At 59.3% G+C, this 56679-nt stretch carries 51 protein-coding genes and 1 riboswitch (2 of these 52 only partly in view); of the genes, 20 read left to right on the forward strand and 31 right to left on the reverse strand.

Features of this window, described 5'->3' with window-relative positions:
* The 8 genes from D3Y59_RS15235 to mazG form a co-directional block, all read right to left on the reverse strand.
* Window positions 1-548, reverse strand: partial view of a PstS family phosphate ABC transporter substrate-binding protein gene (locus D3Y59_RS15235; protein ID WP_119445826.1) — the 5' portion only. 430 nt of this gene lie to the left of the window's left edge; 548 of the gene's 978 nt are visible here — the first part of the coding sequence; the start codon lies at window positions 546-548; its stop codon lies off the left edge, out of view.
* Window positions 529-786 carry a hypothetical protein gene (locus D3Y59_RS15240; protein WP_119445827.1) on the reverse strand — a complete coding sequence of 86 codons (258 nt, stop codon included), beginning with the start codon at window positions 784-786 and terminating at the stop codon, window positions 529-531. Before D3Y59_RS15240 ends, D3Y59_RS15235 begins: the two co-directional genes overlap by 20 nt.
* A 189-nt stretch (window positions 787-975) precedes the next feature.
* Window positions 976-1806: an energy transducer TonB gene (locus tag D3Y59_RS15245; RefSeq protein WP_119445828.1), complete on the reverse strand. Its 831-nt coding sequence runs from the start codon at window positions 1804-1806 to the stop codon at window positions 976-978.
* 227 nt (window positions 1807-2033) lie between these two features.
* Window positions 2034-2861 (reverse strand): energy transducer TonB, encoded by an 828-nt coding sequence (locus tag D3Y59_RS15250; RefSeq protein WP_240410392.1) that lies wholly within the window; start codon window positions 2859-2861, stop codon window positions 2034-2036.
* Window positions 2858-3385 (reverse strand): ExbD/TolR family protein, encoded by a 528-nt coding sequence (locus D3Y59_RS15255; RefSeq protein ID WP_119445830.1) that lies wholly within the window; start codon window positions 3383-3385, stop codon window positions 2858-2860. Before D3Y59_RS15255 ends, D3Y59_RS15250 begins: the two co-directional genes overlap by 4 nt.
* A 5-nt stretch (window positions 3386-3390) precedes the next feature.
* Window positions 3391-4014 (reverse strand): ExbD/TolR family protein, encoded by a 624-nt coding sequence (locus D3Y59_RS15260; protein ID WP_059071976.1) that lies wholly within the window; start codon window positions 4012-4014, stop codon window positions 3391-3393.
* Between the two features lie 56 nt (window positions 4015-4070).
* Window positions 4071-4958: a MotA/TolQ/ExbB proton channel family protein gene (locus D3Y59_RS15265; protein WP_240410394.1), complete on the reverse strand. Its 888-nt coding sequence runs from the start codon at window positions 4956-4958 to the stop codon at window positions 4071-4073.
* A gap of 268 nt (window positions 4959-5226) precedes the next feature.
* Window positions 5227-6060 carry a nucleoside triphosphate pyrophosphohydrolase gene (mazG, locus tag D3Y59_RS15270; protein ID WP_119445831.1) on the reverse strand — a complete coding sequence of 278 codons (834 nt, stop codon included), beginning with the start codon at window positions 6058-6060 and terminating at the stop codon, window positions 5227-5229.
* A gap of 108 nt (window positions 6061-6168) precedes the next feature.
* Between mazG and glmM the strand changes: the two genes are divergently transcribed.
* Both glmM and D3Y59_RS15280 read left to right on the forward strand, forming a co-directional pair.
* On the forward strand, window positions 6169-7563 hold the full coding sequence (glmM, locus tag D3Y59_RS15275; protein WP_119446506.1) for a phosphoglucosamine mutase: 1395 nt from the start codon (window positions 6169-6171) through the stop codon (window positions 7561-7563).
* A gap of 144 nt (window positions 7564-7707) precedes the next feature.
* Entirely contained in the window at window positions 7708-8871 is a 1164-nt protein-coding gene (locus D3Y59_RS15280) for a cysteine desulfurase family protein (RefSeq protein ID WP_119445832.1), read from the forward strand.
* 159 nt (window positions 8872-9030) lie between these two features.
* Here the strand turns inward: D3Y59_RS15280 and D3Y59_RS15285 are convergent, their stop codons facing one another.
* Entirely contained in the window at window positions 9031-9255 is a 225-nt protein-coding gene (locus D3Y59_RS15285; RefSeq protein ID WP_162910825.1) for a hypothetical protein, read from the reverse strand.
* A 149-nt stretch (window positions 9256-9404) separates the two neighbouring features.
* Here D3Y59_RS15285 and D3Y59_RS15290 point away from each other — a divergent pair, with 149 nt between their 5' ends.
* Both D3Y59_RS15290 and D3Y59_RS15295 read left to right on the forward strand, forming a co-directional pair.
* Window positions 9405-10100: a hypothetical protein gene (locus tag D3Y59_RS15290; RefSeq protein WP_119445834.1), complete on the forward strand. Its 696-nt coding sequence runs from the start codon at window positions 9405-9407 to the stop codon at window positions 10098-10100.
* Between the two features lie 34 nt (window positions 10101-10134).
* A complete protein-coding gene (locus D3Y59_RS15295; RefSeq protein ID WP_162910826.1) occupies window positions 10135-10674 on the forward strand; it encodes a PRC-barrel domain-containing protein in 540 nt (179 codons plus the stop codon).
* Window positions 10675-10744: 70 nt separating this feature from the next.
* Here the strand turns inward: D3Y59_RS15295 and D3Y59_RS18830 are convergent, their stop codons facing one another.
* The 9 genes from D3Y59_RS18830 to D3Y59_RS15340 all read right to left on the reverse strand — a co-directional run bounded on the left by D3Y59_RS18830 (window position 10745) and on the right by D3Y59_RS15340 (window position 23954).
* Window positions 10745-12307: a TSUP family transporter gene (locus tag D3Y59_RS18830; RefSeq protein WP_119445836.1), complete on the reverse strand. Its 1563-nt coding sequence runs from the start codon at window positions 12305-12307 to the stop codon at window positions 10745-10747.
* A gap of 6 nt (window positions 12308-12313) precedes the next feature.
* A complete protein-coding gene (locus D3Y59_RS15305) occupies window positions 12314-14017 on the reverse strand; it encodes an NADPH-dependent assimilatory sulfite reductase hemoprotein subunit (protein ID WP_119445837.1) in 1704 nt (567 codons plus the stop codon).
* Window positions 14018-14021: 4 nt separating this feature from the next.
* Complete coding sequence (locus tag D3Y59_RS15310) at window positions 14022-14828, reverse strand: DUF2490 domain-containing protein (protein WP_119445838.1); 807 nt, start codon at window positions 14826-14828, stop codon at window positions 14022-14024.
* A 188-nt stretch (window positions 14829-15016) separates the two neighbouring features.
* Window positions 15017-17884, reverse strand: coding sequence for a TonB-dependent receptor (locus D3Y59_RS15315; protein ID WP_119445839.1), 2868 nt, complete (start codon window positions 17882-17884; stop codon window positions 15017-15019).
* 91 nt (window positions 17885-17975) lie between these two features.
* Window positions 17976-19784 carry an assimilatory sulfite reductase (NADPH) flavoprotein subunit gene (locus D3Y59_RS15320; RefSeq protein WP_119445840.1) on the reverse strand — a complete coding sequence of 603 codons (1809 nt, stop codon included), beginning with the start codon at window positions 19782-19784 and terminating at the stop codon, window positions 17976-17978.
* Window positions 19785-19820: 36 nt separating this feature from the next.
* A complete protein-coding gene (cobA, locus tag D3Y59_RS15325) occupies window positions 19821-20609 on the reverse strand; it encodes a uroporphyrinogen-III C-methyltransferase (protein ID WP_119445841.1) in 789 nt (262 codons plus the stop codon).
* 132 nt (window positions 20610-20741) lie between these two features.
* A complete protein-coding gene (locus D3Y59_RS15330; RefSeq protein ID WP_119445842.1) occupies window positions 20742-22001 on the reverse strand; it encodes a sulfate adenylyltransferase subunit 1 in 1260 nt (419 codons plus the stop codon).
* 109 nt (window positions 22002-22110) lie between these two features.
* Window positions 22111-23025, reverse strand: coding sequence for a sulfate adenylyltransferase subunit CysD (cysD, locus tag D3Y59_RS15335; protein ID WP_119445843.1), 915 nt, complete (start codon window positions 23023-23025; stop codon window positions 22111-22113).
* 131 nt (window positions 23026-23156) lie between these two features.
* A complete protein-coding gene (locus tag D3Y59_RS15340; protein ID WP_240410395.1) occupies window positions 23157-23954 on the reverse strand; it encodes a phosphoadenylyl-sulfate reductase in 798 nt (265 codons plus the stop codon).
* A gap of 256 nt (window positions 23955-24210) precedes the next feature.
* A riboswitch (SAM riboswitch) is annotated at window positions 24211-24323 on the reverse strand.
* 326 nt (window positions 24324-24649) lie between these two features.
* On the opposite strand from D3Y59_RS15340, the gene D3Y59_RS15345 reads away from it, so the two are divergent.
* Window positions 24650-25300, forward strand: coding sequence for a TonB-dependent receptor (locus D3Y59_RS15345; RefSeq protein ID WP_162910827.1), 651 nt, complete (start codon window positions 24650-24652; stop codon window positions 25298-25300).
* A gap of 83 nt (window positions 25301-25383) precedes the next feature.
* Here the strand turns inward: D3Y59_RS15345 and hemH are convergent, their stop codons facing one another.
* Window positions 25384-26463 carry a ferrochelatase gene (hemH, locus tag D3Y59_RS15350; RefSeq protein ID WP_119446508.1) on the reverse strand — a complete coding sequence of 360 codons (1080 nt, stop codon included), beginning with the start codon at window positions 26461-26463 and terminating at the stop codon, window positions 25384-25386.
* A gap of 255 nt (window positions 26464-26718) precedes the next feature.
* On the opposite strand from hemH, the gene era reads away from it, so the two are divergent.
* The 3 genes from era to D3Y59_RS15365 all read left to right on the forward strand — a co-directional run bounded on the left by era (window position 26719) and on the right by D3Y59_RS15365 (window position 29576).
* Entirely contained in the window at window positions 26719-27618 is a 900-nt protein-coding gene (gene era / locus D3Y59_RS15355) for a GTPase Era (RefSeq protein WP_119445845.1), read from the forward strand.
* Window positions 27619-27827: 209 nt separating this feature from the next.
* A complete protein-coding gene (der, locus tag D3Y59_RS15360; protein ID WP_119445846.1) occupies window positions 27828-29150 on the forward strand; it encodes a ribosome biogenesis GTPase Der in 1323 nt (440 codons plus the stop codon).
* 171 nt (window positions 29151-29321) lie between these two features.
* A complete protein-coding gene (locus D3Y59_RS15365) occupies window positions 29322-29576 on the forward strand; it encodes a hypothetical protein (protein ID WP_119445847.1) in 255 nt (84 codons plus the stop codon).
* 90 nt (window positions 29577-29666) lie between these two features.
* Here D3Y59_RS15365 and D3Y59_RS15370 read toward each other — a convergent pair whose 3' ends face one another.
* The 4 genes from D3Y59_RS15370 to D3Y59_RS15385 form a co-directional block, all read right to left on the reverse strand.
* A complete protein-coding gene (locus D3Y59_RS15370) occupies window positions 29667-30236 on the reverse strand; it encodes a hypothetical protein (protein WP_119445848.1) in 570 nt (189 codons plus the stop codon).
* A gap of 155 nt (window positions 30237-30391) precedes the next feature.
* Window positions 30392-31246 carry an N-acetylmuramic acid 6-phosphate etherase gene (murQ, locus tag D3Y59_RS15375; protein ID WP_119445849.1) on the reverse strand — a complete coding sequence of 285 codons (855 nt, stop codon included), beginning with the start codon at window positions 31244-31246 and terminating at the stop codon, window positions 30392-30394.
* A gap of 41 nt (window positions 31247-31287) precedes the next feature.
* Complete coding sequence (locus D3Y59_RS15380; protein ID WP_240410396.1) at window positions 31288-31584, reverse strand: cytochrome b5 domain-containing protein; 297 nt, start codon at window positions 31582-31584, stop codon at window positions 31288-31290.
* Between the two features lie 21 nt (window positions 31585-31605).
* Window positions 31606-32748 (reverse strand): formimidoylglutamase, encoded by a 1143-nt coding sequence (locus D3Y59_RS15385; protein WP_119445850.1) that lies wholly within the window; start codon window positions 32746-32748, stop codon window positions 31606-31608.
* Window positions 32749-32903: 155 nt separating this feature from the next.
* Here D3Y59_RS15385 and D3Y59_RS15390 point away from each other — a divergent pair, with 155 nt between their 5' ends.
* The 6 genes from D3Y59_RS15390 (at window position 32904) to D3Y59_RS15415 (ending at window position 42254) form a co-directional block, all read left to right on the forward strand.
* Window positions 32904-34685, forward strand: coding sequence for an AMP-dependent synthetase/ligase (locus D3Y59_RS15390; protein WP_119445851.1), 1782 nt, complete (start codon window positions 32904-32906; stop codon window positions 34683-34685).
* Between the two features lie 128 nt (window positions 34686-34813).
* The gene (locus tag D3Y59_RS15395) at window positions 34814-35653 is read left to right on the forward strand and encodes a carboxypeptidase-like regulatory domain-containing protein (RefSeq protein ID WP_119445852.1); all 840 of its coding nucleotides are present in this window, start codon (window positions 34814-34816) and stop codon (window positions 35651-35653) included.
* A gap of 146 nt (window positions 35654-35799) precedes the next feature.
* The gene (locus tag D3Y59_RS15400) at window positions 35800-36276 is read left to right on the forward strand and encodes a MarR family winged helix-turn-helix transcriptional regulator (RefSeq protein ID WP_119446510.1); all 477 of its coding nucleotides are present in this window, start codon (window positions 35800-35802) and stop codon (window positions 36274-36276) included.
* Between the two features lie 65 nt (window positions 36277-36341).
* Entirely contained in the window at window positions 36342-38750 is a 2409-nt protein-coding gene (locus D3Y59_RS15405; RefSeq protein WP_119445853.1) for a 3-hydroxyacyl-CoA dehydrogenase/enoyl-CoA hydratase family protein, read from the forward strand.
* A gap of 200 nt (window positions 38751-38950) precedes the next feature.
* Complete coding sequence (locus D3Y59_RS15410; RefSeq protein ID WP_119445854.1) at window positions 38951-40129, forward strand: thiolase family protein; 1179 nt, start codon at window positions 38951-38953, stop codon at window positions 40127-40129.
* 337 nt (window positions 40130-40466) lie between these two features.
* Entirely contained in the window at window positions 40467-42254 is a 1788-nt protein-coding gene (locus D3Y59_RS15415) for an acyl-CoA dehydrogenase family protein (RefSeq protein ID WP_119445855.1), read from the forward strand.
* Window positions 42255-42374: 120 nt separating this feature from the next.
* On the opposite strand, the gene D3Y59_RS15420 is transcribed toward D3Y59_RS15415, so the two are convergent.
* On the reverse strand, window positions 42375-42710 hold the full coding sequence (locus D3Y59_RS15420; protein WP_119445856.1) for a hypothetical protein: 336 nt from the start codon (window positions 42708-42710) through the stop codon (window positions 42375-42377).
* Window positions 42711-44162, reverse strand: a complete 1452-nt coding sequence (locus D3Y59_RS15425) for a hypothetical protein (protein WP_162910828.1) — start codon at window positions 44160-44162, stop codon at window positions 42711-42713. It lies immediately after the preceding gene.
* A 356-nt stretch (window positions 44163-44518) separates the two neighbouring features.
* Between D3Y59_RS15425 and D3Y59_RS15430 the strand changes: the two genes are divergently transcribed.
* Window positions 44519-44731, forward strand: coding sequence for a hypothetical protein (locus D3Y59_RS15430; protein WP_119445858.1), 213 nt, complete (start codon window positions 44519-44521; stop codon window positions 44729-44731).
* Window positions 44732-44787: 56 nt separating this feature from the next.
* Here D3Y59_RS15430 and recG read toward each other — a convergent pair whose 3' ends face one another.
* The 4 genes from recG to mutY all read right to left on the reverse strand — a co-directional run bounded on the left by recG (window position 44788) and on the right by mutY (window position 49389).
* Complete coding sequence (gene recG, locus D3Y59_RS15435) at window positions 44788-46884, reverse strand: ATP-dependent DNA helicase RecG (RefSeq protein WP_119445859.1); 2097 nt, start codon at window positions 46882-46884, stop codon at window positions 44788-44790.
* An 84-nt stretch (window positions 46885-46968) separates the two neighbouring features.
* The gene (gene gldD, locus D3Y59_RS15440; RefSeq protein WP_456237365.1) at window positions 46969-47556 is read right to left on the reverse strand and encodes a gliding motility lipoprotein GldD; all 588 of its coding nucleotides are present in this window, start codon (window positions 47554-47556) and stop codon (window positions 46969-46971) included.
* 202 nt (window positions 47557-47758) lie between these two features.
* The gene (locus D3Y59_RS15445; RefSeq protein ID WP_119445861.1) at window positions 47759-48199 is read right to left on the reverse strand and encodes a single-stranded DNA-binding protein; all 441 of its coding nucleotides are present in this window, start codon (window positions 48197-48199) and stop codon (window positions 47759-47761) included.
* 89 nt (window positions 48200-48288) lie between these two features.
* Window positions 48289-49389, reverse strand: a complete 1101-nt coding sequence (gene mutY / locus D3Y59_RS15450; RefSeq protein WP_119445862.1) for an A/G-specific adenine glycosylase — start codon at window positions 49387-49389, stop codon at window positions 48289-48291.
* 146 nt (window positions 49390-49535) lie between these two features.
* Here mutY and D3Y59_RS15455 point away from each other — a divergent pair, with 146 nt between their 5' ends.
* The 3 genes from D3Y59_RS15455 (at window position 49536) to D3Y59_RS15465 (ending at window position 52849) form a co-directional block, all read left to right on the forward strand.
* Window positions 49536-49877 carry an HU family DNA-binding protein gene (locus D3Y59_RS15455; protein ID WP_262696974.1) on the forward strand — a complete coding sequence of 114 codons (342 nt, stop codon included), beginning with the start codon at window positions 49536-49538 and terminating at the stop codon, window positions 49875-49877.
* 96 nt (window positions 49878-49973) lie between these two features.
* Complete coding sequence (locus tag D3Y59_RS15460) at window positions 49974-50885, forward strand: tetratricopeptide repeat protein (RefSeq protein WP_240410397.1); 912 nt, start codon at window positions 49974-49976, stop codon at window positions 50883-50885.
* A gap of 356 nt (window positions 50886-51241) precedes the next feature.
* The gene (locus D3Y59_RS15465) at window positions 51242-52849 is read left to right on the forward strand and encodes an Rne/Rng family ribonuclease (RefSeq protein WP_119445863.1); all 1608 of its coding nucleotides are present in this window, start codon (window positions 51242-51244) and stop codon (window positions 52847-52849) included.
* Window positions 52850-53015: 166 nt separating this feature from the next.
* Here the strand turns inward: D3Y59_RS15465 and D3Y59_RS15470 are convergent, their stop codons facing one another.
* Entirely contained in the window at window positions 53016-53705 is a 690-nt protein-coding gene (locus D3Y59_RS15470; protein ID WP_119445864.1) for a porin family protein, read from the reverse strand.
* Window positions 53706-53812: 107 nt separating this feature from the next.
* Between D3Y59_RS15470 and gldB the strand changes: the two genes are divergently transcribed.
* Both gldB and D3Y59_RS15480 read left to right on the forward strand, forming a co-directional pair.
* On the forward strand, window positions 53813-54838 hold the full coding sequence (gene gldB, locus D3Y59_RS15475; RefSeq protein ID WP_456237366.1) for a gliding motility lipoprotein GldB: 1026 nt from the start codon (window positions 53813-53815) through the stop codon (window positions 54836-54838).
* 145 nt (window positions 54839-54983) lie between these two features.
* Window positions 54984-56183, forward strand: a complete 1200-nt coding sequence (locus tag D3Y59_RS15480; protein WP_119445866.1) for a glycosyltransferase family 4 protein — start codon at window positions 54984-54986, stop codon at window positions 56181-56183.
* Here D3Y59_RS15480 and nth read toward each other — a convergent pair.
* On the reverse strand, window positions 56180-56679 hold the 3' portion of the coding sequence (gene nth, locus D3Y59_RS15485; protein ID WP_119445867.1) for an endonuclease III. 175 nt of this gene lie beyond the right edge of the window; only the last 500 of its 675 coding nucleotides appear in the window; its start codon lies beyond the right edge, outside the window; its stop codon occupies window positions 56180-56182. The genes D3Y59_RS15480 and nth overlap by 4 nt on opposite strands.

Raw genomic sequence — 56679 nt, forward strand, 5'->3', positions numbered from 1 at the left:
TAGCGGGCCGTACTGGAGCGGTTCTGGTCGAATACCACGTTAATGACGCCGAGTTTGCTAGCCTTACTGCCTACCTGGCTCCACTTAGTGGCCGTACCCATGAAAATATCGCGCAGCTGCACCAGGGTCAGCAACGAGTCGGGGTTGGAAGGATGCACGATAATGGCCACGCCGTCGGTAGCAATAGGCGTCGTGCGCGGCACAATCTTCAACCTGTCGAACACGGCTTGCTCGTCGGTGTTCAGGGGGCGTGCCACCACCACCGCGCGTACTTTGTCGTCGAGCAAATCGCGCATGGCTTCTTGCTCGGGCTTGTAGCTCGCGTCGATGCGCGCGTACTGATAAAGCTTCTGGAAAGTATCGACGTGCGACTTCAGGATGGGCTCGAAGGTGTTGTCGATGCTAACGCGAACGTTGCCCGTGGTGGGCGTATCTTCGACGGCCACCGAGCCATCGGGGTTGGTGCGGTTGCAGCTGCTGAGCAGGGTGGCACCTAGGGCCAGTGCAGCCCAAGCCACCGTGCGGCCTTTAGCGCTGAAAAGAGTCATGGCGGTTGCGGAAGTGCTGACGAAAAGTGCGGAAGAAGCGAATCAGGCCGTAAAGAACAAACAAGCCGCCCACAACGCGGCGGGCAGTAGGGGCCAAGGCGAACATATGCGCCGGCGCCGCCAGCAAGAAAGCGCCCAAGCCTACGTAAACAGCGGCCATTAGAAGCACGAAGTAGCGCATGGCCACGCGTTGGCTTCGGCCACGATTTATGCGCTCGTCCGCATCGGTATTTAGCATATGCTGAATGGTGTTGGGAGAAGGATTTGCCTATCCTAACGCGTAAAAGTAGAACGTTTGTTCTCGCAAAGAAGATATAGCATTTCGAATGTTGCCAACTTAAAGCCAAAAGCCTGCCCGAAAATATTGCTCGGGCAGGCTTTTGCGACCTAAAAATACAACCTCAGGCGCAGGCAGAGTTGCGCCCGCTTATTGCGCTATTTTGAAGGTGATAGGGAGCGTGTAGCGTACCGAAACCGAGCGGCCGTTTTGCTTACCGGCTTGCCAGCGCGGCATAGCCCTGATTACGCGGGCGGCCTCCTCGTCGGTGCCGTGGCCCAAGCCTTTGATAACCTCCACGTCCGTGATTTCGCCGAGCGTATTTACCGTGAAAGCCACGAACACCTTACCTTCCTTTTTCGAACCTAGGGCTTGCGCCGGATAACGCAGGTTGCGCTGCAAGTATTTGACCAACGCCGCTTGTCCGCCTTCAAACTCGGGCATTACTTCGGCATGGATAAACACCTCTTCCTTGGGTGCCGCAGCTGTGCCTGTGGCCGGTGCGCTGATCCCTTCAGCGGCTCCGTCAGGCGATACGCTTGCCGCAGCGCCGGTGTCGGCTTTAGGAGCAGCAACCGTTGTCAACAAAGCATCCTCCGAAACATTGGTTTGTTCGGGGCGCGGAGGCACTACTGCATCCGGCACCACGCGGGTAGCTAATTCCTTGTATTGAGGAGCTTTGGCTGCGGCAGGCGGTGGCGTAACTACTGGCTCCACCGCTTTGGGTGGCAAAACCACATCTGTAAGCGTCACGGTGGGTTCGTCGTTGAGCACAGGCGCTGGCAAAGCGGCGTTGTTCCGCAGGCGGCTTGCCACCAGCGGAACCACAACCAGCAACGCAAACAAAGCTATGGCAATGGCCAAAGCGCGGCGCAAGTGTTGTGGGTAGGACTGGCGCAGTTCGAAGGCTCCATAAGCCTTGTTGCGGCCTTCGAACACAATTTCGTCGAGGGTTGGCGGGCGTAGCTGAAGCGGAGTCATAACAGGTTATTGGGTTAGGTGAACGGTGGTACAGCTTTGCTTCTGGCCTGCCTAACTCTTACCCTGCCGCACAATCCCTAGGTAGCGCCTTCATTACCCAAAACGCACGGCAGTTCCGCTGCAGTATGCAACTGGCCTCAAAAAATACAGTTACCCCCAAAGCAAAAGCCCGGCACAAGCAAGTGCTTGTACCGGGCCATATTTGCTACCCCTAGGGGCCAGCGAAATTACTTGATGGTGAAGGTAACCGGAACGGTGTACGACACGCTAACGGCGCGGCCGTTCTGTTTACCAGGCGTCCAAGAAGGCATGCCTTTGATAACTCGTACTGCTTCTTCGTCGCAGCCAGCGCCGATGCCTTTCGTCACCGTTACGTTGGAAATGTCGCCGTTGGGGCCTACTACGAAGTTCACGAATACTTTACCTTCAACCTGGTTGCGAAGTGCCAGCGGCGGGTACTTGATGTTTTTACCGAGGTATTGCATCAGGCCTTCCATACCACCAGGAGGGGTGGGCATCTGTTCTACGTAGGTATAGACCTTCTGCTCCACTACATCTTCCACAACCTTGTTGCCTTCGTCGCCGAGGCCGCTTAGGTCGAGGGGGTTGTCGGTGTTACCTTTTACGGTTGCCGTAGCCACCACTTTGTCTTCCAGTTCCTCCTGATCCGGAATCTCTTCTACTTTTTTCACCTCTTCGTCGCGCTTAACAACGGGCGGGGTGAATTTGATAGTCGAGAGCTTGGGCGGAGGGGGCGGCGGCGCCGTGGGGGGCGGGGGCGGAGGGGGCGGCGGCTGGTTCTCCAAGGGCGGAGCTTCCAGCACAATTTCCGTTTCCTTTTTGGCCTTCTCAACCACTTCTTCTTTCGGCGTGAGCAAGCGCGCAATCAGCGGTGCACACACAAATAAGGCGAAGAGGATGGTGGCCACCAGGAAAGCCCGCGTTACGTGCTTGTTGTACAGCTTGCGCAGTACGTACGCTCCGTAGGCTTTATTACGGCCTTCGAAAACAATGTCTTCGAAGGAAGCCCGGGCAATTTGGGCGTTATCCATCATAGGCCAGAAGATTGAATCAGGTCTGAGTCGTCTTTCGAAATGTCAACCAGCGCGTACTTCTTTTGCTGCGTGATGTTCATTTCGTCGAGGATGTCGACCATGTTTTTGTAGTTCGAGTTGTCGGCCGGCTTGATGAGCACCGTAGTGTTCGGTACGCGGCTCCGACGCTCTAGCAAGGTTTTGCGAATGCCGTTGCTCGAGAAATCGGTAACCTTCAGCTCGGGCTTGCTGGTTGCATCAACAAGGCCTTCGTAGTAGTAAACCTTGTTTTTCTCGCCCAACAGTACCGTAAAGGCCTCCGACGCTTTCAGAGCCAGCGGCTCGGGGTCATTTGGCTCCGGCGGTACCGGCATTGTAATCTGCATCACGTTTGGTTTTGCAAACGTGGTGGTCAGCATGAAGAAGGTCAGCAGCAGGAAGGCCAAGTCCACCATCGGGGTCATGTCGATTTTGGTCGACATTTTCTTGGCCCGCTTCTTCCCGCCTTTTCCGCCGGAGTCGGCTTGTTGTTGTATTTCTGCCATTGAGCTTATTTGCTAGCCACCGGCTGCATTTCCAGGTCGGTGATGAGGTAGAAACGGTTCAACTTCTTTTCCTGCAGCGATTCGATAACATCCTTCACCGTCGGCACATCCGCCTGTCCGTCGCCTTTAATAGCGATGTAAGGCGCTTGCTGGAACTGGCCCACGCTTACCGAGCGAGCTGCCATCACCCATTCAATCATCTGATTGTTGAGCGAGTCGTACGGGATGCCGGGCTGCTTGTAGGCTTTGCGGTCTTCCGTGCTCAGGCTGAGGTAGGCGGGAAGTTGTTGTACAGGTACCCCAAAATCGGGCAAAGCGGCAAAGCGCTGCTTTTGTGCCGGCGTGAAGGTAAGGTTGTACTTACCAGCAATCTGATCCAGCGTTTTGATTTTGATGGGCTGACCCGACATGGAAAAGAACACGCGCTTATCCTTGTCGATGGTAAGCTGGACAACGTTCTTCTCGGGCAACTGTTTTTCCGATGTGGACGAAGGGGTGTCTACCACCACAGCTACGTCTTCCGACGGCGTAGCGGTAAGCATGAAGAAGGTTACCAGCAAGAAGGCCAAGTCCACCATCGGGGTCATGTCCAGCGACGGCGACGTTCTGTGTGGTTTTACTTTAGGCATTTCTAGCTAGTTAAGAGGGTTTCAGAAACCGTAACGTACAAGGTTGTGCGTTTAGTTTACGCAGCGCCGTGTACGCGCTCCTCACCGTGCTGCGAAGCGAAGGTTTGGATGATGCTGAAACCAGCTTCGTCGATGCTATAGGTCAGTTCGTCAATCTTGCTCGTGAAGAAGTTGTACATCACGATAGCAATGGCCGACGTCAAGATACCCAGAGCGGTGTTGATAAGAGCTTCCGAAATACCGTTAGCCAGACCTACTGCATCCGGAGCACCGGCGTTAGCCAGAGCGGCGAATGCGTTGATCATGCCGAATACGGTACCTAGCAGACCAACCAGCGTGGCAACCGAAGCAAGCGTCGAAATGATAACCAGGTTTTTCTCGAGCATGGGCAGCTCCAGAGCAGTGGTTTCTTCGATTTCTTTCTGGATAGCCAAGATCTTCTGGTCTTTGTCCATGCCACGCTCGCGCGACATCTCCTGGTACTTCAGCAGGCCAGCCTTAACCACGTTGGCTACCGAGCCTTTCTGCTGGTCGCAAACGGCGATAGCGCCGGTGATGTCGTTCACGTTCAGCTTCTGACGTACCGTGCGTACGAAGCCTTCAACACCTTTCGTGCCTTTTGCTTTGCTGATGGTGAGGAAACGCTCGATCGAGAAGGTAACCACAATGATCAACATCGACATCAGTACCGGTACGACGAAGCCGCCTTTGTACACGATGCCCAGGTAGTTGCCGGGTAGGGGGTGGTTGGCCGGGTTGCCGCCCTGGAAGTTGGCAGGGTTACCCAGAACGAACTTATAAATTGCAATTGCCACTGCCAGTGCCAGCGGAATTACGATGGCAGCGAATACAGAGCCGCCTTTCGCTTCGCCGCCTGTCTTCGGCGCAGGTGCAGCAGGACGAGCCGGAGCCGCAGGCTTGTTCATGGCATTCTTTTGTTCCATTGTTCCGGAGAATTAGGGAAAGTTGGTTGGTGAAAAAGGTTGAACTGTGCTTGGAAAGTAGAAAACTACTGAATGACCTAAGACAGCGGAGCCCCGCTCACCCGCACGATTTGCTTCTGGGAAAAGAAGTCAAAAACGTGGGTCTGCTCGTGCGCGGGGCCTTCGTCCGTACTAGGTCTATCCTTGGCAAACCTAAACAAAAGGCTTTGCGTCGCCAAATTAAAAATGGGTCTAACGCGTTTAAACCGGTGTTTAACTCAAAAAAAGGCTATTTCTCGGATGTTGACGAGGCGCCATCCGATGGCAACTGCTTGGCTTCCTCCCAGTAACGATCCATCTCGGCCAGCGTCAGCTCCGAGAGCGGGCGGCCGGTGCGGGCTACTGCGGTTTCAAGGTACTGGAAGCGGCGGATAAACTTGCGGTTTGTTTGCTCCAGGGCCTCTTCGGGGTTGATACCAGCGAACCGAGCGAAGTTTACGAGAGAAAATAATAAATCGCCGAACTCTGCGGTGGCCCGGGCCCGATCTTCTATCTCGCCATCGCGAAACTCAGCACCAAATTCAGCCAGCTCCTCCTGCACTTTGGCCCAAACTTGCTCTTTGTGCTCCCAATCAAAGCCGGCGCCGCGGGCTTTCTCCTGAATGCGCATGGCTTTAACCAGCGCCGGTAGTGATACAGGTACGCCGCCAAGTACAGAATTGTTTCCTTTCTCCTTGAGTTTCAGCTGTTCCCAGTTTCGCTTGACTTCTTCTTCGGTGTCGGCCTGCACTTCGCCGTAGATGTGCGGGTGGCGGTGAATAAGCTTTTCGCACTGGGCGTTAAGCACATCGGCAACATCGAAGCGGCCTTGTTCGCTGGCGATTTTGGCGTAGAAAACGAGGTGCAGCATTACGTCGCCGAGCTCTTTTTGCACATCGGGCAAATCGTCGCGCAAAATGGCATCGGCCAGCTCGTACGTCTCCTCGATGGTCAGGTGGCGGAGCGTTTGCATGGTTTGCTTCCGGTCCCAGGGGCACTCGGCGCGCAAGCGGTCCAGCACATCCAGCAAACGTCCAAATGCGGCCAGTTGCTCGGGCCGGCGGGCAGCAGTGTTGTACTCCATGATTGTCAAATATACTGTACCCCTGCCGAACGCGCCACCGCCACGGGCGGTTGTAGGCGAGCCGGGCAGGATTCGTTACTTTTGCCCGCTGAAAAAATTACATTGCTTGTGGCACTAATCAAATCCATTTCGGGCATTCGGGGCACCATTGGCGGCGCGGCGGGAGAGGCTCTCACCCCCATCGACGTGGTAAAATTCACGGCCGCTTTCGGCACGTGGGTGCTCAACCAAACCCAGAACCGCACCATCGTGGTGGGGCGCGACGCGCGCATCTCCGGCGACATGGTCAATAAATTGGTCATCGGAACCCTTCAAGGGCTTGGCATCAACGTCATCGACCTAGGGCTTTCGACCACCCCTACCGTTGAAATGGCCGTGCCCGCACGCCAAGCCGGCGGTGGTATTATCCTGACGGCCTCGCACAACCCCAAGCAGTGGAACGCGCTTAAGCTACTGAACAACAAAGGGGAGTTTATCTCGGACGCCGATGGTAAGCTGGTGTTGGAACTGGCTGAGCAAGAGGCTTTCGATTTTGCGCAGGTAAACAACCTAGGGCAGGTAACCACCGATGAGGAGGCATTGCAGAAGCACATCGAAGCCATTTTGGCGCTGCCGTTGGTGGATGTAGATGCCATCCGGGCTAAAAACTTTCGAGTAGCGGTTGATGCCGTAAACTCGTCGGGCGGGTTTGCCGTGCCGATGCTGCTCGAGGCCCTAGGTGTCCAAAAGATTGAAAAGCTGTTTTGCGAGCCAACCGGCGACTTTGCCCACAACCCCGAGCCGCTGCCCGAGAACCTGCGCGACATTTCGCGGGTGATGGAGAAAGGCCACTTCGACCTCGGCATTGTGGTTGACCCCGACGTTGACCGCCTCGCGCTGGTAAGCGAAAACGGCTCGATGTTCGGCGAAGAGTACACACTGGTAGCTGTGGCCGACTATGTGCTTCAGCAGCAAGGCGGCGGCAACACCGTGAGCAACCTGAGCAGCACCCGCGCCCTGCGCGACGTAACCGAGAAGCACGGCGGTTCCTACGCCGCCGCCGCGGTAGGCGAGGTGAACGTGGTAACCATGATGAAGCAGACCAACGCCGTAATTGGCGGCGAAGGCAACGGCGGCATCATTTACCCCGAGCTGCACTACGGCCGCGACGCGTTGGTAGGCATTGCGTTGTTCCTGACGCACTTGGCCAAAACGGGCAAAACCATGACGGCCCTGCGCGCTTCGTACCCGAACTACTTCATCTCGAAAAACAAGATTGAGCTAACGCCCGAAATCAACACCGACCAAGTGCTGGTGCAGATGCAGGAGCGGTACGCCAAGCAGCCCATCAACACCATCGATGGCGTGAAGATCGAGTTCGACAAAGAGTGGGTGCACCTGCGCAAATCGAACACCGAACCGATTATCCGCATTTACGCCGAGTCGGAATCGAACGCTACGGCCGACCACCTCGCCAACAAGATCATCGGCGACATCAAGGAGATTATCTCGGCGAAAGGCTAACGGCCCGCCCGGCCACATGCGGCTCCCGTTTTGCGTATTCGGACCTTGGCTGACCTAGGGACGAACGGCGCGAAACGGGAGCCGCTGCGTTCGGCCATTCGCAAACCGTTATTTTTGCAGTCCACCCCTCCAACGCGCTAGCGCATGACGCCGATCCACACCCAGCCTTCGGTTTATTTCGACAACGCCGCTACCACCCCGCTCGATCCAGAGGTGCTCGATGCCATGCTGCCCTTTATGCGCGAGCATTTCGGCAACCCGAGCTCCATTCATGGGCACGGCCGCAAGGTGCGCGCCGCCTTGGAGAATGCCCGCAAAACCATTGCGCACCTGATCAACGCGGCGCCGGCCGAAATCAGCTTTACCTCGGGCGGTACCGAAGCCGATAACTGCGCGGCATTCGGCTCTATTCGTACGTTTGGGCTGAAGCACGCCATTACCTCCAAACTGGAGCACCACGCCGTGCTGCACACGCTGCAAGCGCTGGAGAAATCGGGCGAAATTGAGCTGAGTTACGTGCGCTTCGATGACCGCGGCCGCCTCGACCTAGGGCACCTCGAGGAGCTGCTTGGTACGCATACCCGCTCGTTTGTGAGCCTGATGCACGGCAACAACGAAATCGGCAACCTCAACGACATTCAGGCCATTGGCGAACTGTGCAAGCAGCACGGCGCCATCTTCCATACCGATACGGTGCAGACGATGGGCCACTACCGCCACGACGTGCGCCAGTTGGGGGTGCACTTTTTGGTGGGCTCGGCGCACAAGTTTCATGGCCCGAAGGGTGCGGGTTTTCTGTACACCAACTCCGAGGTGCAGGTGCAGCCGCTCATTCATGGCGGCTCGCAGGAGCGCAACCAGCGCGCCGGCACCGAAAACGTGTACGGCGTAGTTGGCTTGGCCAAGGCGCTGGAAATTGCCTACCGCGACATGGAAGCGCACCACCGCCACGTACAGGGGCTGAAGGACCGCTTCATTGCCAAGCTGCGCGCCGAAATTGAGGACGTGCAGTTCAACGGCATGTCGGCTGAGGCTGACCAAAGCCTGTACACGGTGCTGAGCGTGAGCCTGCCGCCTTCCGACCTGAACGAAATGCTGCTCTTCAACCTCGATATCAACCACGTATCGGCGTCGGGCGGCTCGGCTTGTACCAGCGGCTCCAACATCGGTTCGCACGTGCTCACGGCCCTGGGCTGCGACCCGGCCCGCGGCGCCGTGCGCTTCTCGATGAGCAAGTACAACACCGCCGACGAGGTAGATTACGCCGTGGAGCAGTTGGCCAAAATGTACCGCCGCGTGCCGGCTTAGTGCCCTAAGCACATCTGCAAACAAGAGCGGCGCCCTAGGTCCGGACAGTGCAATGAACTGCCAAGACCTAGGGCGCCGCTCTTGTTGGCGGCCAGCAAAGCCGCCTGCTTAATCGCGCGTGCGGCTAACGTAGCTGCGCGCGGCGCGGTAAATTTTCGGTTAAGAGTGCTGAAGGAAGTAGAGCGTTTCGCCGACTGCCGCTCCGAAACGGTAGATGAAATAACCGGCCAGCACCGCCCACAAAAGCCGGTATCGTTTGTGGCGCAGAGCAGTGGCGGCAAGCGTGCGAAGAATTTCGGTGCGCATCGTGGTAATGCGATTTAGGTTCAGGTGGTTGGCGCTGGGCAAAATAGCAAACGCGCATGTTGTTTGGTGCAGCGGCAAGGCTACCGGCCACCACTGCTGCGGCTTGCGGGCTCGTAGAGCAGCTTAGGCTGGCAGCCCGGCAGTACTGCACAACCATAGCGCAGTACCTATTTTCGGGTGCCGAACGTATGGCTAGCCCAGAGACACCTTTTACTTCGACAGCAGCTATGGCTGAAATCAATATCCAACGCAAAAAGAAGGCGGCCAGCCCGTGGCTGTTAATCCTGCTGGCCCTGTTGCTGGTGGGCCTAGGTATCTGGTACCTCGTGAGCCGCGACCCCGGCCCCGAGCAAAGCCCGCCGCCCACCGCCCCGGCACCCGAAAGCACCGTAACGCCCGGCGCGCCCACCCACGACTCAGCCGCAGCAAGTGCCGCAGTGCCCACCGGCGACCCTTCGGTGGGCGCCTTGGCTAGCGAAACCGAAACCGAGGTAGCGGAAGACGATGCCGAAGCCGCCGCGGAACCAGCCGACTTCTATGCCTTAGTGGCCGACGACCCTGCCTCGGGCAACTACGCCCGGCGGGGCCTCACGCTGCTTAGCGGTGTGCTGGTGGGCATGGCCGACCGCCCCGACCTGCGCGACCAAGCCATTGCCGAAAAGCGCAACGACCTGACCAGCGCCACCAGCCGCCTGAGCAGCGGCGGCTCGTTGCGGCCGGGCTTGGTGGCCGCCGCCGAGCTGATGCAGGAAATGCAGCGCCGCGGCTACAGCAGCGTGGAGCGCGAGACCAACGCCTTGGTAGAGCGCGCCAACCAACTAAGCGGGCGCACCGCCACGCCGGCCGAGCAGCGCGCCACGCAGGAGTTTTTTCAGCAAGCAGCCAATGTGCTGCGGGTGCTCGAGAAACCTGCGCAAACCTAGGGCCACCACCTACACTTCCTTTCCGACACCTACTATGGAAACCTCGCCCATACCCAGCGCCGACGGCATGCACCTGGTGCGCTTGCGCGACCTGCGCGATTTTGAAGTGGCCGACGGCAGCCCCGATGTACGGGGCTGGTCGGTGCGCGGCGCCGATGGCAAAAAGTTCGGCGACGTGTACGAGCTGATTGTAGAGCCCGAAGCCATGAAAGTGCGCTACCTCGACATCGAACTGGATGCCTCACTCAAAATCAACGTGCACGAGCGCCACATACTGTTGCCCATTGGCGCCGCCGCTCTCGACGACGACGGCGACAACGTGTTTGTGCCGGCCCTCACGAGCGAATCGGTGCTGAACTACCCGCCTTACCAGGAAATCAGCATCAGCCGCGACTACGAAGAGGCCATGCTGCGGGCCTTGCAGCTGCCCGTGCCCACCCGCGATAAAGCCTCGCCGTTTTATGATCAGCCCAGCTACAGCGAAGATTATTTCTACCGGCAGCGGCGGCCCGCGGAGCTGTCAAGCTCGTTTCGGCGCCGCGAGGCCGACCCCGGCCCCGGGCCCATTGCCTAGGCCCTAGGTCAGAAACAAAACCCGTAGCCCCGGCACCCGCAGCACTAACGCGGGTGCCGGGGCTACGGGCTTATAATGCCGCCAGGGCAAAGCCAAGCAGCTCGGGCAGCACTTTGCGCAGCGCCCACAAGCTCCAGACGATAACCATCAGCCCGACACCTAGGAACATAAAGCGGACGGATATGCGGCCGGCCAAGCGCGCGGCAAACGGCGAGGCCGCCACGCCGCCCACTATCAGGCCCAGCACCACTTGCCAGTGCGATACCCCAATGGTGGCAAAAAAAGTAAGCGCGCTGGCGAACGTAACGAAGAACTCGGTGATGCTAACCGAGCCGATAACGTACTGCGGCGTGCGGCCCTGCGCAATGAGGGTGCTCGTAACTAATGGGCCCCAACCGCCGCCGCCAAACGAATCGAGAAAGCCGCCGGCGCCGGCCAGCCAGCCCACGTGCCGCACGCGCTTCTTTTTGCCATCGGGCTTGCGAAAGGCCCGGCTGATAATGCGAATGCCCAGCAGCAGCAGGTAGCACGCCAGCACAGGCTTCACGTAACGGCCGTACTCCTCGCCGAACTTAGACAGCAAAAAGGCGCCGCTTACCGCGCCGATAACCCCAGGGATGAGCAGGGCCTTAAACAGCCGCCGGTTGACGTTGCCAAACCGATAATGGTGGTAGCCCGAGGCCCCGCTGGCGAACATTTCGGCGGTGTGAATGCTGGCGCTAACCGCCGCCGGGTTCATGCCAATCGACATCAGGCTAATGGCGGTAACCACCCCGTAGCCCATGCCCAGTAGGCCATCCACGAGCTGCGCGGCAAAGCCAATGGCCACGAAGGTGTAAAACGTTTCGGCGTTGCTGACCACCTGCCACACCTGGGGCCAGGTGTAATACATCGATAAAATGTTGGCGGCCAGCAGCAAACCAAACGCTACCAACGATGCTGTGGCAATGTGCCGCCAGCGCCGGGCAGCGGGCGTTTCGTAGGCTGGGTCGCCTGTAAGCTCGGCCGTAACGGCATTCAGCGACTTCACCTTTTCGGCAAAATCGCCCTGCAAGCGGCTGCGGATGATGCCCATGCGCTGCAGCACGTCGTGCAGCTCGTCGGGAAGTACCTCCGAGAGTACCTCGCGCAGGCGCTTGGCTACCGTGGGCGACTTGCCGTTGGTGCTAATGGCAATTTTCAGGTCGCCTTTCTGCACGATAGAGCCTAGGTAGAAGTCGCACTCGTCGGGCGTGTCGGCTACGTTGGCGAGCAGGCCGTGGCCGGTAGCTTCCTGTTTGATCTGGCTGTTGAGGGCGCGGTCGTTGGTGGCGATGAGCACTAAGTCGTGGCCGATGAGGTCGGTGAGCTGGTAGGCGCGCTCGTGCACCTGCACTTTGGGGTGTTGGGCCGCCAGGGTGCGGATTTCGGGCAGAATGGTTTCGCCGACCACCGTAACGGCCGTGGCTGGGCTGTTGCGCAGCACGGCCATTAGTTTCTCAAGCCCCACGGCGCCACCGCCCACCAGCAGCACACGCAACTGCTCGAGCTTCAGGAATACCGGAAACAGGTTGTTGGTTTTCGGAGCCGGCGCCTCGGGTGGCGGACCGGAGTCGGCCAGGTGCAGGGCGGCAGAAAGTGCGGATGAGTTCATACGAGCTCAGGCGTGGAAGTTTTGGCCGTGGGTAGTGGCGGCTACGTAGCCCTGACGGATTACGAAATCGCCGAAGCGTTCGGAGGGTTGACGGTGTTGGGCGTAGGCCTCGAGCAAGGGCCTGAGCTCCTGCACGATGCCGTCTTCATCCAACATCTCGCGGTAGAGCTTGTTCAGGCGCTGGCCGCCGTGGTCGGCGCCAAGGTACAGGTTGTAGCGCCCCACGGCCCGGCCTACCAAGCCAATCTCGCCTAGGTAGGGGCGGGCGCAGCCGTTGGGGCAGCCCGTCATGCGGATTAGGATACCTTCGTTGGCCAGGCCATTGGCCCGGATAACAGCATCCAAGCGGTCAAGGAGTTGCGGAAGATAGCGTTCAGCTTCGGCAAATGCCAGCGAGCAGGTGTTCAGGGCTACGCAAGCCAGGCTACCTAGGCGCAGGGCGGTGCGTTGCTGCGCAGGGCCGAGCGCGCCGTACTGCACCAGCACGGCCTCAATGCGGGCGCGATGCTCGGGTGCAATGTTGGCAATAACCACGTTCTGGTTGCCCGTCAGCCGAAACTCGCCGGTGTGGAAAGCGGCTACTTCGCGCATGGCTGTTTTCAGCTGCACTTGCTCGGTGTTCTGCACACGGCCGCCTTCCACGTACAGAGTGAGGTGGTACCGGCCATCGGGGCTTTCGACCCAGCCGAAGGCGTCGCTCGAAGTTTCAAAGCGGTAGGGGCGGGCCTCGGCCAGCTCGTAACCCAGGCGCTGGTGCAGCTCGGCGCGGAAGGTCTCTAGCCCTACCTTGTCGATGGTGTACTTCAGGCGCGAGAACTTGCGGTTTTGGCGGTTGCCCCAGTCGCGCTGAATCGTGACTATCTTCTCGCACACGTCCACCACCATATCGGTCGGCACAAAGCCAATGAGGTCGGCGAGGCGTGGGTAGGTGTCGGGCATGCCGAACGTCATGCCCATGCCGCCGCCCACGGCCACGTTGAAGCCCACCAGCTCGCCGTTCTCTTCAATGCCAATCAGGCCAATGTCGTTGGCGAAGATGTCGGTGTCGTTGTAGGGTGGCAGCGCCAGGGCAATCTTGAACTTGCGCGGCAGGTAGGTTTTGCCGTAGATGGGCTCTTCGTCCTGCGCCGGCTCCGTGCTCAGGTGCTGCTCGCCGTTCAGCCACAGCTCCCAGTAGGCGGTGGTGCGCGGCGTAAGGTGGGCGCTGATTTGCCGGCTTACCTCGTACACCTGCGCGTGCAGCCGCGATTCGCTGGGGTTCACGCCGCACATTACGTTGCGGTTCACGTCGCCGCAGCCGGCGATGCTGTCCATTAGTACCGCGTTGAAGCCTTGGATGGTTTCGGGCAGGTTGCGCTTCAGCACGCCGTGCAGCTGAAAGGTTTGGCGCGTGGTCAGCTTCAGGGTACCGTTGGCGTAGGTGTCGGCCAGCTCATCCATGCGCAGCCACTGCTCGGGGGTAGCTACACCGCCCGGCACCCGTACCCGAATCATAAACGAGTACAGCGGCTCCAGCTTTTGGCGCTTCCGCTCGCTGTCTAGGTCGCGGTCGGTTTGCTGGTACGAGCCGTGGAACTTGATCAGGTGGGTATCGTCGGGGTAGAGCGCGCCCGTAATGGGGTTCCGCACGCTCTGGCGCAAGGTGCCGCGCAGGTAGTTGCTGGCATCCTTTATGTGCTCTACTTCGGAAAGCTGCTGGGTATCGGCCATGGGGTTATTGTGGTGGTTGAGCCGGGCTAGGTAGCGCCTGAGGTGCCGGGGCTGCGGGAGCTGGTGCCGCGTGAGGGCGCAAGTCGAAGTTGTGGAAGTAGAAAACCCTGATGGTGTGCTGGTCGCGGTAGGTGGTGCCCGCGGGCAGCTGCTGAAACAGGTGCATGTAGCCGGCCTGCAGCTGGGCGTGCTTGTTGAGTTGGTACACCACGCCGGCAAAGGCTCGGTTCTGGTCGAAGTAGTTGTAGCGCACCTGCTTGCCGAAGTTCACCATCAGCTCGTTGTTCAGCAGCAGTTGCAGGCCGCCGGGCTCGAAGCCGCGCCGGGTAAGCGGCAGAAACAGCGCCGCGTTGTAGCGCGTCCGGAAGTTGAAATCGTAATCAGGCCCGAGTTCGGAGCTGCTTTGCAACTGGCGGCGGTAACGCTCCTCCAACCGCACCCACTGCATCAGGCGTGCCTTCGGAAACTTGGTAAACCACTGCACCTGCTGCCAGGGCCGGTGCTCGGGCTGGCCCACGGTGCGCGCCCCGTCGGGGAAGTGGTGCACGTAAGCGTAGCCAGCCGCCAGGCGCACATCGTCGGTGAGGCAGTAGGTCAGCCCCAGGCGCGCCACCGTCTGAAACTTGGCTTGCACAAAGTGGTCGTGCAGGCGCAGCTGCAAATCGGTCCAGGAGCCCCAGCGTTGCGAAAAGCGTGTTTGGTTGAACACGCCCAACCAGGTTTGCTGCTCGCGCACAAACTGCTTCTGGGCCTGCACCCTAGGTGCCGCGAGCAACGGCAGGCTAAGGGAGGTGAGTAGTAGTCGTTTCATCTAGACAATAGTTAGGCTCGACTAGAGCTACAGACTAGCACTAGTTCCCCTCCTCAGATGAGGAGGGGCTAGGGGTGGTTGACTTGTTGTTGAACAGTTACTAGATCTAGCCTCTAGTTCTTCAACCACCCCTAGCCCCTCCTCATCTGAGGAGGGGAACTAGTGCTAATCTGTAGCTCTAGCTGTAATCAGCGAATTACGGTGGCGTCGAACGTCAGCGACAGGTAGTACAGCGCGCCAATGGTGGGGCCCGCGGCGTACTGGATGTAACGGTTGTTCAAAATGTTGGTGCCGCCGAGCTTCACGGTGGCCTTCAGGTTTGGAATGCGGGCATTTACCTGCGCATCCACGGTGTGGTAGGCCGGGATCTGGCCGTTGGCCAGCTGGCTTTCCCAGTAGAAGGAATCCTGCCAGCGCCACACCACGTTGAAGCCCACGTTGCGCACCACCTCGCGGTTGCCGAACGTGACGTTGGTTACCCACTTGGGGGTGTTGAAGCCCGTAATGAAGATGTCTTTCTCGGTGTTGGCCCGAATGGCGTTGTAGTTGGCGTTGGCCGAAAGCGTGTACTTGCCCACGAAGTTGTACGTGAGGCCCAGCGCCGAGCCGTAGCTGCGGTAGCGGTTGCGGGCGTTGGTGTACACGCGGTAGCGGTCTTGGTTGGCGCGGGTAAGCATGTCCAGCACCGCCGCATCCGTCGTTACCGGGCCCGATTTCGGCACGGCCACCTCTACCTGACCTAGGAAACCCTTGTACACGTTGTAATAAGTATCGAGGTCGAGGGCCAGCTTGTTGTCGAGCAGCACGCTTTTGTAGCCCACCTCCACGGCATCGATGTGCTCTGGCTGCATGGTGGGCAGGTTAGCTACCTGCAGCACGTCGCGGTTTTTCAGGGCGGCGGCGTTGCGGCTCATGCCCGCGGCTACGTCGCTGTTCACGGCGGCCGTAAAGTTGTCGAGCGAGGTAAGGGTGTAGGAGTTTTCGAGGTAGCCGAGGCCCTGGTTTACGCGGGGCAGGCCGCCCACGCGCCGCACGTTGCCGTTGTTCACAAACGAAAATGCCTCGAACAAAGCCGGGAAGCGCCAGCCGTTCTGGTACGAGGCGCGCACGTTGTGGTGCTCACCTAGGGTGTACACGGCCGCCACGCGCGGGTTTAGCTTAGGGCTAAACTCCGGGTTGTAGTCGAGGCGCAAGGAGCCCACTAGCTTCAGCCGATCGTGCAGCAGCAGTTTGGTGGCCTGCCCGAAGGCGCCGTACTTGCGGTAGAACTGGTTGTTGCCGCCCGGCGTGGTGCGCTCCTGCAAGGGCTTCGAGAAGTCCACGAAGTTGTTGCCATCGGGGATTACCTCATACACGCGGGCGTCGCCACCGATAACCAAATCAACCCATTGCACCCGCTGGCCCACGTTCCACTGCGCATCGGCGTGGTAGGTGCGGCTGCGCTGCCACAGGGCCGCACCGCCGGTGGCCGGTGCGCCCGGCACGTTCACGGCAATGTCCCAGTTGTTGATGCCTGTGATGGTGCGCTTCAGCTGCTCGAAGGCAGCGGTGCCCGGCTCGGCGCGGCCGGCATCGGCCACGGTGCGGGCGCGCTGCATAGCGGCGGCTAGGTCGGTGCCGTTGTTTATCTGGGTTTGCAGTTCGTTGCGAAAGCGCGTGCCCCACACAGCGTTCGAGCCGTTGTTCAGGTCGAGGTTGGTGGCCAGCGGATTCAGGTTGTACGAGTCGCCGGTGTTCTCGATGAGCGTATAGGCCCGGGCGTAGAAGGAAGGGCCGCGCAGCTCCAGTTTGTGGTTCTGCACGGTCACGTTCTTCAGCTGAATCTTGTTGCCGCGCTGAAAAATGCCGTCCATCAGCCCGAAGCGGTAGCCGTAGCTGGCCTCCAGCTTGTCGGTGAGCTTGTAGTGCAGGCTGCCGTCTACCTTCAGGTTGCGCACCGTGGGGTTAATCAGGTCACGCTCGTAGTAGCCGGTGCGGCGCACGTTAAAGGTTTCGGTGCGGCCGTTCAGCGTAATCGGCACCGACACATTGGCGCTGCGGTCGTCGCCGTAGCGGTTCCACAGGTCGGCGGCGGGGTTGTTGGTCCCGGCCAGCTGCGGAAAGCGCGGGTTGGCCGAGTTCAGGTTCTGCGGGTTCTGGTCGATTTGGGTGTCCGAAAGCCAATCCGTGCCCTGCATGTAGGAGCCGTTCACCTTGTAAGCCCAGCGCTGCCGGGCGCCCAGCACCTGCGCCCAGCGCACCGCCGATTCGGTGAGCAGGCTAGGAGAGTAGTCGCGGCCGTCCACGTGGTTCACGCCCAACTTCTGGTACACGCTCAGGCCCTGGTAGGTGAAGGGGCTCTTGGTGGTGAGGTTGGCCATGCCGTTAATAGCATTCATGCCGTACAGCGCCGAGGCTGCGCCGGGCGTAATTTCCACCGAGGCCACGTCCAGTTCCGTCGGGCCAATGGCGTTACCTAGGGGCACGCCCAGGGTGGCGGCCTGCATGTCTACCCCGTCCACCAGCTGCATAAAGCGGAAGTTGTTTGGGATGTTGAAGCCGCGGGTGTTCGGCACTTTGAACGTGAGGCTGGATGTCGTCATCTGCACGCCCTTCACGTTCTCCAAGGCATCGTAGAAGCTAGGTGCCGGCGTTTCCTTGATGGCCCGGATGTCGAGCTTTTCAATAGCCACCGGCGACTTCAGCCGGCTTTCCTCCACCCGCGAGGCCGATACCACCACTTCGTTCGTGAGCAGGGCCTTCGACTCAAGCCCGATTGAAATCGGCGTGGCCGCATTCACTATTTCAACCTCCTTGGCCTCGTAGCCCAGCATGTTGAACACAAGGGTAAACGGAAACTTCAGTTTGGCCTTAAGCGCAAACTGCCCGTTGGCATCGGTGAGCGTGCCCGTGGTGCCGCCTTTGATGCTGACACTCACGCCCGGCAGCGCCTGCTGCGTGCCGGTTTCGCGCACCGAGCCTTTTATAGCAATGATTTCGTCCTGTGCCGTGGCCGCGCTGGAGGTAGCTAATAGTATAGCCGCGGGTAGCCAGACTGAGGCGTAAGTTTTCTTCATAGGGTGTGGGTTGGGCTGCGGAGAGAGGTAGGCCCTAGGTGCCGGCTACGCGGGCGGCTGCCAGCACCTAGGGCAAAAGCGTGAGGCCGGGTTAGTACACGTCCTCGAGGTAGCGGCGCTGCTTTTTGAGGTTGCGCACGTAGGCCTCGGCTTCTTCGAGGGTAGCACCGCCCTCCATCTGCACCACGCTCACCAGCGCTTTGTGCACGGTAGCGGCCAAGCGCTGCTTATCGCCGCACACGTAGAAGTGGGCGCCGTTTTCAAGCCAGTCGTAGACGTCGCGGGCGTATTCCAGGAGTCGGTTGTGCACGTAGATCTTTTCTTTTTGGTCGCGCGAAAACGCGACGTTGAGCTTGGACAGGGTACCGCGTTTGAGGTGCTGTTGCCACTCGGTTTGGTACAGAAAATCGGTAGTGAAATGCGGGTTGCCGAACACCAGCCAGTTGCGGCCATCGGCCTCCAACTCGGCGCGCTCCTCCACGAATGCCCGGAAGGGCGCAACGCCCGTGCCCGCACCCACCATGATGATATCGGTGCTGGGGTTTTGGGGCAGCTTGAAGTACTCGTTGCGCTCCACAAACACCCGCACGTCGTCGCCAATGCCGATGCGGTCGGCCAGGTAGCAGGAGCAGGCGCCCTGCTTTTGGCGGCCGTGGGCCTCGTAGCGCACGGCGCCTACCGTAAGGTGCACCTCGTCGGGATGGGCCAGCAGGCTGGAGGAAATAGAGTAAGCGCGGGCCGGCAGCGGGCGCAGCGTATCCACCAGCTGCTGGGCCGATAGCTCCACCGGGTAGTCGACCAGCAAATCGGCGGCGTCGCGGCCGTAGAGGTAAGTTTGCAGGCGGTCGGTGGCGGTAGTCAGCTCGTGCAGCGCCGGTTGGGGCTGATGCAGGGCGTAGCGCTCCAGCACGTCGCGCGAGAGGGTAGCTAGCTCCAGCCGCTCGGTAAGCGCCGTGGCCAGCGGCAGCGTTTCGCCCTTTAGCTGTACGGGGGCATCGGCCTCCAGCTGGGTAGCGCGCAGCACTTCTTCCACCAAGGCCGCCGAGTTGGTGGGCACCACCGATAGCGCATCGCCGGGCTCGTACTGCAGGCCCGAGTCGGCCAACGACAGCTCCAGGTGGTACGTCTCCTTCTCGGAGCCACGGCCGTTCAGCTGAATTTTCTCCAGCACCGAAGCCGCTAACGGGTTCTGCCGCGAATATTCTACTGCAGTACTAGCCGGCGCTTCGTTATTCACGCTGGCAGCGGCCGGAGCCGTGGCGCCACCTAGGGCCGACAGCACGCTGGCAATCCACTGCGCGGCCTCGGCTTGGTACTCCACGTCGCAGTCTACCCGCGGTACGATGCGCTGGGCACCTAGGGCCGCCAGCCGCTCGTCGAACTCCTTGCCAGTCTGGCAAAACTGCAGGTAGCTCCGGTCGCCTAGGGCCAACACGGCGTAGCGCAGCTCGGGCAGCTTAGGGGCCCGGGCGCTGACCAGAAACTGGTGCAACTCCTCGGCGGCTACCGGCGGTTCGCCTTCGCCCTGGGTACTCACCACGACCAGCAGCACCTGCTCGCCTTTTATCTCGCGCGGCTGGTAGTCGTTCATGTCGCGGGCGGTGGCGCTGAGGCCGCGCTGCTTGGCGGCTTCCACCGTTTGCAGGGCTACCTTTTTGCTGTTGCCGGTTTGCGAGCCGTAGAGCACCGTGATGCGCGAACCGGCCGCGGGCGCAGCCTCTGAGGTAGCGGCCGCCGGTGCCGGAGCCAGCTGCGAACCGCCGTTGGTCGCGGCGTAGCGGCCGTAGAAGTAGCCGCTCAACCACAGCAGCTGCTGCTCCGAGAGGTTGCCAGCTAGTTGCTGAAGCGTGGTATCATCGAAGCCAATGGGCAAACGCTGATCGGTGCTGGGCGTGGGCATGGCGGTGGGTGTTGGGGTAGTGGAAAAGAGAAAGACCTAGGCCACCGCCGCGTACAGCGGGGCTAGTTCGGGTACTATGTCGGCGGCTTGCGGCGCCGAAGCCAGGTTCACCACGTCGCCAATGACGATGACAGCCGGAGCGCCAATACCTGCCGCCGCCACGCGGGTTGGCAGCTCCGCCACCGTGGTGCTAATCATGCGAGCCGTGGGCAGCGTGCCATCCTGAATGACCGCGGCCGGGCGGTGCGCCCCGCCGAAGCGGCAGAACACATCGGCAATGGCCTGCACCTGACCCAGACCCATCAGGATGACGGCCGTGGTGCGCGGCGCCCGCGCCGCTTCGTAGATTTCATCCGACAGCTCGCCCCGAGTCGTGGTAGCCGTAATCACCCGAAACGATTCGCTAAGGCCGCGGTGCGTTACTGGAATGCCCACGCTGCCTGCCGCTGCCACCGCGCTGCTGATGCCCGGTACGTAGTCGGTTTGCAGCCCGTGACGTTGGGCATACAGCATTTCCTCCCGGCCGCGACCAAACACAAATGGGTCGCCGCCCTTCAGCCGCGCCACGTGGCCGTGCACCCGGGCGTAAAGCACAATCAGGTCGTTTATCTCCTGCTGCAGGTAGCCGCGCAGGCCTTTGCGCTTGCCCACGTACACTTTCTTGGCATCGGGGCGGGCGTGGGAGAGCAGCTCGGCATTGCTGAGGGCGTCGTAGAGCACGACATCGGCCTCAGCCAAAATCCGGGCACCTTTGAGCGTAATCAGCTCTGGGTCGCCAGGGCCGGCACCTACAACGGTTAGGCGTGGAACAACAAAAGCAGGCATGGCGAGAGAGGTTTGGGTCGTCATGCTGAGCTTGTCGAAGCATCTTTACCGCTTCTCTAGATAGTAGAATACTATCAGTAGAGATGCTTCGACTTCGCTCAGCATGACGTGCTAATTGGTCAGGCTTGGGTGTTAAGCGTAAGCCAGTTCGGTGGTTTCGATGAGGCCCGCGGCTAGGGTAGCGCCGGTTTGCTCATCGAGCAGAATGAAGGCGCCGGTGGTGCGGTTTTGGCCGTAAGCGTCGGCGACGAGCGGCGTGGCCGTTTTCAGCCGCACGCGCACGATGTCATTCAACTTGGCTTCGTCGGCATCTTCTTGGGCGAAGCTTTGGATGTTGGTTTTGCCCAGGATTGACTGCACCACGGCTTTGGTTTTGGCGGCGTGGTGCTGCACCAGCAGCTTGCGGCCGGCGCGCAGCGGGCGTTCTTCCATCCAGCACAGCGTGGCTTCCAGCTCGCGGGTCGGCTCGGGAGCTTGGTCGGCGGGCACTATGGTGTCGCCGCGGCTTACGTCCACATCGTCGGCGAGGCGCAGCACCACGCCCTGCGGAGCCACGGCTACTTCTACCGCTTGCTGGTTGATTTCAATGGCCTCGAGCGTAGTCTCGATGCCGGCGGGCAATACCACCACTTGCTGGCCGCGGCGATACACCCCGCTTTGAATGCGACCTGCATAGCCGCGGTAGTCAGGCAGTTCCGCGCTCTGCGGCCGAATGACGTACTGCACCTGAAAGCGAGCGGCCTCATGCGTGGTGTCGGGCGCTACCGATACCGTTTCGAGATACTCCAGCAGGTTTGGGCCTTTGTACCAGGGCAGGTTGGCCGAGGCACGCACCACGTTGTCGCCGTGCAGGGCGCTGATGGGGATGTTGGCTAGCTGCTTGATGCCCAACTGCGCCGCCACGGCCGCGTAGTCGGCCACGATGTCGCGGAACACGGCCTCGGAGTAGCCTACCAGGTCAATCTTGTTCACGGCCAGCACAAACCGCCGGATGCCGAGCAGGGCTGATACGATGGTGTGGCGGCGCGTTTGCTCCACCACGCCCTGGCGGGCATCTACCAGCACAATGGCCAAATCGGCGTTCGAAGCGCCCGTCACCATGTTGCGGGTGTACTGCACGTGGCCGGGCGTATCGGTGATGATGAACTTACGGCGCGGCGTAGTAAAGTACTTGTGTGCCACGTCGATGGTAATGCCTTGTTCGCGCTCGGCGCGCAAGCCATCGGTAAGCAGCGCCAGGTCGACGGTACCGGCGGCGGAAGTGCGGTTTTGCTCTTCCAGCGCAGCCAGCACGTCGAGCGACACGGCGTCGCTGTCGTAAAGTAAGCGACCAATCAGGGTGCTTTTGCCGTCGTCGACGCTGCCGCAAGTGATAAAACGGAGAAGGTCCATATGATATAGGTGACAAGTGACAGGCAACAGGTGACAAGTGAGGTGACGAAACGGATTGGCGCCCTTGGGCCGCGCAGCCTACGTGTCACCTGTCACCTCATCACCTGATTTAGAAATAGCCGTTGCGCTTGCGGTCTTCCATGCCAGTTTCCGAAATCCGGTCGTCGAGGCGGGTCGCTCCTCGTTCGCTCACTTTTGCCTGCAGAATGTCTTCGATGATGGCCTCGAGGGTGCTGGCGTCGCTTTCCACGGCGGCGGTGCAGGTGGCGTCGCCCACGGTGCGGAAGCGTACTTGGCGGGTAGTCAGCTCATCGGAAGCATCGAGCGAGAGGTGCTCGGTAACGGCCAGCAGTTGGCCCGAGGGCAGCACCACGCAGCGGCGCTCGTGGGCGAAGTAGATGCTGGGCAGCTGGATGTTCTCGCGCTGGATGTAGTTCCACACGTCCAGCTCCGTCCAGTTCGAAATGGGGAACACGCGCACGTTTTCGCCGGGCTGAATCTGGCCGTTGTAGATGTTCCAGAGCTCAGGGCGCTGGCGGCGCGGGTCCCACTGCCCAAATTCGTCGCGCACCGAGAAGATGCGCTCCTTGGCGCGGGCCTTTTCCTCGTCGCGGCGGGCGCCGCCGATGCAGGCATCAAAGCCAAACTCCTCGATAGTATCCAGCAGCGTGTACGTCTGCAGGGCATTGCGACTCGGAAACTTGCCGCCCGGCTCGCGCAGGCCGCGCTGCTGAATGGTGTCCTCCACGCGGCGCACAATCAGCTGCTCACCTAGGCGCTCGGCCAGCGCGTCGCGAAATGCAAGTACTTCTGGGAAGTTGTGGCCGGTATCAATGTGCACCAGCGGGAACGGAAACTTGCCAGGCCGGAAAGCCTTCTCAGCGAGGCGCACCAGCGCGATGGAGTCTTTGCCGCCCGAGAACAGCAGCGCGGGGCGCTGAAACTGCCCGGCCACTTCGCGCAGGATATGGATGGCTTCGGCTTCGAGCCGATCGAGGTAGTCTAAACGAGGGAGCGTTGGCATAAGGCAAGGCGGTGCCTGTTCGGCCTGTGCAGCCGAATTTTGGAGGATTAGGAAGTGCGGGGAATGCGGTGGGCCGGCAGCTTTTAGCTGTTCGTTTTCAGCTATTAGCTACCTAGGTCGTAAGCTGATTGCTAATGGCTGACAGTTGACAGCTCAGGAGGCGTAGTGGCGTGCAGGCCGCACTCCTTCGCCGACTGATCTTCCCACCACCAGCGGCCGGCCCGGAAGTCTTCGCCGGGCTTCACGGCCCGGGTGCACGGCGCGCAGCCAATGCTCACAAAGCCTTGCAAGTGCAGGGGGTTGTGCGGAATGCTGTACTCGCGGATGAAGGCCCAGGTCTGCTCCCAAGTCCAGTCGAGCAGCGGGTTCACCTTCAGCAGCTGGTAGCTGGCGTCGTATTCGGCCACCTGCATGCCGGTGCGGTTGGCCGATTGCTCAGCCCGAATGCCGGTAACCCAAGCCTCTTTACCAACCAGCGCGCGGCTCAGCGGCTCCACTTTGCGCACGTGGCAGCAGGCCTTGCGGGCGTCTACGCTTTCGTAGAACCCGTTCGGGCCTTGGCGCTCTACCAAGGCAGCTACCTGCCCGTGCTCGGGGTAATATGCCCGGATGCGCTTGCCGTATTTGAGCACGGTTTTGCTCCAGGTAGCATAGGTTTCCTGAAAATTCCGGCCCGTGTCGAGCGTAAATACTTCGATGGGTAAATCGTGGGCAAAAATTAGGTGCGTAATTACCTGATCTTCCAATCCGAAAGAGGTAGAAAAAGCGGCTTTGCCAGCAAATTCAGTTGCAATTAGGCGCAGCGTATCCAACGCATCAGCACCAATTAATTGCTGACGAATTTGCGCCACCTGAGCATCGATTAACGTCGACATGCGCAGCAGGGCTACGACCTGTTTGCCCAAGGCAAAGCAGATCTGATAAGACAAGAAGAGAGGGGTGCTGGAGGAATAGGCGGCGAACGAAGCTCAAGCGGCCAAGCCAAACGGACCTAGGGCATGCTCCGGCGGTAGGAGCCTAGGTGTTGGCGTTCCAGCAAGCGGGCAGGGAGGGTGCGAAAACCTCAACAACACGCGCGGCGCATCGGCATGCAACAACAGCACAGGCTGTTGGAGCCGAAAAGGCCCTGCTGCGGGGCAGCGGCGGTAGCGCGGGGTGTGATGATGAGGTTCACGGCGTGCGTTGTTTTTATATGGTCAGGAATTAGCTACGCTGACCTTTCGGTTGGCACCGTTCGGGACTTTCCCGTGGTTGCCGGCGCTTCACGGAGCCTTTCTCTCCACGCCTCTGTATAAAAACAATCCTGGGAAGAATTGATGAAGCAAAGGTAGGTAAGCAATTTTTGTATTTCCAAATTATTCTTTTCAACTAATATCATCTAGCTACTGCAGCAATCGTTTGCAGCGTTAATTGTTATTCAAAAACGAAATGTCGATAGCAAATACTGGGCTGTTTGTGACAGGTATTTTGCTGCTTGGTAAAAGATTGGCGCCGTTTTATTTCAGGTAGCCTGCAACCATTGCACTGGCGCGTAGCTCCTGGGCGCATGTGGGTGCGTGTAAGTTGTTTTGCGGTTGCTACGGCAGCGCTGGTAAGCGGCTTGGGCGGGTGCGCCCCGGCCCTGATGCCGCATTCGGCCAATGTGCCAGTGCTGGGCGCGAAGGGAGCCGCGGAACTGCGCGGCAGCACCGGCCTCAACGGCACCGAAGTGCAAGGGGCTTGGGCAGCTACCAACCACCTGGCGCTAACCGCGGGCGGGCTGCGTTATGCCTCGGGCCGCGACACCCGGTTTAGGAGTGCCGAGGTTGGCCTTGGGTACTACGCGTGGCCCGGCAACGAGGTAATGCTGGCGGTGTACGCAGGAGCCGGCTACGGCAGTGGCCGCGCAGCCACCTCGGGGTTCGAAGGCGGGCGTGAAACCGACATCCGGAGCCGATACCTGCGTCCTTACATACAGCCTACATTGGTGTGGCAGCCCACCGAGCGCTGGCACCTAGGGCTGGCCTGGCAAGTAAACCAAGTGCACTACCTGCGCCTGCTCGAAACCACCCGCACCAGCGCGCCCACGCCCTTTACGGTGGAGCGCAACGGCGCCGGGCTGTGGCAAACGCAGCACCAGGTTATGCTCACCTCGAGCTACTGGCTATCGGCGCGGTGGCGGCTGGTGGTGCGTGTGGGCGGGGCGCAGGCCGGTGGCCAGTCGGGGGTAGCTGCCGAGCCGTGGCCCCTGGTAGCCAACCTGGGGCTAACGGTGCGGCTGGGCAACGCCCGCTGAACCCCGCCAAAAAGCAGCCGGGTTGGCAAAGGCGGCCTCAGCCAACCCATGCCAACCCGGCAGCAACTTGCGGCACCTAGGGCTTAGTTGCGCTTTACCATGTCCACCACCGCATCTACCCAAATCGGGTGGGTATTGCAGCTCGGTACCAGTTGCCAGTGGCCACCGCCCGCTTCCTCAAACATTTCCTTGAACTCTTCGCCTACCTCAATGGTGGTTTCCAAGCAGTCGGCCACGAAAGCGGGGCTGAAGGCTAACACATTCTTGTAGCCCTTGGCCGGCATTTCCTTCAGCACCTCGTCGGCATAGGGTTGCAGCCACGGGTCGCGCAGGCGGCTTTGCAAGCGGCTCTGGAAGCACACGGTATACTGGTCGTCGCGCAGACCTAGGGCCTCGGCCAGCAGGCGCGAGGTAGCAAAGCACTGGGCGCGGTAGCAGTAGCGGTTGTTTTTGTTGTAGTGGTTGCAGCACGAGCCCAGCTTGCAGTAGCCTTTGTGGCTGCCCTTAAGCACGTGGCGCTCCGGAATGCCGTGGTAACTGAACACCACGTGGTCGTAGTCGTGCTTGTCCATCTCGGCCTTGCCCAGCGCGGCAAACGTGGCAATAAAGCCGGGGTCATCGGCGAAGGTGCTGATGAAGCTGATGCTGGGCACCACCCACCACCTGCTCACGATGTCCATCACCTTTTCCTGCACCGAGCCCGTGCTGGCTGCCGCGTACTGCGGAAACAGCGGCAGCACAATAATGCGCTCCACGGCCGCCTCGCGCAGCTCCTCCAGCGCCGACTCGATGCTGGGGTTTTGGTAGCGCATGCCAAAAGCCACCAGGTAATCCTTGCCAAGTTTTTCCTGCACCAGCTTTTTCAGGTCGAGGCCGTGGTAAAGCAGCGGCGAGCCGCGCTCATCCCAAAGTTGCCGATATATTTTGGCCGATTTGGGCGCGCGCAGCGGCACCACCAAGCCCTTAAACAGCGGGTAACGCATCGCGGCGGGCATGTCAATCACGCGCGCATCGGTCAGAAATTCGTTGAGGTACCGGCGTACGTCGGAGGTGTTGGGCGAGTCGGGCGTGCCCAGGTTCACGAGCAGAACACCAATGCGGCCTTGGGTTGAGGCCGGGTTTTTGGTGGGGGCGGTAGCAGAAGCGGGAGCGGTTGGGTTCATGCCGAATAAAAGCGTACCAATGGCATACAAAGGTACGCGGCCCAAAGTTTGCAAACCGCGCCACATAGGCAGTTGCCGCCGGGCATCGGCCCGGCTTTCGCCTAGGACCCCGCGGTTTGGCCGGCGGCCCCGGCAGCACTAGTAACGGGGGCGTTGGCCGTGCGGGCAGCAACCTTCGTAAGGTGCTATTGTTCAGCCCATGCAGGCCGGCCCGTCATAAAGCCGTACCTTTGTGCCCCTTAACGCATTACCAACGTGACTACTGAACCCAAACCGCACCGAGCCGGCTTCGTGAGCATCATCGGCAAGCCCAACGTGGGCAAATCGACGTTGATGAACGTGCTGGTGGGCGAGCGGCTCAGCATCATCACCAGCAAGGCCCAAACCACGCGCCACCGCATTCTGGGCATCCTCAACGGCCCCGACTTTCAGCTGGTATACTCCGATACGCCCGGCATCATTCAGCCCAAATACGAGTTGCAATCGGCCATGATGTCGTTTGTGTACTCGTCGCTTGAGGACGCCGACGTAATCTTGTTCGTAACGGACATTTACGAGAAACACGACGAGGAACCCGTGGTGGAGCGCCTGCGCCGCTCGGAAGTGCCGGTGCTGCTGCTGATCAACAAAATCGACCAGGCCACGCAGGAAGAGGTGGAGGCCAAAATGGCGTACTGGCGCGAGCAAATGCCCAACGCCGCCGAAATCGTCCCGATTTCGGCCCTCAACGCCTTCAACACCGAGCAGGTGTTCAACCACATCCTCGACCGCCTGCCCGAGCACGAAGCCTTTTACCCCAAAGACGAGCTAACCGACAAGCCCGAGCGCTTTTTTGCTTCGGAAATGATCCGGGAGAAAATCTTCAAGCTCTACAAAAAAGAAGTGCCTTACAGCACGGAAGTGGTGATTGAAGAGTTTAAGGAAGACGACGTGATCATCCGCGTGCGGGGCATCATCTACACCGAGCGCGCTTCCCAAAAAGGCATCATCATCGGCCAGGGCGGCGCAGCCCTAAAAAAGGTGGGCACCTGGGCCCGCGAGGAAATGGAGAAGTTTTTCCAGAAAAAGGTGTTCCTGGAGCTGCACGTCAAAGTCAACGAAAACTGGCGCACCGACCCTAAGATGCTCAACCGCTTCGGGTACAAGCCGGAATAGAGAACAAAAGATTCGTTTGTCATCCTGAGGCGTAGCCAAAGGACCTTATCACGTCAGATAGCAACTATCTAACGTTTGTCGTTCACGCGGCACAAGGTCCTTCACTGCGCTCAGGATGACAGATAAATAGAGTCCGACCCATATAAAAATCAACTTAACTACCCCGGGCACTGGCGGAATTGGTCGGACCGACGGCTGGGGTTAGCACAATGAGAAATACCATTGCAATTGTGGGCCGCCCCAACGTGGGCAAGTCCACGCTGTTCAACCGCTTGGTCGGTGAACGCAAGGCCATCATGGACAACCAGTCGGGCGTAACGCGCGACCGGCACTACGGCTACGGAGAGTGGACAGGCAAGTACTTTACCGTAATTGACACGGGCGGCTACGTAGTCGGCTCCGACGACGTGTTCGAGGAAGGCATCCGCAAGCAAGTGAAGCTGGCCATCGACGAGGCCGACGTGGTGCTGTTTATGGTGGACGTGGACACCGGCCTGCACCCCCTCGACGAGGAGTTTGCCAACGTGCTGCGCCGCTACGAAGGCAAAAAACCCATTTACTTAGTAGCCAACAAAGCCGATTCGACGCAGCGTTATCAAGCCGCCGGCGAGTTCTACGCCCTAGGTATCGGCACCGGCGACATCTTTCCCATTAGCTCGCAGTCGGGCGGCGGCACCGGCGAGCTGCTCGATGCCGTGGTTAGCCACTTCGAGGACGAAGGCGTGGAGAACCCCGACGAGGGCATTCCGCGCATTTCAGTAATGGGCCGCCCCAACGTGGGCAAGTCGTCGTTCGTGAATGTGCTCCTGGGCGAGGAGCGCAGCATCGTGACGGACATTGCCGGCACCACCCGCGACGCCATTCACACGCGCTACAACGCCTTCGGCAACGAGTTCATCCTGATCGACACGGCTGGTTTGCGCCGCAAGGCCCGCGTCGACGAGGACATCGAGTTCTACTCCAACCTCCGGTCGCTGCGCGCCATGGAGGAATCGGACGTGGTAATTGTGATGCTCGACGCGACCCGTGGCATCGAGGCCCAGGACGTGAACATCATCGGCCTGGCCGACCGCAACCGCAAGGGCATCGTGATTTTGGTGAACAAGTGGGACCTGATCGAGAACAAGGAAACCAACACGGCCAAGGAGTTTCAGGATCAGATCTACGAGCGCATCAAGCCCATCAGCTACCCGCCCATCGTGTTCACCAGCGCTGTTACCAAGCAGCGCGTGCACAAGGCCATCGAAACCGCGATGGAGGTGTATGCCAACAAGCGGAAGAAGGTGCCTACCTCGGAACTGAACGAGGTAATGCTGCGCGAAATTGAGGCCTACCCGCCGCCCACCACCAAGGGCAAAATGGTACGCATCAAGTACGTAACGCAGCTGCCCACGCACAACCCGGTGTTTGCGTTCTTCTGCAACTTGCCGCAGTACGTGAAGGAGTCGTACACGCGCTACCTCGAAAACCGCTTGCGCGAGCATTTCGACTTTACGGGCGTGCCCATCGGCATCGTGTACCGCAAAAAGTAATCTGCCTTGGCAGCACCGGGCGGGCTTTTTTTGGGGCCCGCCCGAAGTTTTTTTCAGCGGTGCGGGTTACCTGTAAAAGGGTGAGGTATAAAGCACCAGAAGTTGCCGACGTTGCTTGGCAGCTCCACTGGTTAAGATTTTCAACTCCACCACTTTTCACCTACCATTACCATGAAAAAGGTTCTGTTCCTCGCTCTGGCTGCCGCTTCGTTCACCTTCGCTTCGTGCGAAAGCAAAACCGAGCAAGCTGCTGAGCAAACCGCTGAAAACGTAGAAGCTGGTGCCGAAGCTTCGGCTGACAAAATGGAAGAAGCTGCTGACTCGACCCGCGAAGCTGGCGAAGCTCAGGCTGAAGCCATCGAAGAGGCTCCGGCTGCTGAAGGCGCTACCACGGCTCCGGCCGCTGGCACCACCACCCAGCAGTAATTTTGCGCTGCCTTCGGGCAGGCACATACAACAAGAGCGCTCCGGCAACGGGGCGCTCTTGTTTGTTTTGGGGCCGCAGGGCACCTAGGGCTAGGCGCCCAGGCGGCGCTGCAACAGGTTTTCGACCACGCTCATCAGCTTGTTGGGCGGGTAGGTGCGCCAGGGCAGCTCATCGAGCTGGCCGCCGAAGTTGATGTAGGAATCGATGTTGTACTGGCGCATTTCGCGCGCCACGTGCTCCTGAAAATTGAGGGCGGCAATCCACCCGTCCTCCACGTCCTCAAACCATTCTTCGTAGTACGAATCGTCGGAGCCGTGGAAGTTGAACACGTTTTCGCCGATAAGGATGTAGCGGTGAATGCCTTGGTGGACCATCGGGTCGATGATTTGCCGCTTCAGCTGCATGATGTCGTTTTCGATGGCGTCGTTCCACTCCCCGATGAACTCGATGATGGCCACGCCCTGCTCGTAGTCGACGAATAAGATCTTCAGGAACAGCGTGTCCGACTCCATGTCATCCCACTGCGGATGAATGAAGTAGCCGTAGATGGTATTGACGTAGTTGTCGAGGCTGTTTTCGGCCCCGAACAGCGGCGACCTAGGGTCTTCCGAGGCCGAGTATTGCTCCATCCAGGCGTAATGGGGTTCGATGGTATGCATAAGGCAGAAGTGGCGGTATTGGGGGCAGCGGCAAACCCGTTGTTAGGGTAGAAACGTCCGGGCCGGCTGAGTGTTCCGCTTGGTTGCGAAAACGCCTTAAAACAACCGAGCACGCCCCTGGGAGCGTGCTCGGCAATAAGTAAGCGCAGGGTAGCCTAGTGCCCGCTGTGTGCGGCCAAGGCGGCCCGCACCGAGCCGTGCAGCTGCAGCAGCTCGGCGGCGTGGCTTTGGTCGATGCCCAACTCGTCCATCAGCATCCGCTCGCCGCGGTCGACGAGCTTGGCGTTGGTCAGCTGCATGTCCACCATCTTGTTGCCCTTCACCCGACCTAGGCGAATCATGGTGGCAGTGGTGAGCATGTTGAGCACCAGCTTCTGGGCGGTGCCGGCCTTCATGCGGGTGCTGCCCGTTACAAACTCGGGGCCGGTAACCACCTCCACCGGAAACTCCGCCGCCGCCGCCACTGCCGAGCCGGCGTTGCACACCACGCAGCCCGTGGCAAGGCCCTGTTGCCGGGCGCGCTCCAGGCCGCCAATCACGTAGGGCGTGCGGCCCGAAGCAGCAATGCCCACCACAATGTCGTTGCTGGTGATGTTGTGCTCCTGCAAGTCGCGCCAGGCTTGCTCCGAATCGTCCTCGGCGTTTTCCACGGCTTTGCGAATGGCGGTGTCGCCGCCGGCAATAAGGCCAACTACCAAGCCGTGCGGCACGCCAAACGTGGGCGGGCATTCCGAGGCATCCAAAATACCTAGGCGGCCGCTGGTGCCTGCCCCGATGTAGAACAACCGGCCGCCTGCTTGCAGGCTGCGTACGGTGGCTTCCACCAGTTGCTCAATCTGCGGTAGGGCCTTTTCAACCGCTTGGGGCACTGTCTGGTCAAGCTGGTTAATGTTGGCCAGCAGCTGGGCGGTAGGCAGCGTTTCGAGGTGGTCGAACTGCGAGGCGCTTTCGGTAGTACTCACGGGTGGGAGGGGTAAAGTGGGATAGAGAACGGATGCAAAGGAACGCATGGGCCAGCTTCGGCTGCCACTTGGCCGCGCGCCCTGCCCACCTAGGGTTTGGGCGGGGCGGCCTTCAGTCGTCCTACTACGTAAAACTTGTCGAGCACATTTACGGTGTGCGGCGCATCTTGGTCAAGCTCGGCGGTTAAGTCTTGCCCGGCCCAGTGCTCGTAGTGGTGCCCGCGGCTCCAGAGGCGCGAACGGGTTACGTCGTAAATCAGCCCGTGGTAGGCAAACCAAATTTCGTCGCGGTCTTGCCCGTTGCGCAGGGCCAGCTGGTGCACCGAGTACTCGGGCAGTTCGGAAATAGGCGTGCCGTCGGCGGTAGCAGGAATGTGCGTGTTCAACTAATGCTTAATGATTGGTAATTACCCAAGCAGCGCCTGCGTCAGAATCCAGCGGTTGGGCAGGTCGCCTTGGGCAGCGCGCAGGTAATCTTGGTAGCTGCAAGGCACAATGCGGCGCACCGAGCTATCGGCTAGGCTTTCGACCTCCATCCACCACTTTTCGGTGCGCTTGGCTTTGTAAAACACCAGCTTGGCCGGGTTGCCAGGCAGCCCCACGGCGTAGCGAATAAAGCGGCGGCTCGTAAAATCGGTTTCGTTGCGGCGGTGGTAGTAGCCCTCCACAAAGTACCACAGCATGGTAGCGGCAGTGGCGGCACCTAGGCCCAGCAAGTCGTGGTCGGGGCGGTAGCCGTACAGGCCGATGCTGGTGAGCTGGTCGTTGTGGCCGGCGTACCAGCACAGCTGCGCTGCTTCTTCGGCCGTGAGGCCAAACGGCGACGCCGGCAAGTACCCCGGAAACTCCGGCCAGCGCAGCGCCGTCAAATCGAAGCTCACCAAATCGGCTTGGCGCAGCAGCGGCTCGGCCTGCCGCACATCGGCCCTGATTTCACCTAGGCGCAGGGTTTCGAAGTGCAGCTTCTCGAGCGCCGCCAGCACCGAGGTAGGCACCAAATATTGCTGATGCCCCAACTGCCCGAAGTTGAACAGAAAGTTGGGCTCGTGCATCAGCAAGCGGCGCAGGTGCGTGTCTTCGGCGTGGGCGCCAGCTTCCTCGGCCATGTCCACGCGGGCGTCCACGCAGGAGAGGCTTACGGGGCGGTCGAGGGTTTCGTAGGCCAAAAACTGGCCGATGTCTAGGTCGTGCGAGCCGCCGAGCAATACGGGTACCGTGTTGTGCTCGAGCAGGGCCGCCACAATTTCGCGCAAGCGTAGGTACGTGTCCTCGAGCGTGAGGCCGTTGCGCAAGTTGCCTAGGTCGACGAGGCGGCAGGGGCCCGTGCCGCGTTGCAGCTGGTAAAAGCGCTGGCGTACGGCATCGGGCGCCGAGGCGGCGGGTTGGCCGGCCGCGCTGCCGCGCCACTCGTTCAGGCCAATTAGGGCAAGGTCGGCGGAGCGCCAATCCGGGAAGGTATCAACGAAACGGGCCGCGTGTGCGCCCAGCGTGGTGCTGCCCCAGGCGGGGGCTTCGTCGGCGAGCGGGTCGAAAAACAGGGCCAGATTCATAACAACAGTGCAGCCGCGCCAGCGCGCCCAAGGCCGCCGGTGTCAAAGCTACTGAAAAACCCTGCCGCAAACACCCAAATTAAGGCCTGTTAATAGCGTTTGAGCCAAAAAATGTATTTATTTCAGGAAGAATTCCCTCCCGACCTTTTCTCCTTATGGACGTTCGCCGCACCTTCGATATTCTGCCTTATCAGCTACAAAACTTTCCGAAAGCTGATTGCCTTGCGGCCAAGCGCGCTGGCAACTGGCAGCCGTTCAGCACCCAACAGATTCTCGACAACGCCGAACGGGTAAGCTTTGGCCTGCGCAAACTAGGCGTGGGGAAAGACGACAAAGTGGCCATCATCTCGATGAACCGCCCCGAGTGGCTGATGACGGACTTCGGTATTTCGCAGCTCGGTGCCGTAACAGTGCCCATGTACCCCACCATCACGGTGGAGGATTACGCATATATTTTTGCCGATGCCGGTGTGAAAGCTGTTGTGGTATCCGACAAAGAGCTCTACGATAAAGTAAAGCAAGCCACGGCCGGCCTCGATATTTCCGACGATTGCATTTTTACCTTCGATCGGGTGCCCGGCGCACGCCACTTCGACGACCTGCTGGCCATGGGCCAGGGCGGCGACAAAGCCGAGCTGGAGCGCATGAAAGCCGCCGTACAACCCGACGACCTGCTGACGCTCATTTACACCTCGGGCACCACCGGCAAGCCCAAGGGCGTAATGCTCTCGCACGACAACATCCTGAGCAACTGCCGCAACGCGCAAGCCTCGGTGCCGGTAACCAAGGACGACAAAGCCCTGAGCTTCTTGCCGCTCTGCCATATTTTCGAGCGGATGGTTACCTACCTCTACATGATCAACGGCGTGAGCATTTACTACGCCGAGAGCATGGAAACCATTGCCGACAACCTGCGCGAGGTAAAGCCCAACATTTTTACCACGGTGCCGCGCCTGCTCGAAAAAGTGTACGACAAGATTGTGGCCAAAGGCTACGAGCTGGACGGCGTGAAGAAGAACCTGTTCTTCTGGGCGCTTAACCTAGGCTTGGACTTCGACACGCAGGAGGACAAAGGATTCTTCTACAACACCCAGCTGAAACTGGCGCGTAAGCTCATCTTCTCGAAGTGGCAGGAGGCCCTAGGTGGCAATATCCGCTGTATCGTTTCGGGGGGTGGGGCGTTGCAGCCGCGCCTGGCGCGGGTGTTCTGGGCGGCAGGCATCCGGGTGATGGAGGGCTACGGCCTAACGGAAACCTCGCCGGTAATTGCCGTGAACGGTTTCGAGCCCGAAAACAACAAGATTGGCTGCGTAGGGCCGCTCGTTGATAACACCGAAGTGAAGATTGCGCCCGACGGGGAGATCTTGACCAAGTCGGCCTCGGTGATGAAGGGCTACTACAACCGGCCGGATTTGACGGCGGAGGTGATTGACGCGGAGGGCTGGTTCCACACGGGCGACATCGGCGAGTTCGTCAACGGGCGCTTCCTCAAAATCACCGACCGCAAGAAGGAGATGTTCAAGACCTCGGGCGGCAAGTACGTGGCCCCGCAGGTCATCGAAAACAAGCTCAAGGAGTCCCCCCTCATCGAGCAGGCCATGGTCGTCGGCGACGGGCAGAAGTTCCCGGCCGTGCTGCTGGTACCGTCGTTCGACGAACTGAAGAAATGGTGCCAGCGCCACAACGTGGACTGCAACGGCTCAAACGAAGACATCATCCGCAACGAAAAGGTGTGCGCCATGTATCACGAGCTGGTGGGCAAGTACAACCAAGGCTTTGCGCAGTGGGAGCAAGTGAAGAAGGAAGTGCTGCTGCCCGCGCAATGGACGGTGGAAAGCGGCGAGCTGACGCCCACCATGAAGGTGAAGCGCAAGATCATTAGCAACAACTACAAGGACATTATCGACAGCCTCTATCAAGTAGAAGCTGTGCGGTAAGTGCCCACGCTGCCCGTTTGTATCACAACGGCCCGGTTGCCCTAGGTGGCAGCCGGGCCGTTGTTGCTCATGGCCGCAAGCGGGCTACCTTTAACCCTCCAAATCCACTTTCATTATCGCTTACTTACATGATTAACTCTTATTTGTCGCCGGTGACTTTGCTGCTAGGCGGCGCACTGCTGGCGGCGGGCTGTGGCAATAGCAAGCGCCAAGACCCTACGCCGCCAACCGTGGCCACAACTACCACGATTTCGGGCATGGTGCAAGCCGAAGACGAGCAGCTACAGCCGCTGGGCAAAGAAGGCGTGGCGGTAAGGCTCGAGGGCACCACAGTATCGACCGTTACCGATGCCAATGGCGCCTACCAACTTACTAATGTGCCATTGGGCCAGCACGTGCTTAGCCTGAGCCGTGCCGGCTTGGGCACCATGCGCTACGAGGCAAACATCAACGACCTGACTCCGCGTACCATGGCCCCGGTACTGCTGAGCGAGCAAAGCTCTACGCGCATCACCGACCTGAAGAGCGTGGCCAAAAGCCCCAACTCGCTGCCCGGCGAGGTAGTCGCCTACGAGTGCAGCGTGAGCTACAACGCGCAGCTCTACCCCGCGCCCACGCAGTACGCCATTATTGTGTACGTGGGCAAAACCGCCGACGTCAGCCATGCCAATTATCTGCAGGCGACGCAACTCAGCCAGAGCCAAAATGTTACCTCGCCGCCCACACCCGGCACTGGGCGCTTTCGGTTAGCTTTTTACGCCAATGAGTTGCAACAGCTTGGCTTCGCCTCGGGCGACAGGGTGTACGTGGCCGCATACGGCATGAACAAAGGTGCTGCCAGCGGCGGCATTGGCCGCGAGGCCACCTACTTTGTGCCGTACTCACGCAACTCCTCCACAGGGCAAATTCAGCGCGTGGTGGCCAACGTTAACCCCAATGCCGTGCGGGCAAATTTTGTGTTGCCCTAGGTGCCCTGCGGCGCCTACCTTAGGGCAGGCCGGCTTCGGGCAACGAGGCCGGCCTGCCCAACTTTTTTATGGCAAACTAGTATGCTTGCATAACAAAATTATTTGTACGTTTACCCAGGCTCAGGTGCATGCCGGCCGCCGCTTACATGAAACCCGAGGAAACCGTAGACTATAATATAAAAGTGGCGTGGCACGCCATTTCGCGCATGTACAATGTGCAGGCGGCCAAACACGACATCACCACAAGCATCGGCTTCGTGCTCCTGAACATCGATCAGGAACAAGGCACGCCGGCCACCAAAATTGCGCCGCTGCTGGGCCTCGAAACCCGCTCGCTTACGCGCATTCTGCGCTCGATGGAGGAGAAGGGCCTCATCTACAAACAGGCCGATCAGCAGGACAAACGCTCGGTGCGCATTTTCCTTACGGAGGAAGGCTTGCGCAAGAAAGAGGTGTCGCGGCAAACGGTGCGGCAGTTCAACCAGAAGATTCGGGAGAAAGTACCCACCGATCAGCTGGAGGTGTTTTTCCGCGTGGTGGGTCAGATCAATGGCCTGATCGACAGCAAAAGCATTTTCGAGGGCTTTAAGGTGAGGCCCCTCAAAACCGATAAAAAAGCTTAACCGCGGCGCCTAGGTGGCGGCGGTCCGTGCTCAACCATTCACTCATTCACGCATTCCCTGAAAGAATGAATCGTACCATCAAGAAAGTAGCCGTACTGGGCTCCGGTGTGATGGGCTCGCGCATTGCGGCCCACTTCGCCAACATCGGCGTGCAAGTGCTGCTGCTCGACATCGCCCCGAAGGAGCTGACGCCCGACGAGGAGAAGAAAGGCCTCACGCTCGACTCGCCGCTGGTGCGCAACCGCATCGTGAACAGCTCGCTGGAAGCCGCCGTGAAGGCCAGCCCCTCGCCGCTGTACCGCAAAGCCGACGTGAGCCGCATCAAAACCGGCAACTTCGACGACAACCTCAAGGAAATTGCCACCTGCGACTGGACGATTGAGGTAGTGGTAGAGCGCCTCGACATCAAGAAGAGCCTGTTCGACCGCGTGGAGCAGTTCCGCAAGCCCGGCACGCTTATTACCTCAAATACCTCGGGCATTCCGATTCACTTGATGACGGAAGGCCGCTCCGACGATTTCAAGCGGCACTTCTGCGGTACGCACTTCTTCAACCCGCCCCGCTACCTGAAGCTGCTCGAAATCATCCCGACGCCGAACACGGACCAGTCGGTGGTGGATTTCCTGATGCACTACGGCGACCTGTACCTGGGCAAAACCACCGTATTGGCCAAAGACACCCCGGCATTTATCGCCAACCGCGTGGGCGTATTCGCCATCATGGACGTGCTGCAGGTAATGCAGAAGCTCGGCCTGACGGTGGAGGAAGTAGATAAGCTGACCGGTCCGGTTATCGGCCACGCCAAGTCGGCCACCTTCCGCACCTCCGACGTGGTGGGTTTGGATACGCTCATTAACGTAGCCAACGGCCTGGCCCAAAACCTGCCCAACGACGAAGCCCGCGACGCGTTCCAGCTGCCCGAGTTTCTGCGGAAAATGGGCGAGAACAAGTGGCTCGGCGACAAAACCGGCCAGGGCTTCTACAAGAAGGTAAAAGGCGAAGGCGGCAAGTCGGAAATTCAGGCCCTTGACCTAGGCACGCTGGAGTACAAGCCCAGCGCCAAGGTGAAGTTTGCGACCCTCGAAGCCACCAAACCCATCGAAAAGCTGGCCGACCGCTTTAAGGTGCTGGCCGCGGGCAAGGACAAAGCGGGCGAGTTCTACCGCCAGTCGTTTGCCGGGCTGTTCGCCTACGTGTCGAACCGCATTCCGGAAATCACCGACGCGCTGTACAAAATCGACGACGCCCTGCGCGCCGGCTTCGGCTGGGAAATGGGTCCGTTCGAAACCTGGGATGCCCTAGGTGTGCAGGCCGGCGTGGAGCTGGTAAAGACCAACGGCAAGCAGCTCGCCCCGTGGGTAGAGGAAATGCTGGCCGCCGGTAACACTACTTTTTACAAGGTGGACGCCGCGGGCGTGAAGCAGTACTACGATGCCGAAACGAAAAGTTACAAGGCCATTCCGGGCGTCGAGAACTTCATCATCCTCGACAACCTGCGCGCTTCGGGCAAGGTACTGTGGAAGAACTCCGGTGCTTCTGTAATCGACCTCGGCGACGGCATCCTGAACGTGGAGTTCCACTCCAAGATGAACACCCTGGGCACCGACGTGATTCAGGGCTTGCTGAAGGGCGTGGACATGGCCGAGCAGGGCTACCGCGGCCTTGTGGTGGGCAACGATGCCGCTAACTTCTCGGCGGGTGCCAACCTGGGCCTGGTGTACATGTACGCCCTGGAGCAGGACTACGACGAGATTAACATGATGATTGCCCAGTTTCAGCAGGCCATGATGCGGATGCGCTACAGCAGCATCCCCGTAGTGGGCGTGCCGCACGGCCTCACGCTGGGCGGCGGCTGCGAGCTGAACCTGCACGCCGATAAGGTGGTAGCAGCGGCCGAAACCTACATGGGCCTGGTGGAATTTGGCGTAGGCCTGATTCCGGCCGGTGGTGGCACCAAGGAAATGGTGTTGCGCACGGCCGCCAAGTACGAAGAAGGCGAGCCGGAGCTGAACCTACTGCGCAACACCTTCGTGACCATCTCCATGGCCAAGGTGTCCACGTCGGCCCAGGAGGCTTTCGACCTAGGCTTTATGCGCCGCGGCGACGAGGTGGTGGTAAACAGCAACCGCGCCATCATGGCGGCCAAGCAGGCAGCTATTGATCTGGCCGATGCGGGCTACACCATGCCCACGCAGAAAACCAACATCAAGGTGCACGGCAAAAACGCCCTGGGCATGTTCCTAACAGGCGTGCACGCCATGAAGGAAGGCCGCTACATCTCGGCTCACGACCAGAAGATTGCCGAAAAGTTGGCCTACGTGATGTGCGGCGGCGACCTAAGCGCCCACACCGAAGTAAGCGAGCAATACCTGCTGGACCTGGAGCGCGAAGCCTTCCTGAGCCTCACCGGCGAGCGGAAAACCTTGGAGCGCATCCAGAGCATCCTCACCACCGGCAAACCGCTGCGCAACTAAACTAATAGCTAAGAACTAGTTCCCCTCCTCAGATGAGGAGGGGCTAGGGGTGGTTGACTGACCGTTGAACCATTACAACGATTACTAGAGCTAGCCCCTAATTTCTAGCTTTTCAACCACCCCTGGCCCCTCCTCATCTGAGGAGGGGGACTGGAACTAGCATTAGCCTAACCTCTACCTTCTTTCAAGACTCAATCAACATGGAAGCATATATCGTAGCTGGTTACCGCACGGCCGTGGGCAAAGCGCCCCGCGGTGGTTTCCGCTTCACCCGCCCCGACGACCTGGCCGCCGAGGTAATCAAGCACCTGATGGCCTCGGTGCCGGCCCTCGACCCAACCCGCGTCGATGACGTGCTGGTGGGCAACGCCGTACCCGAAGCCGAGCAGGGCTTGCAAATGGGCCGCCTGATTTCGCTGCTGGCCCTGCCCATCAACGTGCCGGGCCTCATCGTGAACCGCTACTGCGGCTCGGGCGTGGAAACCATTGCCATGGCCGTGGGCAAAATCAAGGCCGGCATGGCCGACTGCATTATTGCGGGCGGTACCGAAAGCATGAGCCTGGTGCCCACCGTGGGCTGGAAGACTGTGCCGAACTACGGCCTCGCCCAGAAGCACCCCGACTACTACCTCGGCATGGGCCTCACGGCCGAAGCCGTAGCGCAGGATTACAAAATCACGCGCGAGGAGCAGGACGAGTTCAGCTACAACTCGCACCAGAAAGCCATCCGCGCCATCAAGGAAGGCCGCTTCAAGGATCAAATTGTGCCGATTACGGTTGAGGAAACCTACCTCGACCAAGCTTCGGGCAAAAAGAAGAAGCGCACCTACGTGGTGGATACCGACGAAGGCCCCCGCGCCGACACCTCGGTAGAAGCCCTAGGTCGTTTGCGGCCGGTGTTTGCCCAGAACGGCACCGTTACGGCCGGCAACTCCTCGCAGACTTCCGACGGTGCTGCTTTCGTCATCGTGATGTCGGAGCGCATGGTGAAGGAGCTGAACCTGGAACCGGTAGCCCGCATGGTGAACTACGCCGCCGAAGGCGTTGACCCGCGCATCATGGGTATGGGCCCCATCAAGGCCGTGCCAAAAGCCCTGAAGCAAGCCGGCATGAAGCTCGACGACATCGACCTGTTCGAACTGAACGAGGCCTTTGCTTCGCAGTCGATTGCAGTAGTGCGCGAGCTAGGCATCAACCCCGAGAAGCTGAACGTGAACGGCGGCGCCATTGCCCTAGGTCACCCGCTGGGCTGTTCGGGCGCCAAGCTCAGCATTCAGCTGTTCGACGAGCTGCGCCGCACCGGCAAGAAGTACGGCATGGTAACCGCCTGCGTAGGCGGCGGCCAGGGCGTAGCCGGCATCTACGAGCTGCTGAAGTAGCACGACTGTAGCGCGGACTTTGTAGTCCGAGTTTGCTAGAACGAAGTCGTTGGGGCGATACCGCAGGGACCCAGTAGTTCTGGCTAACGCGGGCTGAAGCCCGCGCTACAGCTCAAGTTTAAAAAGCCGCTGAGTTTCAGAACCGAAGCACGAATTTGCTGGTTTTGTTTTAGGTAACAGACAGAAAGCCCGGTCCTTCCGGGTTTTCTTTACCCAAAGTAGTCGGCACGCATAACATTTTTTACTACCTTTCGGTACAAGCACCAGCCGGCCCTTGTCGGCTCGAAATAGTCGGCAAGCCTAACAGTTCAGACATCCCCTCAACATTCCCACGGCCATGGAAGTAACCCAGCAAACCACCAAGGGCGGCGAGTTCATCATCAAGGAAACCGAAGCCCAATCCGTATTCACGCCTGCCGACTTTTCGGAGGAGCAGCGCATGATGTACCAGACTTGCCTTGACTTCGTAGTAAACGAAGTGCACCCGCTGCTCGACCGCCTCGACAACCACGAGGAAGGGCTGATGGAGAACCTGATGCGCAAGGCTGGCGAGCTGGGCCTGTTTGGCGTGAGCATTCCGGCGGAGTACGGCGGCTACGACATGGACTTCAATACCTCGCTGCTTGTAACCGAGGGCGTGGGCGGTGGCCACTCGTTCCCGGTTGCCTTCGCGGCCCACACCGGCATTGGCATGCTGCCCATCCTGTACTTTGGTACCGAGGAGCAGAAAGCCAAGTACATTCCGGACCTCACCAACGGCACCAAGTTCGCGGCGTACTGCCTGACCGAGCCCGGCTCCGGCTCCGACGCCCTAGGTGCTAAAACCAAGGCCGTGCTGACGGAGGATGGCAGCGGCTACGTGCTGAACGGCCAGAAGATGTGGATTACCAACGCCGGCTTTGCCGACGTGTTCATCGTCTTCGCCCAAGTGGATGGCGACAAGTTCACGGGCTTCATTGTGGAGCGCGGTACGCCCGGCCTCACTTTCGGCAACGAAGAGCACAAGATGGGCATCAAAGGCTCGTCTACGCGCCAGGTATTCCTGTCCGACTGCGTGGTGCCGAAGGAGAACATCTTGGGTGAGATTGGCAAAGGCCACCTCATCGCCTTCAACATCCTGAACATCGGCCGCATTAAGCTGGCGGCGGCTTGCCTAGGTGCTTCCAAGCGCGTAGCGGGCCTGAGCGTGAAGTACGCCAACGAGCGTCAGCAGTTTAAACTGCCGATTGCCAAGTTCGGCGCAATTCGTCAGAAGATTGCCCAGCAGGCCATCCGCATCTACGCTGTGGAGTCGGCTATTTACCGTGCGGGCATGGACATCTACCGCAAAGAGCAAGAGATGGCAGGCCAGGGCCAATCGGCCAACGAAGCCCTGCTGGGTGCCGCCCGCGAGTTTGCCGTGGAGTGCGCTATTCTGAAAGTTGAAGGCTCGGAAGTACTCGACTACGTGGTAGATGAAGGCGTGCAGATCTACGGTGGTTACGGCTTCTCGGCCGACTACCCCATGGACCGCGCTTACCGCGACTCGCGCATCAACCGCCTGTTCGAGGGCACCAACGAAATCAACCGCATGCTGGCCGTCGACATGATCCTGAAGAAGGCCATGAAAGGCGAGTTGGACCTGATGGGCCCGGCCATGGCTGTGCAGCAGGAGCTGATGGCTATTCCGGACTTTGGCGGCGAAGAAGAAACCGGCCTGTTCAGCAAAGAATACAAGACCATCAAGAACCTGAAAAAGGCCATCCTGATGGTAGCTGGCACGGCCGTTCAGAAGTATATGAACTCGCTCGCCAAGGAGCAGGAAGTGCTGATGAACATTGCCGACATGGCCATTAAGGTGTACACCGCCGAAAGCACGCTGCTGCGCGTGGAGAAGGAAGTGAGCCTGAAAGGCGAAGACGCCCTAGGTCCGCAGATCGACATTGCTCGCGTGTACCTGGCCGACACCGTGGACCTGGTAAACAAATCGGGCAAAGACGCCATTGCCGCCATGACCGAGGGCGACGAGCAGCGCCTGCTGGCGCTGGGCCTGAAGCGCTTCACCAAGGCTGAGCTGTTCAACACCAAGGAGGCCCGCCGTCGCATTGCCGCGCCGCTGATCGAGGCCAACGACTACGTGTACTAAACAGCACACAAGCATCCCTGCCGCGGGGAAACGGCAGGGGTATTTCCCGATGGGGGAAAACTGAAAAACCGCCGCTCCGGCTTGGAGCGGCGGTTTTTTGTTGAAGGCTGCGCAAGCGCCCTAGGTGCTGTGGTCGTCGTGGCCAATGGCCAGCAAACCGGTGTTGGCTGCCGAGGCGTTCAGCAGCAGCAGAAACAAGCGCTGCTCAGGCGTATCGGCCAACGGAGTGGCGGGCGTAAGCTGCGGATACCGGTGCAGCAGTAATTGCAGCTTCATATTCACGATGCCATTGCTCCAACGGAAATCCTGCCAATGGTCTAATCGTTTCTCGATAATACGCTGGTTTTGCAGGTCCGTGAAGTCGTCGGCCGATAACTGGCCGGCTTTGGGCAGTTCGGCCAGCCGAGCCGGACTGGGCCTAAGTGCGTCATCTTCCAGCAAGTAAAAATCGAGCATCTACTTCAGCACAATTTTGTTGAGCTGCAGGGCGGCCGATTTTTTGTTGGGGCGCGTTACCACTACCATGGTTTTGTCGTCGAGCCAAGCGGTAAAGTCCTTCACGTAGGCCAGTTGCTGGTCGTTGGCTACGTTTAGCCCCAGGGCCTTCGGGGCTGAAACCACGCCCGTAGCGGCGGTTACTTTGCGCCCGAACAGGTCGGACTTGTTCTGCAGCTTTTCCATCGTTACAATGCTCACTTCGTTGCCGATGGTGGTGGCGCGGTAGCCAATGCCGGTAAAGCTCTCCGCGGCCGGGGCTACCTGGTGCTTGGCCACGATCTTCTGCCATGTGGGCGACTGAAACTCGTTGTAGCCGAACAGGTGCAGCTCGCGGGCGTGTACCGGCGCGTTTTCGCCTTCTTCGGCTTTCTTCTCGGCTACTACCACTACGTTTTGGTCGTCGGTGCGCAGCACATCCGAAATGTACACGTCGTCGAGTCGCTTGGCCGAGCCACCGGTGGCTTTGTTTACCGCGGCCAGGTACTCAGGCGTAAACTTAAATTCCGGCGCAAACTTCATGTCGGTGTTGGCGAAATCGAACTTCACCAGCTTCAGGCTGTAGTAGTCGCCCGAATTGTAGTCGGCACAAATAGCAGCACCGTAGAGCGTTTTGCCATCGAGCAGGCGCCACTGCGTATCGCGCACCGTTACTTTTTTGCCGCTAAACGTGCCACCTACGGCTACCGACATCACTTTTACCTCGGGCTCGGCATCGGCGTAGCGGCGTACCGTCAGCTTCTGATTGTTATCGCTGATCAGGGCCACGTACTGCGTGCCGTCGTTGGCCACATACACGGTAGGGGAGAAAAACGAACCTAGGGCCGCAAAGTCGTAGCTGCGGTCCTTCAGCTTATTCAGCTGGCGGTCGTAGTGCACGGCGTTCAGGGCCTTAATCTGCTCTTCGCGCGTTACGTAGCGGAAGGCTACCAGCTGCGTGCCATCGGGCGAGATGCTGATGCCAGGGCGCCGTTCGCGCGGGCCGCCTTCGGCTACCTTTTTAGACGGCAGTTTCTGGCCCGTTTTTAAGTCGATGGGCTGTACCAGCAGGTGTTGGCCGGTTTCATCCTTGTGGTGCAACACCACCAAAGCCTGCTGATCGTTGCGGGCAAAAGCCTCGAGGCTCTCGCCGGCGGCAACCGGAACCGCTGCCGACCACACTTTCTTCAAGTCGGCGTCGTAGCGCTCCACGGCGTACTCCGAGGCCGAGCGGTGGCTCAGGATGATAAAATCTTTGCTACCGGCTACGGGCAAGGTTTTCACGTGCACGCGCTGGTTGTAGGGGTCTTCGGTGTGCTCGGGCACGTAGGCAAACGGCGTGGAGCGCACGCGCTGCGCTTCGGCCGCGGGCGCTTGCAGGCACAAGCCAGCCGCCAAGAGCGCAACCGATAAGTGGAGAAAAGAAAAACGCACGGAATTAATTGGTTTAAAGAGGCTTGTAAGCAAGGCTAAAAAAACTTTCAACTCAAAGGTATCATTCTGCGCGCCGCCTCCGTACACGCCCCCGCTACCTAACGGTAGAAATCAGTTGTTCACGTTTTCTTAACCCGTTTTTTGTCACCCGTGGCTCATCTAAACGTTTGAGCCACCTAGGATTACCCGCCAACAAAGCGTAAATTTGCGACCCAATACCGCACTATCAGTCGGCCAAACTGATTGACGCATTTAAGCTTATCAGTGGGATCCTGCCAGCCAAGCCAACCGGGCTTGGCCAACGTTTAGGCCCAAATTTTGTAGGGGCCTGCTCCCTCCACCTGTCGATTGCTCACATGAAATCTTTTTTACAATTCGTAGTTCTGCTAGCCCTGGTTATTTTAGGTAAGCTTGTTAAGGAGCAAGCCAGCACATCGGTTGCTGCGGCGCCCCAGCCCACTTACCAACCCGTAAACTCGTTGCACGCCTTTTTTGCCCGGCAGGTAAGTTACTCCGAGGTGCAGAACGGCAACGCCCCCGTTCGAGCGACTACCGTCTCGATGAACTAACATCGCAAAACGGCTCCCGTAGCCGTTTTTTTATGCCCGTACTGCGGCGGCTTACTTTAGCTGATGCGGCTCCAGTTTACCGCCGTTGCCGGCAACGACTCGATGTGTCGGCGAATGTTCTGGTTTTCGGCTTTGGCTAGGTTGGGGTCGTCGTTGAGCAGTTCTTGTGCTGCCGCCCGCGATTCCGTCAGGATTTTCCCATCCTTAGCCAGGTCGGCCACTAGCAAATCGAGCACGCCGCTTTGTTGCGTGCCCATTAGGTCGCCGGGGCCGCGCAGCTTCAGGTCAATGTCGGCAATTTCGAAGCCGTTGTTCGTGCGCACCATGGTTTCGAGGCGCGTGCGCGAATCTTTGCTGAGCTTGTAGCCCGACATCAGAATGCAATAGCTCTGATCGGCACCCCGGCCCACGCGGCCGCGCAGCTGGTGCAGCTGCGAAAGCCCGAACCGCTCGGCCGATTCAATCACCATTACCGAAGCGTTGGGCACGTTTACGCCTACCTCGATAACAGTGGTAGCCACCATAATCTGGGTTTCGTTGCGCAGGAAGCGCTGCATTTCGTAGTCCTTGTCGGCGGCGCTCATGCGGCCGTGCACAATGCTCACCTTGTACTCCGGAAAAGCGCGGGTAATGCTTTCGTAGCCGTCAGTCAGGTCTTTGTACTCGGCCATGGTTTCGCTTTCCTCAATCAGCGGGTACACCACGTAGCACTGCCGACCCAGGCGAATTTGCTGGCGCATAAATTCGAACACCTTCAGGCGGTTCGAGTCGAAGCGGTGCACCGTAACGATGGGCTTGCGGCCGGCGGGCAGCTCGTCGATTACCGACACGTCCAGGTCGCCGTAGAGCGTCATGGCGAGCGTGCGAGGTATGGGAGTGGCCGTCATCACGAGCACGTGCGGAATTACGTGCGGGTTTTTCTGCCACAGCTTGGAGCGCTGCGCCACGCCAAAGCGGTGCTGCTCGTCCATAATCGTCAGCCCTAGGTTGCGGAACTGCACCACGTCTTCGAGCAGGGCGTGGGTGCCCACCAGCATGTGCAGCTCGCCCGAGCGCAACTGTTCGTGCAATACGCGCCGCTCCGAGGTGCGGGTGCTGCCTGTAAGCTTGCCAATCTTGATGCCGAGCATGTCGGCAAACTTCTTCAGGCCCTCGTAGTGCTGGTCGGCCAGGATTTCGGTAGGCGCCATCATGCACGACTGCGCACCGTTGTCGGCGGCAATCAGCATCGAGATAAACGCCACGATGGTTTTGCCCGAGCCCACGTCGCCCTGCAGTAGGCGGTTCATCTGCTTGCCGGCCGTGAAATCCTTGTAGATATCGTGAATTACCCGCTTCTGCGCCATCGTCAGATCGAAGGGCAGCACGTTCTTGTAGAAGTGCGTAAGCGTGGGCACCTTATCGAAGATTTGCCCGGCCAGCTCCACCTTTCGCTCGGTTTTCTGGCGCAGCAGCTTCAGCTGAATGTAAAACAGCTCCTCAAACTTCAGCCGGAAGCGGGCAGCCTGCAGCAAATCGGCACTTTGCGGAAAGTGAATTTGCTGCATGGCCTCGGCCTTGGGCATCAACGCGTAGCGCTGAATAAGCTCGCCCGAAAGCGTTTCGTGGAAGTGCGGCGCGGCCAGCTTCAGCAGCTGCGCCATCAGCTTGCCTATGCCCTTGGTATCGAGGTTGAAGTTGCGGAGCTTATCGGTGCTGGAGTACACCGGTTGCAAAAACGAGGCCCCGGGCTTCACTTCCGACACTTCCTCGAGCTCGGGGTGGGCTATCTGCGGCTTGCCATTGAACAACGTCGGCTTGCCGAAGACAATGTATTCCTGGTGGTTTTTCAGCCACTTCTCAAACCACTTCACGCCCTTAAACCACACCAGCTCTACCTCGCCGCTTGCATCTTGCGCTTTGGCCACGAGGCGCTGCTTGCGGCCTTCGCCCAGTAGCTCCTTGGTGCGCACGGTAGCCTTCACCTGCACCATGGGCAGGTCGTCGTGCAGGTCGCACACGTTGTAGAACTGCGTGCGGTCGAGGTAGCGGAAAGGGTAATGCTGCACCAAGTCGCCGTACGTGAACAAGTTCAGCTCTTTGGCCAGCACGTCGGCCCGCCGCGTATCCATACCGCGGAGCAGGGCAATTTTGGTGTTGAAGAAATTACTCATTGAGTCAATTATCAATGATGAGTGAACAATGAGCAATGGGTGGTCGTGATCCGAACCCATTGCTCATTGTTCACTCATCATTGTTCATTGATAATGCAGCGTATTGACGAGGTGTACGATGTCCTCTTTCACGTAGTCGATAACCGGGGCCAGCGAGTCGTTGGCTACGGCCGTGCGGAAATACAGCGCCCCCCGGAAGAAATGCTTGGTGGAGTCGGTGGTGTAGAACTGAAATTGGCTGGGCACTTCGCCACTTAACTCGAACACCGTCACTTGCTTGCCGTCGGGCGTTTTCAGCACGTTTTCCTCAATGGCCGAGGCTTTGATCTGGTGCTTGCCCGTGAGCTTGCGCGCATCCTCCAGCATCTTGTTAAAGAGCTTGGGGTTGTTCTGGATGTTGGTGTAGGTAATCTGTACGTTGGCGCGCAACGTGGGGTAGTTCACGTTGATCCAGTGCGGCTGAGCCAGGTACGATGAATCGCGCAAAATGCGGGCATGCTTCGAATACTCAAACCGGTACGGATGGCCAGCCGGCAGCTGCTGGTAAGCATGCGGCGGCAAATCGATGCGGTTGTAGCCTTTGGGCTTGGGCGTGTAATCGGGGGCAGTGTTGCAGCCCGAAAGCAGCAAACCGACAATTAGCAGCGCGCAGGAGGAGCGGAGCACAGGCAGCAGGAGAGAAGGTGACAAACCAAAATTACGCGAAGTAGTGCGGAGTACGCCCTAGGTACCCAGCCGCTAGTCGATACCAAGACGCTAGTCGATACCAAGAGCTAAACTTACCTAAGGCAACGACCCGGCCAAGCACATGCATCAACGCAAACCGCCCCAGCCAACGCATGACTGGGGCGGCTTATGCCAATGAACAGTGAGCTTAGAACGGCAGTTCGTTGAGCTCTGGCTCTTGGCGGAAGGTGTTTGGCTCGGCCGCATTGCTAGCTGAACCAGTGGCTTGATTACTCGGCTGCTCGTTGTGGCCGCGGCCGCCGCTGCCCAGCATCGTGATTTCGTCGGCCACAATTTCCGTTACGTAGCGGGTTTGCTGGTCTTTGTCTTGGTACTGGCGGGTGCGGATCTTGCCCTCCACGTACACCTGCTGGCCTTTTTTGATGTACTTCTCTACGGTTTCGGCCAGGCCACGCCAAGCCACCACGTTGTGCCACTCGGTGCGCTCCACGCGGTTGCCTTGTTTGTCCTTGTAGAACTCGTTGGTAGCCAAGCGGAACTGTGCTACCGTGCTGCCGCCCTCAAGGTGGCGCACTTCGGGGTCGGTACCTAGGTGGCCGATCAGGATAACTTTGTTTACGCTCGACATAATCTTCTGTTTGTCTTGTTGAAACGAGCAATCAACCGGTGCTAATTGCACTACAATATCTAAAATTATTAGCTAAAGAGCAAATGGCTTTAGTTGCGAAGAATGCCCTTTTTGTTCAGGTAATTGGAGATAATTACCGGCTTTGGCAATTCGTCCATTTGCTCGGCTGCATAGGCCTCTAGGCCAGTCTGCTTAAGCACGTCATCAGCAAGCGGCGCGTCCAACCAAAGTTCATGGAAACAGGCCTCCACCTTCTGGTGGCTAAGCGCGTGCCGCAATGCCGCTGCCGGCTCGCTCACGCGGTTGGTGGCAACCTGCGCACCTAGGGCTTCGAGTTCAGTTACAAGGGCCTGAGGGGGCAAGGCCGCCTCGGGCGTTTCGGTCAGGTAAAAATCGTAAAGGCTGTGCCAAATATCCTTGCCCGTACGTTTGCGCAGGTACACTTGCCCGCCGTAGCGCAGCACTAAGTAGTGGAAATAGCGCGTGCGGCCAGCTTTGGCTTTGCTCTTGACGGGTAATTGCTGCACCATGCCGTGCTGAAAAGCAAAGCACTGCTCGCGCACCGGGCAAAACAAGCAGTCGGGGTTGGTAGGCGTGCACTGAATGGCGCCGAACTCCATAATGGCCTGGTTGTAGTCGGCGGGCTCCTCCACCGAAATCAGCTGATCGGCCAAGTGCTGAAACTCTTTGCGCGCCGATGGCTGGGCAATGTCGGTGGTGAGGCCAAACACCCGCGCCAGTACGCGGTACACGTTGCCATCGAGCACCGCCACCCGTTCGCCAAACGCAAACGAAGCAATGGCGGCTGCCGTGTAGGGGCCTATTCCGCGCAACTTTACCAACCCGGCGTAGCTACCCGGAAACTGGCCGGCGTACTCGTTTACTACTTGCTGGGCCGTAATGCGCATGTTGCGAGCCCGGGAGTAGTACCCCAGGCCTTGCCATAGCCGCAACACCTCCTGCTCCGGCGCAGCGGCAAGGTCGTGCACGGTGGGGTAGGCCGCCAAAAAACGCTCGTAATAAGGCAGGCCCTGCTGCACGCGGGTTTGCTGTAAGATTATCTCCGACAGCCAGATAGCATACGGGTCTTGGGTATGGCGCCAAGGTAAGTCGCGGCGGTGCCGCGGGTACCAGTCCAATAATGCCTCGGCAAAAAACGGATGAGCTTGATGCGGCGAAGTGTTGATCAACGTGTTGATTATTAATATATTGCCATCAATAGCCTGTATTCACGGTATTTGGCAATTGCATTTGTAAAACCAAAAAACGGGACTACCTTTGTGGCCCGAAATGCCTACCGGGCAAGGGCTTACGGGTTTTTAACAGCTTTTTGCCTATTCTTTTTTTCACTTTTCAGGTTCCTAATACAGTGACCAAAGCAGAAGTAATTGCCGAGATTGCCGAGAAGACCGGCATTGAGAAAACCGACGTGTCTGCAACCGTTGAGGCTTTCTTCAAAGTGGTGAAGGATTCGATGGCCAACGGCAACAACATCTACGTGCGTGGCTTCGGTAGCTTCGTAAACAAGAAGCGGGCCCGGAAAGTAGCCCGTAACATTTCGAAAAATACCTCGATCATCATCGACGAGCACTTCATCCCGAGCTTCAAACCGTCGAAGACCTTCATCAGCAAAATCAAAAACAGCAAGAAGGTAAAAGAGCAGCCGGTACAGGCCTAAGGCTTAAAACCGCTCGGTTCTTTGTAAACTTGCCGGCGCCGCCGAGCTGGTCTGCCCCGAAAGCAGCAGCCCGGCGGCCGCCTTTTTCTTCTGCTTATGGCTACTGGCCGCTCTTCTTTTTCGCCCCAACTGCTCATTCTCATCCTGGCTGCCGCGGTGGTAGCAGGGTTGTTTTTGCTGCCCAAAGGTGTGGTGAAACCCAAGGAAGGCAAAGGCGAAGCCGCCCGCGATGCTGCGGCCACCAGCGCCCCCAATGGCGGTGGCCCCAACACCAACGGCTCCAAAACCGAAGCTTCCTCGGGGCCCGTGCCGGCCAGCCAGGGCGTTACGGCGCAGCAGCAGCCGCACACCATGGCCTCGGCCGAGCAACGCAAGGGCCTGAACACCCTTGTGGCTCGTTACCGGACGGCGCAGGGCGCTGCCAAGCTCACGGTAGCCACCGATCTGGCCAAGCAGTACCAATCGGTACAACGCTTCGACAGTGCTGGTTACTACTACGAGCAGGTAGCCCAAGCCAAGCCCGGTGAGCAAGCCTGGAAGCGCGCCGCAGATCAGTACTTCGAAGCCTACAGCTTTGCGGCTACCGAGGAGCGCGCCAAAATGCTAGGCGGCAAAGCCCGCGAGCTGTACGAGAAGGTGCTGAAGCAGAACCCCCAGAACCTTGATGCCAAAACGAACCTAGGGATGGCGCTGATGGCCAGCGAAAACCCCGTGCAGGGCATCATGATGCTGCGCGAGGTGCTGGCCGCCGACCCCAAGAACGAAAAGGCGCTTTACAACCTAGGAATTCTGGCATTGCAAAGCAACCAGCCTGATAAGGCAGTGGAGCGGTTTGAGGAATTGGCGAAGGTAAATCCCAAGAACGTGAACGGATTGTTCTACTTGGGCGTATCCTTGGCACAATCCGGCAAAAAGGAACAAGCCCGGCAGACTTTCCAAAAGGTCAAAAGCCTCAGCAACGACCCCGGGCTGCTGACCTCGGTAAACGAAGAACTCCAGAAACTATAGCGCAAGCTATTTTCGAAATCAACCACTTAACCTTAAACCATAAATCTCATGCCCTGCGGTAAAAAGAGAAAGCGTCACAAAATCGCCACCCACAAGCGGAAGAAGCGCCTGCGCAAAAACCGTCATAAGAAGAAGTAAGCCCGCGGGGGTTTGCTGGGCGCCCGCACGGCCGTAGGCCGGCACCGCGCCCTATGTTTCACCCCGCCGACTCCCGGGCGTGGCTTTGTGGTTACGTTCTCCCCGTGGAACTAGATAAGGGGGAAGCTGGTGCTCGTGCGCTGGCTTCCCTTCTTGGCTTATGCACGGGGCAGCGCTACCGCAAGCCCTCCCGGACAGCCGGCTAACCCCGAACTCCATTGAGTAACGAGTTAATCATTAATTCGACTCAGGAAGGCGAGCGGATTGCCCTGCTTCAGGACAAGCGGCTGATCGAGTATCACTTCGACCGCAACGACACCAACTACGCGGTAGGCGACATCTTTCTGGGCACCGTCAAGAAAGTAATGCCCGGCCTGAACGCCGCGTTTATTGATATCGGGTACCAGAAGGACGCCTTTCTGCATTACGGCGACCTAGGCGAGCAGTTCCAGACGCTGGCCAAGTGGACGCGCCTGGTGCACTCCGGCAAAGCGCCGGTAGCGCACCTCAAGGGCTTCCCGCGCGATGCCGCCCTCGAAAAGGTCGGCAAGATGGCCGACGTGGTAAAGAAGGGCCAGCAAATGCTGGTACAAATCGTAAAGGAGCCGATTTCCACGAAGGGTCCGCGCCTTTCCTCCGACTTATCCATGGCCGGGCGCTACCTCGTGCTCATGCCTTTCTCCGACACCATTTCGGTGTCGAAGAAGATTGTAAGCCGGGCCGAGCGCGAGCGGCTTAAGCGCCTGATTGCCTCCATTAAGCCCGATGGCTTCGGCGTGATTATTCGCACCGTAGCCGAAGGCCGCGACGTGGCCGAGCTCGACCGCGACATGACCAACATGGTGGCCATGTGGGAGCAGCTCTACCAAAACCTGCGCAACGCCAAGCCCAACGATAAGGTGCTGGGCGAGTTGGGCCGTACGTCGTCGATGCTGCGCGATATGCTCAGCGACTCGTTCGACGCCATCCACGTTGACTCGCAGGAGCTATTCGACGAGTTGCGCACTTACCTGCAGCAGATTGCTCCCGATAAAGTAGACTTGCTGAAGCTGTACTCGGGCAAGACGAAGATTTTTGAGCAATTCGAGATTGAAAAACAGCTCAAAACCCTCTTCGGCAAAACCGTTACGGTGCCCGGCGGTGGTTACCTCGTTATCGAGCACACCGAGGCGCTGCACGTTATCGACGTAAACTCGGGCAACAAAAGCAACCAGCAGAGCGACCAGGAAGCCACCGCGTTGATGGTGAACCTGGCGGCTGCCAAGGAAGTGGCCCGCCAGCTGCGTTTGCGCGATATGGGCGGCATCGTCGTGGTCGACTTCATCGACATGCGCTCTGGCGACAGCCGCAAGAAGGTAGAAGACACGGTGCAGCAAATCATGGCGCGCGACCGGGCCAAATTCACCATTCTGCCCATCACCAAGTTTGGCCTGCTGCAGATTACGCGGCAACGCGTGCGCCCCGAGCAGAACATTATTACTACCGAGGTGTGCCCCACCTGCGGCGGCACCGGCAAGATTACCGCCTCCATTTTGGTTACCGACGAAATCGACCTAAGCATCGATGAGTTGTTGGTGAACCAGAACCACGCCGGCCTCACTTTGTACGTGCACCCCTTCTTGCACGCTTACTATACCAAAGGGTTGGTAAGCAAGCAAATGAAGTGGTACCTGAAGTACTACAAATGGGTGAAGGTGGTGAAGGATACCAGCCTTGGCCTCACCGACTACCGCATTCAGGACGAACGCGGCGAGGACATTGAGCTGCACAGCCGCGCGGCCGAGCTGAACAGCCTGCAAGACCGCGACGACGAAACGGATGATTAGTAGTTGGTATTGAGTACTTAGTAGTAAGTGCCACAACATCAATTAACTCGGGCAATGCCCCGCCCGAAACGCCGACGCCCCCACCGTTCTGTACCTGGAACGGTGGGGGCGTCGGCGTTTCGGGCGGGTTAGTAGCGAACTACATTTGTTCAGTGCTAGCTACCAACTAAAACTTCAGCCCTAGGTCGAGCGCAACTTCGTTGTTCTTGAAGGTGATGTCCTTGAGCTTGCGGGTGTTGTCGAAGTACCGCTCGATGTTGAACAAACCGCGGTGGTACGATACGCCGGCGAATACCTTGGTGCTTTGGCCCACCTGGTACTCCACACCTAGGCCGCCCAATAAGGCCGCATCGGGCACGATGAAGTGGCTCGAAGCTTTGGTTTCGTTGCCGGTGGAGGGGTCGGTGTAGAACTTGTTGCCGTTGATGCGCGAAGCCACCCGCGCGTTGGCCGTGCCGCCCACTTGGAAGTAAAGTTTGGTATCGGTGGTGATTTCGTTCGTAAACAGCTTCAGCGTAACCGGAATCTCGAGGTACTGCAGGCCGATCTTTTGCTTCTGGGTAGAGAGGCTGTTGTCGGTGGGCGAGTTTTCGGTGAGGTAGCGTACGTTGCCGCCTTTAAAGGTGAGGTTCAGGCCGGTGCTGAAGGCGTAATTCTCGCCGAAAAAGTAATCGACAACCACGCCGCCGCCGATGCCGGCGCGGCTGCCGTCGCTCTGAAAGTTGCGCTCGGTGGGCGAGCTAACGCGCAGGCTTGTAATGGAGGGAGAGACTTTCAGCCCGATTTCTATCTGGGCCGACGCATTGGTGGCTACGCCGCCCAAGAGCAGGGCCAGCGCCAACATCGTTTTTTTCATATGAAAGGACACGCTTAACAGCCGCAACGCGTTGCTACAGCCAACCGGGCACGCGGGCCCGGCGTTTTATCTAATTTCGCCTTAAATATAAAGTTCCCCTGCTACCCATCATGCCCTTTCCGCGTTTGCGCCTTTGGCTGAGCACCCCGGTGCTGGCCGCCACGCTGCTGTTGTCGGTTGCTTGCAACCGAGGTGAAAAGTGTGAGATGTCGCCGGAGGTTGCCCGCGTGGCAGCGCCGGTGCAGCTTGAGCGGCTGGAAACCCAGTTTTTCAAGATCCGAACCCCGGCCGACGCTCAACAGTTTCTGAACCGAAACCCGCTTTTTGCGCGCCACTTTTTGCAGCGCCGGCAGTACCCATCGGATGCCATTTTGCAGCAGGCGTTGGTGCGGCTGGCTACCAACCCCGGGTTGCAAAAGCTCGGGCAGCAAGCCGATACCACCTTCCGCAACACCGAGCAGTGGCAGGGCGATTTGCAGCGCATGTTTCAGCACGTGCGCTACTATTTTCCTGACTTTAAGGTACCGCAGGCCAAAACCTTTGTGAGCGGCCTCAGCCAGGATGTGTTTGCCAATGACAGCCTGCTGGTTATCAGCACCGACTTCTTCGTGGGGCCCAAGGCCGTGTACCGGCCCAACGTGCCCAATTACATCCTGCGCCGCTACCGCACCGAGTACGTGTTGCCCACCGTGGCCCTGGCAGTTTCGAGCAAGTACAACAAGAAGGAGCTAACGAGCAACACCATGCTCGGCGAGATGATACAGGGCGGCAAGGCACTCTACTTCGCCGAAAGGGTGCTGCCTTGCACCGACGACTCTTTGCTAGTGGGTTTTCCCGGCAAAGATTTGCAGAACGTGCACTTCAACGAGGCCAGAATCTGGGGGCATTTTCTGGAGAAGAACCTGCTCTACAACACCTCGCCTTTCCAGATTCAGAAGTACGTGGGCGAGCGGCCCAACGTACCCGAAATCGACAAAACCTGCCCCGGCCGTATTGGCCTGTGGCTAGGCTGGCAAATTGTGCGCAAGTACATGGCCGAGCACCCCAACGTAACGCTGGCTCAGCTCATGGCCATGAAAGATCCGCAGCGCATCCTCACCGAGTCGCGCTACCGGCCTAGGCCCAAGGATTAGTGAAGACGGAAGAATGAGAAAAAAGCGGGCGTATCCGGTTGGACAACTACCTTGTGGTTGGTGAAGATGGAAGAATAAGGAGTGCAGAACGGCCAGCAAGCCCGATTTGCTCCTCATTCTTCCTTTTTCATTCTTCATTAAACCTATGCACATCGCCGTTTTCAGCCAATACCACACCAACCCCGATTGCCCAGCTACCAGTCGGCACTACTCGTTGCTGGCGCACATTGCCCGGCGGCACCGCGTTACGCTCATCACCACCAACACGTGGGAGCCGCAGCGCCTAACGCACGAGTACCCGTGGTTGCCCGAGGGGGTGGAGATGCTGGCGGCCGACATACCGTACCACAACCGCATGGGCGTGGCGGCGCGCGGCTGGGCCTTTGTGCGGTACATGGCCCATGCGTGGCGGCAAGGCCGGCGCATACCTAGGCCCGATGTGATTTGGGGAATATCTACACCGCTCTCAGCGGCTTGGGTAGCTGGCAAAGTAGCGCAGCAGCGCCGCGTGCCGTGGGTGTTTGAGGTGCAGGATTTGTGGCCGACGTTCCCTATTGAAATGGGAGCGGTGCGGAACCGTTTGGCCCAACGCCAGCTGTACGCCGCCGAGCGCGGCCTCTACGAGCAGGCGCGGCACATCATCACCCTCTCGCCGGGTATGACGGATTATGTGCGGCACCTAGGGATAGGGGAGGAGAAGGTGAGCACCATCCTGAACGGCACCGACCTCGACCAAGCCGCCCAAGCTACGCCCAACGTGGCAGCAAACTTGCGCCGGCAGTACAGCCTGGAAGGCCGCCCCGTGGTGCTGTACGCCGGTACGTTCGGGCGGGCCAACGATATACCCACACTGGTGCAAGCCGCTGAAGCGCTGCACCAAATGCAGCCCGATGCGGTGTGGTTGTTTATGGGCCACGGCTATTACGAGCCGCTGATACGCGAGGCGGCCGCGCGCTGCGCAGCCATTCGGCTGGTGCCGCCGCAGCCTAGGCACCAAGTGTTTGCGTGGCTAGCCGCCGCCGATGTGTCGGTGGTTTCCTTCATCAACTTGCCGGTGCTCGATACCAACTCCCCGGCCAAGTTCTACGACAGCCTTGCGGTTGGTACACCCGTGGTGGTAACTAATCCGGGCTGGACCAAACAATTTGTGGAAGAGCACCGCTGCGGTTGGTACGTGCCCGCCGAGCAACCTAGGGCCTTGGCCGAGCATTTGCACCGCGCCCTAGGTGCTAAAGCCGAACTTAGCGCGGCCGGGCAGCGCGGGCAAGAGGTAGCCCGATTGTTATTCGACCGCCAGCAGCTAGCCGCGCAGGTTCAGCAGATACTCGAGCGAGCGGCTGGCTAAACTGGAGCTACAATCGGCTCCAGCGTGGGCTGCACCTTATCGGCGAAGTACTTGCAGAAATCGGTAAGCGGGCACTGCAGGCACTTGGGGTTGCGCGCCACGCAGACGTAGCGGCCGTGCAAAATCAGCCAATGATGGGCTTTCGGAATTAGCTCCTGGGGGGTGTATTTCACCAAGCCCTTCTCCACGGCCAGCGGCGTAGTGGCCGTACGCGGCACCAAGCCCAGGCGGTGCGCCACCCGAAACACGTGCGTATCAACCGCCATGGCGGGTTGGTTGTAGATAACCGACACAATCACGTTGGCCGTTTTGCGGCCCACGCCGGGCAGCAGCTGCAGGTCCTCGAGCCGGTCGGGCACTTCGCCGCCAAACTTCTCCACCAGCATCTTGCCCAGGCCGGCCAAGTGTTTGGCTTTGTTGTTGGGGTACGATACGCTGCGGATAAACGGAAACACCTCCTCGGCCGAGGCAGCAGCGAGGTGCTGCGGCGTCGGGA

Source organism: Hymenobacter oligotrophus, from assembly GCF_003574965.1.
GTDB classification, from domain to species: domain Bacteria; phylum Bacteroidota; class Bacteroidia; order Cytophagales; family Hymenobacteraceae; genus Solirubrum; species Solirubrum oligotrophum.

Excerpts from the sequence above, each read along its gene's own strand:
- D3Y59_RS15430 (WP_119445858.1), top strand. The coding sequence starts at position 44,519 with ATGAAATCTTTTTTACAATTCGTAGTTCTGCTAGCCCTGGTTATTTTA.
- D3Y59_RS15400 (WP_119446510.1), top strand. The coding sequence starts at position 35,800 with ATGAAACCCGAGGAAACCGTAGACTATAATATAAAAGTGGCGTGGCAC.
- D3Y59_RS15420 (WP_119445856.1), bottom strand. The coding sequence starts at position 42,710 with ATGCTCGATTTTTACTTGCTGGAAGATGACGCACTTAGGCCCAGTCCG.
- D3Y59_RS15415 (WP_119445855.1), top strand. The coding sequence starts at position 40,467 with ATGGAAGTAACCCAGCAAACCACCAAGGGCGGCGAGTTCATCATCAAG.
- D3Y59_RS15365 (WP_119445847.1), top strand. The coding sequence starts at position 29,322 with ATGAAAAAGGTTCTGTTCCTCGCTCTGGCTGCCGCTTCGTTCACCTTC.
- der (WP_119445846.1), top strand. The coding sequence starts at position 27,828 with ATGAGAAATACCATTGCAATTGTGGGCCGCCCCAACGTGGGCAAGTCC.
- D3Y59_RS15240 (WP_119445827.1), bottom strand. The coding sequence starts at position 786 with ATGCTAAATACCGATGCGGACGAGCGCATAAATCGTGGCCGAAGCCAA.
- D3Y59_RS15310 (WP_119445838.1), bottom strand. The coding sequence starts at position 14,828 with ATGAAACGACTACTACTCACCTCCCTTAGCCTGCCGTTGCTCGCGGCA.
- D3Y59_RS15405 (WP_119445853.1), top strand. The coding sequence starts at position 36,342 with ATGAATCGTACCATCAAGAAAGTAGCCGTACTGGGCTCCGGTGTGATG.
- D3Y59_RS15320 (WP_119445840.1), bottom strand. The coding sequence starts at position 19,784 with ATGCCCACGCCCAGCACCGATCAGCGTTTGCCCATTGGCTTCGATGAT.
- D3Y59_RS15245 (WP_119445828.1), bottom strand. The coding sequence starts at position 1,806 with ATGACTCCGCTTCAGCTACGCCCGCCAACCCTCGACGAAATTGTGTTC.
- mazG (WP_119445831.1), bottom strand. The coding sequence starts at position 6,060 with ATGGAGTACAACACTGCTGCCCGCCGGCCCGAGCAACTGGCCGCATTT.
- D3Y59_RS15470 (WP_119445864.1), bottom strand. The coding sequence starts at position 53,705 with ATGAAAAAAACGATGTTGGCGCTGGCCCTGCTCTTGGGCGGCGTAGCC.
- cysD (WP_119445843.1), bottom strand. The coding sequence starts at position 23,025 with ATGCCAACGCTCCCTCGTTTAGACTACCTCGATCGGCTCGAAGCCGAA.
- recG (WP_119445859.1), bottom strand. The coding sequence starts at position 46,884 with ATGAGTAATTTCTTCAACACCAAAATTGCCCTGCTCCGCGGTATGGAT.
- D3Y59_RS15260 (WP_059071976.1), bottom strand. The coding sequence starts at position 4,014 with ATGCCTAAAGTAAAACCACACAGAACGTCGCCGTCGCTGGACATGACC.
- D3Y59_RS15385 (WP_119445850.1), bottom strand. The coding sequence starts at position 32,748 with ATGAATCTGGCCCTGTTTTTCGACCCGCTCGCCGACGAAGCCCCCGCC.
- D3Y59_RS18830 (WP_119445836.1), bottom strand. The coding sequence starts at position 12,307 with ATGAACTCATCCGCACTTTCTGCCGCCCTGCACCTGGCCGACTCCGGT.
- D3Y59_RS15410 (WP_119445854.1), top strand. The coding sequence starts at position 38,951 with ATGGAAGCATATATCGTAGCTGGTTACCGCACGGCCGTGGGCAAAGCG.
- D3Y59_RS15395 (WP_119445852.1), top strand. The coding sequence starts at position 34,814 with ATGATTAACTCTTATTTGTCGCCGGTGACTTTGCTGCTAGGCGGCGCA.
- D3Y59_RS15460 (WP_240410397.1), top strand. The coding sequence starts at position 49,974 with ATGGCTACTGGCCGCTCTTCTTTTTCGCCCCAACTGCTCATTCTCATC.
- D3Y59_RS15250 (WP_240410392.1), bottom strand. The coding sequence starts at position 2,861 with ATGATGGATAACGCCCAAATTGCCCGGGCTTCCTTCGAAGACATTGTT.
- D3Y59_RS15280 (WP_119445832.1), top strand. The coding sequence starts at position 7,708 with ATGACGCCGATCCACACCCAGCCTTCGGTTTATTTCGACAACGCCGCT.
- D3Y59_RS15345 (WP_162910827.1), top strand. The coding sequence starts at position 24,650 with ATGCCGCATTCGGCCAATGTGCCAGTGCTGGGCGCGAAGGGAGCCGCG.
- D3Y59_RS15305 (WP_119445837.1), bottom strand. The coding sequence starts at position 14,017 with ATGGCCGATACCCAGCAGCTTTCCGAAGTAGAGCACATAAAGGATGCC.
- hemH (WP_119446508.1), bottom strand. The coding sequence starts at position 26,463 with ATGAACCCAACCGCTCCCGCTTCTGCTACCGCCCCCACCAAAAACCCG.
- D3Y59_RS15295 (WP_162910826.1), top strand. The coding sequence starts at position 10,135 with ATGGAAACCTCGCCCATACCCAGCGCCGACGGCATGCACCTGGTGCGC.
- D3Y59_RS15330 (WP_119445842.1), bottom strand. The coding sequence starts at position 22,001 with ATGGACCTTCTCCGTTTTATCACTTGCGGCAGCGTCGACGACGGCAAA.
- D3Y59_RS15255 (WP_119445830.1), bottom strand. The coding sequence starts at position 3,385 with ATGGCAGAAATACAACAACAAGCCGACTCCGGCGGAAAAGGCGGGAAG.
- D3Y59_RS15445 (WP_119445861.1), bottom strand. The coding sequence starts at position 48,199 with ATGTCGAGCGTAAACAAAGTTATCCTGATCGGCCACCTAGGTACCGAC.
- D3Y59_RS15315 (WP_119445839.1), bottom strand. The coding sequence starts at position 17,884 with ATGAAGAAAACTTACGCCTCAGTCTGGCTACCCGCGGCTATACTATTA.
- cobA (WP_119445841.1), bottom strand. The coding sequence starts at position 20,609 with ATGCCTGCTTTTGTTGTTCCACGCCTAACCGTTGTAGGTGCCGGCCCT.
- D3Y59_RS15480 (WP_119445866.1), top strand. The coding sequence starts at position 54,984 with ATGCACATCGCCGTTTTCAGCCAATACCACACCAACCCCGATTGCCCA.
- D3Y59_RS15265 (WP_240410394.1), bottom strand. The coding sequence starts at position 4,958 with ATGGAACAAAAGAATGCCATGAACAAGCCTGCGGCTCCGGCTCGTCCT.
- D3Y59_RS15290 (WP_119445834.1), top strand. The coding sequence starts at position 9,405 with ATGGCTGAAATCAATATCCAACGCAAAAAGAAGGCGGCCAGCCCGTGG.
- D3Y59_RS15370 (WP_119445848.1), bottom strand. The coding sequence starts at position 30,236 with ATGCATACCATCGAACCCCATTACGCCTGGATGGAGCAATACTCGGCC.
- D3Y59_RS15390 (WP_119445851.1), top strand. The coding sequence starts at position 32,904 with ATGGACGTTCGCCGCACCTTCGATATTCTGCCTTATCAGCTACAAAAC.
- murQ (WP_119445849.1), bottom strand. The coding sequence starts at position 31,246 with ATGCGTTCCTTTGCATCCGTTCTCTATCCCACTTTACCCCTCCCACCC.